The sequence below is a fragment of the Acetobacter pomorum genome (assembly GCF_002738225.1).
Taxonomy (GTDB): Bacteria; Pseudomonadota; Alphaproteobacteria; order Acetobacterales; family Acetobacteraceae; genus Acetobacter; species Acetobacter pomorum.
Genome location: NZ_PEBQ01000093.1, coordinates 169,293 through 225,121, shown reverse-complemented (window position 1 = coordinate 225,121; position 55,829 = coordinate 169,293). Strand labels below are relative to the sequence as shown.

Annotated in this window: 58 protein-coding genes and 1 tRNA gene (2 of these 59 cut by a window edge); 25 read left to right on the top strand and 34 right to left on the bottom strand. The window is 56.2% G+C overall.

Translation table 11 applies throughout. From position 1 onward, the window contains the following. The 3 genes in view from CSR02_RS07025 to CSR02_RS07015 are tightly spaced (at most 15 nt apart) and all read left to right on the top strand, a layout consistent with a single transcriptional unit that may run on beyond the window. Positions 1-855, top strand: partial view of an L-threonylcarbamoyladenylate synthase gene (locus CSR02_RS07025; RefSeq protein WP_042788470.1) — the 3' portion only. Its footprint begins 147 nt before the window's first position; 855 of the gene's 1,002 nt are visible here — the last part of the coding sequence; its start codon lies beyond the left edge, outside the window; it ends in the stop codon at positions 853-855. Then, positions 852-1,400: a hypothetical protein gene (locus tag CSR02_RS07020; protein WP_042788468.1), complete on the top strand. Its 549-nt coding sequence runs from the start codon at positions 852-854 to the stop codon at positions 1,398-1,400. Before CSR02_RS07025 ends, CSR02_RS07020 begins: the two co-directional genes overlap by 4 nt. Positions 1,401-1,415: 15 nt before the next feature. Further along, positions 1,416-2,885, top strand: coding sequence for an FAD-binding oxidoreductase (locus CSR02_RS07015; protein ID WP_099541041.1), 1,470 nt, complete (start codon positions 1,416-1,418; stop codon positions 2,883-2,885). Positions 2,886-2,974: 89 nt separating this feature from the next. On the opposite strand, the gene CSR02_RS07010 is transcribed toward CSR02_RS07015, so the two are convergent. From CSR02_RS07010 to CSR02_RS07000, 3 genes are all read right to left on the bottom strand, one after another. Then, positions 2,975-3,442 carry a hypothetical protein gene (locus CSR02_RS07010; RefSeq protein WP_099541040.1) on the bottom strand — a complete coding sequence of 156 codons (468 nt, stop codon included), beginning with the start codon at positions 3,440-3,442 and terminating at the stop codon, positions 2,975-2,977. A gap of 34 nt (positions 3,443-3,476) precedes the next feature. After that, positions 3,477-4,133, bottom strand: coding sequence for a hypothetical protein (locus tag CSR02_RS07005; protein ID WP_099541039.1), 657 nt, complete (start codon positions 4,131-4,133; stop codon positions 3,477-3,479). Positions 4,134-4,408: 275 nt separating this feature from the next. Beyond that, complete coding sequence (locus tag CSR02_RS07000; protein WP_099541038.1) at positions 4,409-4,975, bottom strand: cob(I)yrinic acid a,c-diamide adenosyltransferase; 567 nt, start codon at positions 4,973-4,975, stop codon at positions 4,409-4,411. Between the two features lie 79 nt (positions 4,976-5,054). On the opposite strand from CSR02_RS07000, the gene CSR02_RS06995 reads away from it, so the two are divergent. Together CSR02_RS06995 and CSR02_RS06990 are read left to right on the top strand one after the other, a co-directional pair. Beyond that, complete coding sequence (locus tag CSR02_RS06995) at positions 5,055-5,504, top strand: DUF423 domain-containing protein (RefSeq protein ID WP_099541037.1); 450 nt, start codon at positions 5,055-5,057, stop codon at positions 5,502-5,504. Then, positions 5,501-6,475, top strand: coding sequence for an SAM-dependent methyltransferase (locus tag CSR02_RS06990; RefSeq protein ID WP_099541036.1), 975 nt, complete (start codon positions 5,501-5,503; stop codon positions 6,473-6,475). Before CSR02_RS06995 ends, CSR02_RS06990 begins: the two co-directional genes overlap by 4 nt. Before the next feature lie 63 nt (positions 6,476-6,538). Here CSR02_RS06990 and CSR02_RS06985 read toward each other — a convergent pair whose 3' ends face one another. Next, the gene (locus CSR02_RS06985; RefSeq protein WP_042788458.1) at positions 6,539-6,826 is read right to left on the bottom strand and encodes a hypothetical protein; all 288 of its coding nucleotides are present in this window, start codon (positions 6,824-6,826) and stop codon (positions 6,539-6,541) included. 9 nt (positions 6,827-6,835) lie between these two features. Then, positions 6,836-7,408 (bottom strand): hypothetical protein, encoded by a 573-nt coding sequence (locus CSR02_RS06980; protein WP_183172594.1) that lies wholly within the window; start codon positions 7,406-7,408, stop codon positions 6,836-6,838. A 99-nt stretch (positions 7,409-7,507) separates the two neighbouring features. Here CSR02_RS06980 and CSR02_RS06975 point away from each other — a divergent pair, with 99 nt between their 5' ends. Then, on the top strand, positions 7,508-7,771 hold the full coding sequence (locus tag CSR02_RS06975) for a DUF1653 domain-containing protein (protein WP_183172575.1): 264 nt from the start codon (positions 7,508-7,510) through the stop codon (positions 7,769-7,771). A gap of 24 nt (positions 7,772-7,795) precedes the next feature. Here CSR02_RS06975 and acs read toward each other — a convergent pair whose 3' ends face one another. Continuing rightward, positions 7,796-9,718 (bottom strand): acetate--CoA ligase, encoded by a 1,923-nt coding sequence (acs, locus tag CSR02_RS06970; protein ID WP_099541034.1) that lies wholly within the window; start codon positions 9,716-9,718, stop codon positions 7,796-7,798. Between the two features lie 217 nt (positions 9,719-9,935). Then, positions 9,936-10,370 carry a DUF4148 domain-containing protein gene (locus tag CSR02_RS06965; protein ID WP_042788455.1) on the bottom strand — a complete coding sequence of 145 codons (435 nt, stop codon included), beginning with the start codon at positions 10,368-10,370 and terminating at the stop codon, positions 9,936-9,938. Between the two features lie 542 nt (positions 10,371-10,912). Here CSR02_RS06965 and CSR02_RS06955 point away from each other — a divergent pair. From CSR02_RS06955 to CSR02_RS06945, 3 genes are all read left to right on the top strand, one after another. Then, complete coding sequence (locus CSR02_RS06955) at positions 10,913-11,626, top strand: GntR family transcriptional regulator (RefSeq protein WP_042788453.1); 714 nt, start codon at positions 10,913-10,915, stop codon at positions 11,624-11,626. Between the two features lie 109 nt (positions 11,627-11,735). Further along, positions 11,736-15,461, top strand: coding sequence for a bifunctional proline dehydrogenase/L-glutamate gamma-semialdehyde dehydrogenase PutA (gene putA, locus CSR02_RS06950; RefSeq protein WP_099541032.1), 3,726 nt, complete (start codon positions 11,736-11,738; stop codon positions 15,459-15,461). 156 nt (positions 15,462-15,617) lie between these two features. Further along, positions 15,618-16,349 (top strand): YoaK family protein, encoded by a 732-nt coding sequence (locus CSR02_RS06945; protein ID WP_099541031.1) that lies wholly within the window; start codon positions 15,618-15,620, stop codon positions 16,347-16,349. Positions 16,350-16,378: 29 nt separating this feature from the next. Here CSR02_RS06945 and CSR02_RS06940 read toward each other — a convergent pair whose 3' ends face one another. The 7 genes from CSR02_RS06940 to CSR02_RS06910 all read right to left on the bottom strand — a co-directional run bounded on the left by CSR02_RS06940 (position 16,379) and on the right by CSR02_RS06910 (position 23,560). Further along, positions 16,379-17,749 carry an amino acid permease gene (locus CSR02_RS06940; protein ID WP_099541030.1) on the bottom strand — a complete coding sequence of 457 codons (1,371 nt, stop codon included), beginning with the start codon at positions 17,747-17,749 and terminating at the stop codon, positions 16,379-16,381. A 69-nt stretch (positions 17,750-17,818) separates the two neighbouring features. Continuing rightward, positions 17,819-19,414 carry a hypothetical protein gene (locus tag CSR02_RS06935; RefSeq protein ID WP_042788449.1) on the bottom strand — a complete coding sequence of 532 codons (1,596 nt, stop codon included), beginning with the start codon at positions 19,412-19,414 and terminating at the stop codon, positions 17,819-17,821. 618 nt (positions 19,415-20,032) lie between these two features. Then, the gene (locus CSR02_RS06930; protein WP_042788448.1) at positions 20,033-20,305 is read right to left on the bottom strand and encodes a hypothetical protein; all 273 of its coding nucleotides are present in this window, start codon (positions 20,303-20,305) and stop codon (positions 20,033-20,035) included. 252 nt (positions 20,306-20,557) lie between these two features. Then, entirely contained in the window at positions 20,558-20,896 is a 339-nt protein-coding gene (locus tag CSR02_RS06925) for a DUF6538 domain-containing protein (RefSeq protein ID WP_143225553.1), read from the bottom strand. 29 nt (positions 20,897-20,925) lie between these two features. Next, positions 20,926-20,999, bottom strand: a tRNA-Gly gene (locus CSR02_RS06920). A gap of 54 nt (positions 21,000-21,053) precedes the next feature. Next, positions 21,054-22,445, bottom strand: a complete 1,392-nt coding sequence (radA, locus tag CSR02_RS06915; RefSeq protein ID WP_042788603.1) for a DNA repair protein RadA — start codon at positions 22,443-22,445, stop codon at positions 21,054-21,056. Between the two features lie 83 nt (positions 22,446-22,528). Beyond that, complete coding sequence (locus CSR02_RS06910) at positions 22,529-23,560, bottom strand: hypothetical protein (protein WP_099541131.1); 1,032 nt, start codon at positions 23,558-23,560, stop codon at positions 22,529-22,531. 219 nt (positions 23,561-23,779) lie between these two features. Between CSR02_RS06910 and CSR02_RS06905 the strand changes: the two genes are divergently transcribed. From CSR02_RS06905 to CSR02_RS06895, 4 genes are all read left to right on the top strand, one after another. Next, on the top strand, positions 23,780-24,565 hold the full coding sequence (locus tag CSR02_RS06905; RefSeq protein WP_042788604.1) for an MlaE family ABC transporter permease: 786 nt from the start codon (positions 23,780-23,782) through the stop codon (positions 24,563-24,565). Next, positions 24,562-25,350, top strand: a complete 789-nt coding sequence (locus CSR02_RS06900) for an ABC transporter ATP-binding protein (protein WP_095045923.1) — start codon at positions 24,562-24,564, stop codon at positions 25,348-25,350. Before CSR02_RS06905 ends, CSR02_RS06900 begins: the two co-directional genes overlap by 4 nt. A gap of 88 nt (positions 25,351-25,438) precedes the next feature. Beyond that, the gene (locus tag CSR02_RS16585; RefSeq protein WP_167384110.1) at positions 25,439-25,588 is read left to right on the top strand and encodes a hypothetical protein; all 150 of its coding nucleotides are present in this window, start codon (positions 25,439-25,441) and stop codon (positions 25,586-25,588) included. A 227-nt stretch (positions 25,589-25,815) separates the two neighbouring features. Then, positions 25,816-28,233: a DUF3772 domain-containing protein gene (locus CSR02_RS06895; RefSeq protein ID WP_099541028.1), complete on the top strand. Its 2,418-nt coding sequence runs from the start codon at positions 25,816-25,818 to the stop codon at positions 28,231-28,233. A 56-nt stretch (positions 28,234-28,289) separates the two neighbouring features. Here the strand turns inward: CSR02_RS06895 and CSR02_RS06890 are convergent, their stop codons facing one another. From CSR02_RS06890 to gmk, 5 genes are all read right to left on the bottom strand, one after another. Next, complete coding sequence (locus tag CSR02_RS06890) at positions 28,290-29,117, bottom strand: NERD domain-containing protein (protein ID WP_099541027.1); 828 nt, start codon at positions 29,115-29,117, stop codon at positions 28,290-28,292. Between the two features lie 182 nt (positions 29,118-29,299). Then, a complete protein-coding gene (locus tag CSR02_RS06885) occupies positions 29,300-30,802 on the bottom strand; it encodes a replicative DNA helicase (RefSeq protein ID WP_042788713.1) in 1,503 nt (500 codons plus the stop codon). A 72-nt stretch (positions 30,803-30,874) separates the two neighbouring features. Then, positions 30,875-32,059: an AGE family epimerase/isomerase gene (locus CSR02_RS06880; RefSeq protein WP_099541026.1), complete on the bottom strand. Its 1,185-nt coding sequence runs from the start codon at positions 32,057-32,059 to the stop codon at positions 30,875-30,877. After that, entirely contained in the window at positions 32,056-33,489 is a 1,434-nt protein-coding gene (gene rfaE1 / locus CSR02_RS06875) for a D-glycero-beta-D-manno-heptose-7-phosphate kinase (protein ID WP_099541025.1), read from the bottom strand. Before rfaE1 ends, CSR02_RS06880 begins: the two co-directional genes overlap by 4 nt. 5 nt (positions 33,490-33,494) lie before the next feature. After that, complete coding sequence (gmk, locus tag CSR02_RS06870) at positions 33,495-34,148, bottom strand: guanylate kinase (protein ID WP_042788715.1); 654 nt, start codon at positions 34,146-34,148, stop codon at positions 33,495-33,497. A 99-nt stretch (positions 34,149-34,247) separates the two neighbouring features. Between gmk and CSR02_RS06865 the strand changes: the two genes are divergently transcribed. Both CSR02_RS06865 and CSR02_RS06860 read left to right on the top strand, forming a co-directional pair. After that, a complete protein-coding gene (locus CSR02_RS06865) occupies positions 34,248-35,066 on the top strand; it encodes an SDR family NAD(P)-dependent oxidoreductase (RefSeq protein WP_167384109.1) in 819 nt (272 codons plus the stop codon). A 52-nt stretch (positions 35,067-35,118) separates the two neighbouring features. After that, positions 35,119-36,471 (top strand): purine-cytosine permease family protein, encoded by a 1,353-nt coding sequence (locus tag CSR02_RS06860; protein WP_099541024.1) that lies wholly within the window; start codon positions 35,119-35,121, stop codon positions 36,469-36,471. On the opposite strand, the gene rlmB is transcribed toward CSR02_RS06860, so the two are convergent. After that, the gene (gene rlmB, locus CSR02_RS06855; RefSeq protein ID WP_042788716.1) at positions 36,405-37,247 is read right to left on the bottom strand and encodes a 23S rRNA (guanosine(2251)-2'-O)-methyltransferase RlmB; all 843 of its coding nucleotides are present in this window, start codon (positions 37,245-37,247) and stop codon (positions 36,405-36,407) included. The genes CSR02_RS06860 and rlmB overlap by 67 nt on opposite strands. Positions 37,248-37,451: 204 nt before the next feature. Here rlmB and CSR02_RS06850 point away from each other — a divergent pair, with 204 nt between their 5' ends. From CSR02_RS06850 to lptB, 5 genes are read left to right on the top strand one after another with little or no spacing between them, the layout of a single operon-like run. Continuing rightward, a complete protein-coding gene (locus CSR02_RS06850; RefSeq protein ID WP_099541023.1) occupies positions 37,452-38,105 on the top strand; it encodes a ribonuclease D in 654 nt (217 codons plus the stop codon). A gap of 48 nt (positions 38,106-38,153) precedes the next feature. Further along, complete coding sequence (locus CSR02_RS06845; protein ID WP_099541022.1) at positions 38,154-39,167, top strand: KpsF/GutQ family sugar-phosphate isomerase; 1,014 nt, start codon at positions 38,154-38,156, stop codon at positions 39,165-39,167. Further along, a complete protein-coding gene (lptC, locus tag CSR02_RS06840) occupies positions 39,164-39,901 on the top strand; it encodes an LPS export ABC transporter periplasmic protein LptC (protein ID WP_099541021.1) in 738 nt (245 codons plus the stop codon). Before CSR02_RS06845 ends, lptC begins: the two co-directional genes overlap by 4 nt. A gap of 1 nt (position 39,902) precedes the next feature. Beyond that, positions 39,903-40,979, top strand: a complete 1,077-nt coding sequence (locus CSR02_RS06835) for an LptA/OstA family protein (RefSeq protein WP_099541020.1) — start codon at positions 39,903-39,905, stop codon at positions 40,977-40,979. Positions 40,980-40,981: 2 nt separating this feature from the next. Further along, the gene (gene lptB, locus CSR02_RS06830; protein WP_042788616.1) at positions 40,982-41,809 is read left to right on the top strand and encodes an LPS export ABC transporter ATP-binding protein; all 828 of its coding nucleotides are present in this window, start codon (positions 40,982-40,984) and stop codon (positions 41,807-41,809) included. Here lptB and CSR02_RS06825 read toward each other — a convergent pair. Both CSR02_RS06825 and CSR02_RS06820 read right to left on the bottom strand, forming a co-directional pair. Then, positions 41,806-42,645 (bottom strand): MOSC domain-containing protein, encoded by an 840-nt coding sequence (locus CSR02_RS06825; protein WP_099541019.1) that lies wholly within the window; start codon positions 42,643-42,645, stop codon positions 41,806-41,808. The two genes, lptB and CSR02_RS06825, sit on opposite strands and share 4 nt — an antisense overlap. Positions 42,646-42,675: 30 nt before the next feature. Next, entirely contained in the window at positions 42,676-42,978 is a 303-nt protein-coding gene (locus CSR02_RS06820) for a hypothetical protein (protein WP_099541018.1), read from the bottom strand. Positions 42,979-43,331: 353 nt separating this feature from the next. Here CSR02_RS06820 and hpf point away from each other — a divergent pair, with 353 nt between their 5' ends. Continuing rightward, positions 43,332-43,952 carry a ribosome hibernation-promoting factor, HPF/YfiA family gene (hpf, locus tag CSR02_RS06815; protein WP_042788620.1) on the top strand — a complete coding sequence of 207 codons (621 nt, stop codon included), beginning with the start codon at positions 43,332-43,334 and terminating at the stop codon, positions 43,950-43,952. A gap of 93 nt (positions 43,953-44,045) precedes the next feature. Here the strand turns inward: hpf and CSR02_RS06810 are convergent, their stop codons facing one another. Then, positions 44,046-44,312 carry a hypothetical protein gene (locus tag CSR02_RS06810; RefSeq protein WP_042788622.1) on the bottom strand — a complete coding sequence of 89 codons (267 nt, stop codon included), beginning with the start codon at positions 44,310-44,312 and terminating at the stop codon, positions 44,046-44,048. Between the two features lie 18 nt (positions 44,313-44,330). Next, a complete protein-coding gene (locus CSR02_RS06805) occupies positions 44,331-44,840 on the bottom strand; it encodes an Hsp20 family protein (protein ID WP_042788623.1) in 510 nt (169 codons plus the stop codon). 238 nt (positions 44,841-45,078) lie between these two features. On the opposite strand from CSR02_RS06805, the gene def reads away from it, so the two are divergent. Genes def through truA form a run of 3 tightly spaced genes read left to right on the top strand, consistent with a single transcriptional unit; the run spans position 45,079 to position 47,382 of the window. After that, positions 45,079-45,639: a peptide deformylase gene (gene def / locus CSR02_RS06795; protein WP_099541017.1), complete on the top strand. Its 561-nt coding sequence runs from the start codon at positions 45,079-45,081 to the stop codon at positions 45,637-45,639. A 19-nt stretch (positions 45,640-45,658) separates the two neighbouring features. Continuing rightward, positions 45,659-46,597, top strand: a complete 939-nt coding sequence (gene fmt / locus CSR02_RS06790; protein ID WP_099541016.1) for a methionyl-tRNA formyltransferase — start codon at positions 45,659-45,661, stop codon at positions 46,595-46,597. Then, positions 46,594-47,382 (top strand): tRNA pseudouridine(38-40) synthase TruA, encoded by a 789-nt coding sequence (gene truA / locus CSR02_RS06785; protein WP_099541015.1) that lies wholly within the window; start codon positions 46,594-46,596, stop codon positions 47,380-47,382. Before fmt ends, truA begins: the two co-directional genes overlap by 4 nt. Before the next feature lie 24 nt (positions 47,383-47,406). On the opposite strand, the gene CSR02_RS06780 is transcribed toward truA, so the two are convergent. From CSR02_RS06780 to rpmH, 8 genes are all read right to left on the bottom strand, one after another. Next, positions 47,407-48,030 (bottom strand): hypothetical protein, encoded by a 624-nt coding sequence (locus CSR02_RS06780; protein WP_099541014.1) that lies wholly within the window; start codon positions 48,028-48,030, stop codon positions 47,407-47,409. After that, positions 48,027-49,202 (bottom strand): succinyl-diaminopimelate desuccinylase, encoded by a 1,176-nt coding sequence (dapE, locus tag CSR02_RS06775; RefSeq protein ID WP_099541013.1) that lies wholly within the window; start codon positions 49,200-49,202, stop codon positions 48,027-48,029. The genes CSR02_RS06780 and dapE overlap by 4 nt, the downstream gene beginning before the upstream one ends. Positions 49,203-49,238: 36 nt before the next feature. Next, positions 49,239-50,087 carry a 2,3,4,5-tetrahydropyridine-2,6-dicarboxylate N-succinyltransferase gene (gene dapD, locus CSR02_RS06770; RefSeq protein WP_003622584.1) on the bottom strand — a complete coding sequence of 283 codons (849 nt, stop codon included), beginning with the start codon at positions 50,085-50,087 and terminating at the stop codon, positions 49,239-49,241. Positions 50,088-50,221: 134 nt separating this feature from the next. After that, positions 50,222-51,139 (bottom strand): acetylglutamate kinase, encoded by a 918-nt coding sequence (gene argB / locus CSR02_RS06765; protein WP_099541129.1) that lies wholly within the window; start codon positions 51,137-51,139, stop codon positions 50,222-50,224. 31 nt (positions 51,140-51,170) lie between these two features. Continuing rightward, entirely contained in the window at positions 51,171-51,854 is a 684-nt protein-coding gene (yihA, locus tag CSR02_RS06760; RefSeq protein ID WP_099541012.1) for a ribosome biogenesis GTP-binding protein YihA/YsxC, read from the bottom strand. Next, positions 51,851-53,596 carry a membrane protein insertase YidC gene (gene yidC, locus CSR02_RS06755; protein ID WP_099541011.1) on the bottom strand — a complete coding sequence of 582 codons (1,746 nt, stop codon included), beginning with the start codon at positions 53,594-53,596 and terminating at the stop codon, positions 51,851-51,853. The genes yihA and yidC overlap by 4 nt, the downstream gene beginning before the upstream one ends. 124 nt (positions 53,597-53,720) lie before the next feature. After that, the gene (gene rnpA / locus CSR02_RS06750) at positions 53,721-54,101 is read right to left on the bottom strand and encodes a ribonuclease P protein component (RefSeq protein WP_042788637.1); all 381 of its coding nucleotides are present in this window, start codon (positions 54,099-54,101) and stop codon (positions 53,721-53,723) included. 23 nt (positions 54,102-54,124) lie between these two features. Then, on the bottom strand, positions 54,125-54,259 hold the full coding sequence (gene rpmH / locus CSR02_RS06745; protein WP_042788638.1) for a 50S ribosomal protein L34: 135 nt from the start codon (positions 54,257-54,259) through the stop codon (positions 54,125-54,127). A 163-nt stretch (positions 54,260-54,422) separates the two neighbouring features. Here rpmH and CSR02_RS06740 point away from each other — a divergent pair, with 163 nt between their 5' ends. Further along, entirely contained in the window at positions 54,423-54,806 is a 384-nt protein-coding gene (locus CSR02_RS06740) for a hypothetical protein (protein ID WP_099541010.1), read from the top strand. A gap of 8 nt (positions 54,807-54,814) precedes the next feature. Here the strand turns inward: CSR02_RS06740 and gloA are convergent, their stop codons facing one another. Both gloA and CSR02_RS06730 read right to left on the bottom strand, forming a co-directional pair. Next, the gene (gloA, locus tag CSR02_RS06735; protein ID WP_042788640.1) at positions 54,815-55,207 is read right to left on the bottom strand and encodes a lactoylglutathione lyase; all 393 of its coding nucleotides are present in this window, start codon (positions 55,205-55,207) and stop codon (positions 54,815-54,817) included. An 11-nt stretch (positions 55,208-55,218) separates the two neighbouring features. Next, positions 55,219-55,829 carry the 3' portion of an LpxI family protein gene (locus tag CSR02_RS06730; RefSeq protein WP_099541009.1) on the bottom strand. 259 nt of this gene lie beyond the right edge of the window, so the window shows 611 of its 870 coding nt (coding positions 260-870); its start codon lies off the right edge, out of view; the stop codon is at positions 55,219-55,221.

Genomic DNA, 55,829 nt, shown 5'->3' with positions numbered 1-55,829 from the left:
GAAGCCAAAAACCGCCCGCGCTTTAACCCGCTTATCAGCCATTTTGCAGATGCACAGGCTGCCTTCACACAGGTTGTTGCCAACCCGCTGGCACATAAACTGGCAGAAGCATTCTGGCCCGGCCCGCTTACGCTTATTCTGCCCCGCGCGCCCCACAGTACGGTGAGCGATCTGGCAGCCGATGGCCTGCCCACCTTGGCTGTGCGCGTGCCAAAAGGCAAAACCGTACAGGCTTTGCTCAAACTGGTGGCACGCCCCATTGCAGCACCTTCTGCCAATCGTTCGGGCCGTATCAGCCCCTCTGATGCCGCACATGTGCTGGAAGAACTGGATGGCCGTATTGATGCCGTGCTGGATAGCGGCCCCTGCCACGTTGGGGTAGAAAGCACTGTGCTGGATATTTCCAACCCTCAACGCCCAACCCTGTTACGCCCCGGCGGTATTACGCTGGAGGCTCTGCAAGCTGTTTGCGGCACTGTCTTTATGCCAGATACGCATGTTGATGCCGCCCCGGCCTCTCCGGGCCGTATGCTTTCACACTACGCGCCACACCTGCCTGTTCGGCTCAATGCCACGGATGTTGCGCCAGATGAAGCCCTTCTGGCTTTTGGCAATGCATCGCCAAAAGGTGCTGCTATATACTGGAACCTGAGTGAATCGGGCAATCTGGAAGAAGCTGCCGCACGCCTGTTTACCGGCCTGCGCACGCTGGACAAACTGGGCCAAACCCACCACCTGCGTGGCATTGCAGTACAGCCCATTCCTCATTATGGGCTTGGGCTTGCCATACAGGATCGGCTAAACCGTGCTGCAGCCCCACGCCCAGCACAGCCGCCAGAAGACTTGCCAGCATGAGCGATATTGACCCCAAAGAACTGAAAATCCTTTCAGATATTCTGGCGCTGGTGCTGGAAGATCAGCCGGGCCAGTCTGCCACAGCGTTGGAAGCCCTGCGTAACCGCGCCAAACGCAATGCCACAACAGGTGGCGCGCTTAAAAACCTGTTTCAGACCATAGCGGTGGACCCCGCCAAGGCAAAACCTGCACGGGCCAGTCGCTCACGCGCCAGCAGCAAAACACAGACAGATATGTCTGAAACCTATCGCGCCCAGTTGCAGGAACTAAGAAACAATATTGTTTCTCTGGATCGCAAACTGCGCAGCGCCAGCGCCCAGAATGAAACCCTTAAATCTGAACTGTATCTAACCCTGCAAGCCCGCGCCGAAATGCAGGCCCAGATGGCGCAGATACAAAGTTTTAGCCAGTATCAGCGGCGTATGACTATTGTTATTGCCACTCTTGCCGGGCTTTTGGCTGGTATTGCAGGCACCGAGCTTTTTCATGCCTTTTTTTCAGCCCACGTCAATACTGCGGCAGAAAACGCCCGTTACCTTTACTGATGTTTTCTTTATTTTGTGTGTTTATCCCTTTTGCAGGAGCCCGCGCCCATGCCTGAAAACGCCGCCCTTCCCCAACCCCTGCATGATGCCCTTTTACAGCTTTTAGGCCCTGCCGGCCTGCTGACAGCGGCTTCGGACACAGATCCGTTCTGCATAGATTGGCGTGCGCTTTATCATGGCAAATGTGCGGCTGTGCTGCGCCCGGCCAACACGGAGGAATGTGCAAAAGCTGTTATCCTGTGCAACCAGCATAACGTGCCCATGGTGCCGCAGGGGGGCAACACCAGCATGGTAGGCGGCGCCACACCGGATAACACTGGTAAGGCCGTGGTGATTTCCACCACCCGCATGACGCGCATTCATGACATTGACCATGCTGACCTGACCATGACGGTTGATGCTGGCGTTACCCTTAAAGCCGCGCAGGATGCCGCAGCCAAGGAAGACCTGCTGCTGCCACTTTCCATTTCATCTGAAGGCTCTGCCGATATTGGGGGTATTCTGGCCACCAATGCAGGTGGCAACAACACTGTGCGCTATGGCAATGCGCGTGAGCTAGCTTTGGGGCTGGAAGCGGTGTTGCCCGATGGCAATGTGCTGAACCTGATGCGCAAGCTGCGCAAGGATAACACCGGCTATGCCCTGCGCCAGCTTTTGGTAGGGTCTGAAGGTACGCTGGGCATTATCACACAAGCCATTATTCAGCTTCAGCCCGCCCCCCGCTCGCGCGAGACAGCTTTATGTGCCGTGGCCGATGCCAAAGGTGCGCTGGATCTGTTTGCAGCTTTTCGCAAGCAGGATCCTTCCGCCATTCAGGCTTTTGAGTTCATGTCCGGCACCAGCATGGCGCTGGTGAACAAGCTGATTGAAGGTGCCCCGCTCCCCCTTAGTGAACCCGCACCCGCCTACGCGCTGGTAGAACTTGGCAGCCCGCGTGGCGATGACAGCCTGCGTTCCCTTATGGAAGATGTGCTGGGGGCCGCACTTGAAAGTGGCCTGGTAACAGATGCCGTGCTGGCAGAAAGTGAAGCCCAGCGCCAGAGCCTGTGGATGATCCGTGAAGAACACGCAGAAGCACAAAAACGTGCGGGGGCCTCTGTCAAAAACGATGTTTCTGTGCCTCTGGCCGCTATTCCCACCTTTATTGATGAAGCCACCAAAGCATGCGAAGCCCTTATTCCGGGTATTCGGGTAGCACCATTTGGGCATATTGGTGATGGCAACATCCATTTCAATCTGGTGCAGCCCGTAGGGGCAGATCCCAAGGCATTTCTGGCCCAGGACCATGCCATGATGGACACTGTGGCCGCCATTGTGCGCAAACTTGGTGGATCCTTTTCTGCCGAGCATGGGGTTGGCCAGCTGAAAACCTACATGATGCCTTCATGGCGTGGAGGCGCAGAACTGGAAACCATGCGCCGCATCAAAAACGCGCTGGACCCGAAAAACCTGATGAACCCCGGCAAGATTTTTCCGCCAGCCTGAAAATAATTCCAAAATCTGCACACTAAAAAGGGCGGCCAATATAATGGCCGCCCTTTTTATTACTTGAAGATATATTGCAGACTGCACAATTACTTCCGGATTTTTAAAAAATCCATTGTGGGATAGCGCAAAGCCAAAAGTTGCAGAACAAACGCTGGCAGCACCACTAGCCCCGGGTCAAACCCAACAAGCACCATTGCGGCAAAAGTAAAAATAGGGGCCAGATTACGCTCCATACGGGCTCCATCTGGCGTGCCACATGCCATAAGGGAACATGCGCCCCCCACAACCAGCAGGGCCGCAGCAGAAACAGCTCGAAATGGATGAGCCATCATATCTGGCACCAACCCGCCCTGCATGGTTTCCAGCGAAGACATATCGGACGACCAACCCGCCAGCCCAAACAAAAAGCTGAACGGCAGAATAAGCACGCCAAAAATATCTTTCAGCAAGGCCAGAAAGCCCATAACAACTGGCGGCAGCAACACACACGCCACCCCCACGGCAATATCCGCCACCAGCAGCACCAATGCTGGCGTGACAGGAGGATTCCTCACCCAGAGGATCTTTTTACAAACAGAAGCAGAATATTCAGTCCTTCCACCACTTTACCGGCTGCGGCTCTTCTACAGCCGTTTCTTCCTTTGCCAGTTCATACTGGCGGCGCGGGCGACCACGCGGTTTGGCTTCTACCTGACGTTTCAGGTTGGTAATTTCTTCATCACGCTCTGCCACCTGCCGGTGCGCGGCCCGAAGCTGACGGCCTGTTTCAGCCAGTTCCGCTTCCTGCGCTGCCACTTTGGCTTTCAGCTCACGCACCATCATGTCGGCATGGCCTTTTTGGGTTTGTATGGTGCGCTGGGTGGCCTGTACCTCGGCCAACTGACGCTCCACTTCTTCCACCCGCAGCTTTTCTTCCGCCACCAGACGGCGCAGGCGTGAAACTTCGCTGTTTTCTTCTTCAGAAAAATGAACAGCGCGGGATGTTGTGGGTGTGCGTGGAGCGGCAACCGTGCGGGGCGTGATACGGGCCAAAGAATGTTTTTCTACCGGCACCTCACCATCACGCACAAACCTTCGGCGTTTGTTGCCTGCGGCATCAGCCGCCGGACGTGGGGAAGATGCGGGCGACCGCCCTTTGTGAGATGCACCAAGCCGTTCCAGCGCATTGCGCATGGAGGCTTCTTCCAGCCCTTCTTCCCGTTCTCTATCGGCATCCAAGGGTGGCATGAAAGATGTTGTGTTCATAAATCTGGAAGTCACTTTAAGAAAAATGGTCTGTTGATACAGTTCTTAAACATTCCATCAGCCGTTATATTCTGGCATTCGCCCGCGTAATACCCAACACGGTTCTGGCCAACCCTTCATAACGCTTTACAGCAGGCATGAGGGCACACATTACAAACGGACAGATAGAATTATTACACACGTTTTATAATGTGTTTTTGTTCATACTCATAAGTATTATCACGTCTACCCTGCCATGTTCAAGCAGGATAAGCCGCTTTTCGTCAGGTTTTCTCTTATTTTTCGGGAATCCAGAGCAAGTCTGTCTGGCCATCTGCATTAAAGTGACGGGCCAGAACAAAAAAGTAATCAGATAACCTGTTCATAATCTGTAGCAGAACAGGATTAATTGTTTCTTTCTCAGCCAGCGCCACCATACGCCGTTCTGCCGCACGCGCTTGTGTACGGGCCAAATGCGCCCATGCTGCGGGAACAGACCCACCGGGCAACACAAAACTGGTTAAGGGCTTTTGCGCCGCACGCAGCTGCTCCACCCATTCTTCCAGTTTTAAAACAGCACTTTCGGGCATACGCTTGGCGCGGGCTGCTTTGGGGCCTTCTTCTGGCTGGCACAAGTCTGCCCCCATATCAAAAAGCATGTTCTGCACAGCTGCAAGCTGGCTGACCACGGCGCTATCTTGTGGGGCGTGGGCGCGCACAAGGCCGGTTATGGCGTTTACTTCATCCAGCGTGCCCAGTGCTTCTATCCGTGCACTGCTTTTTGCAACGCGCGCTCCATTACCCAAAGATGTCTGCCCGCCATCTCCGCCGCGCGTCACAATTCGGTCCAGCCTGATGCTCATGTTTTAGGGTTTCCTGCTCTCATTTTTGCATGTGTTCTGCCACAACGCGGCGCACACTTTGTAAAGGCCAACGCAGGAAATGGCCGGGCATGTTGCCTTTCCTGTTTTCCATTACGGCGGCTACGCCTATACAGCAGAACTTATGTCCTTTTCACTTTTTCTTCCGCGCCTGTGGCGCATCTGCGGGGGCCTTCTGGCCGCTACCGGCACCATTATGGGTGCACTTACCGCCCATCTGCCAGATTCGGCCTTTGCCGCCGGTGGTCGCGTTATGGCCCATAGCGGCATGGAAATGCAGATGTGGCAAGGCATTGCCCTTGTTGCACTGGGTCTTACAGCCAAACCCCAAGCAGGCCGTATCTTGCTGGCCGGTGGCTGCGGGCTGGTGCTGGGCACGCTGCTGTTTTGCGCGGGCGTGTATTACACAGCCTTTACGGGCCACCACGCAGCCCATGTTGCCCCAACAGGTGGCAGTTTGCTCATTCTTTCATGGTTATTGCTTTCCGTTGGCTGGATGTACCGGGCATGAGCACCATTCGCACCGCATGGTTGGCCGCAGATGGGCTGACATCCGTTTTAGAAGCTGATCTGGCATGGCGTGGTGTCACCATTGACCGTTGGCATGGTCGGCTGGCCCTTTCCAGCAGCAAGCCTGTGTATTCCCCTTGGGCGCTGGATATCTGGCTGAACCCACAGGTGGTGGAGATAACCTCCATCCGCAATGCCGCAGATACGTTGCGCGCCATTCAGCGGAACTGGAGCCTGTATACTATCGACCACTTTCGGCGTACCGCGCTGATCACAGACAAGCTGCCTCCGGTTAAAGCGGCTCCACTGGTGTTTCCCACCCTTCCGCCCACCAGCCCCTTGGGCGCGTGGACATTGCTAGACACCAACACGCTGCTTTTTTCTGCACGCAAAACCAGCCCATTTGTAAATGGCGCGCCACAGTTTGTAGAAAACCGCACCGGCCCACCTTCCCGCGCCTATCTGAAATTGTGGGAAGCCTGCACACGCCTTGGCCGCTGGCCCACACCTGAAGAACGTTGTTATGATCTGGGCGCCACACCCGGCGGCTGGACGTGGGCCATTGCCAACCTTGGTGCACAGGTTACGGCGTTTGACCGTGCACCGCTTGACCCCAAAGTCGCGGCCATGCCGGGTGTCTTCTTCCAACAGGCCAGCGCCTTTGGTTTGGAACCCGAAAAACTTCCTGCTGTAGACTGGATGTTTTCAGACATCATTGCCTACCCGCAGCGCCTTTTACGGCTGACACAAAACTGGATAGCCTCTGGCAACACAGACAACATTGTGCTGACGGTGAAGTTTCAGGGTGAAACAGACCATGAAATTGTGGCCGCGTTTGAGGCCATTCCGGGTGGCAGCCTGGCACATCTGGCCCATAACAAGCACGAACTGACATTTTTCTGGAACAAAACAGCCGCGGCCGAAAACAGGCCCACATTGGCTGGCACACATCTTGCGGAAGAAAACGCGTAAACATACCCAAATGAGCAGGCATACGCCTAAAGCCAGATAACATCTGCCTAAATGCGCGGGATGTTATCTGGGCCGCCTGCGCCACCATTTTTCCAGCACCTGCACCAACAGCACAGCCAGAATAAAGCAGCCCAGCATCAGCCCGATGGATACGGCATTCTGGGTACGTGCCTGCCCATCTCCTGCCAGAAGTTGCAACAGGTGCGTGCCCGCCTGTCCTCCCATAACGGCATCAAGTTCTGGCAACAGTGCCAAACCTTCACGCACAAAAACAATCAGCACCACGGTGATGGCCACCGTGGCCAGTGTTTTCAGAACCGTATGGGCCAAACCTGTTTGGGATTCTGGCACTTTTGAAAATTACCGGGAAGTGGACTTACCGTGTTTACGCATCTGCGCCTGATGCTGCTCAATGGAATCTTTCAGCCCCGGTACATCCTGCGCCACAATAGTGTCTACATAGGTGTTGTTCTTCCAGACCCAACGGTCTGTGCCATCCACCACAATATCCTTCATGCCCCCGTGGGCGGTGGACATCAGCTCAATCGGGCCGCTGACGGAATCCAGAATCTTGTCCCAATCATTCCCGCGCTTGAGATACACATCTGTTGAGCAACCGGCAGAACCGCACAGGCTGGCAGACTGCACCTGCACAAACAGCGCCATGCTGCCGCCATTGGTGCCCAGCGGGGCAGAGCCAATCAGCACCAATGGTTTTTCCTTATGCCGTGCGGCTGCGGCCATATCATCGGAATTCAGGCGGCGGGCTTCCTTATCCAGTGATGTTCCGGGCTGGCTTGTCAGCACAACCGGTGCGCCACCAGCGGGGCTACGGGCTGCTGCGGTATGGTGCGTGCGCTTGGATGTATGCGCATGCGTTTTGGTGTGGCCCGTGGTTGTGGCGTGGCCGGGATTAACGCAAAACAGAAACATAAAGCCAGTTAACGCCTGACACAGCACAACACGATGGTTCAAAAGTGCGCTCCTTTTGCAACACAGGATCATAACCCACCCTAGCAGGATATCCTGATCATGATAGAACATAACCAGAATAAAGCAGATACCCAAGTGCCAGAAATGCCCTGCCCCGGTCTTTATAAACATTACAAGGGCGGACTTTATACCGTGATCTGCACAGGCCGCCACAGTGAAACCGAAGAATGGCTTGTAACATACCGCAGTGAGGCACGCGGAGATTACTGGGTGCGCCCCCTTGCCATGTGGCAGGAAAGTGTAAACGGCGCACCGCGCTTTGCGTTGCTTAAAGCCGCCAACGCGGCAGAAACCGGGGCATAAACGCCCCGGCCTTTTATAGGCTATTCAGCCATTCTGCTGGGCCACCAGCTTGATCAGTTCGGCCACAATATCCGGGTCTGCCAGAGTGGACAGATCCCCCATATTTTCCAGATCGTTCGCGGCAATTTTGCGCAGCAAACGCCGCACAATTTTGCCCGAGCGTGTTTTAGGCAGATCCGGCACCACGTAAATTTTTTCTGGCACAGCATAACGGCCCACGCCTGCCGCCACAGCCTTGTTTACGGCTGAAGCATCAAACGTGCCCTCCGCCTTGGGCACCACAAACACCACAAGGGCCTGCCCTTTCAGATCATGCGGCACGCCAACAGCGGCACTTTCCACCACGGCATGGTCTTCGGCCACAGCATCTTCAATTTCTGCCGTACCAATGCGGTGGCCAGATACGTTCACCACATCATCCACGCGGCCGGTAATCCAGTAATAACCGGTGGCATCCCGTCGTGCGCCATCACCCGAGAAATAATGGCCCGGGCAGGTGGTGAAATAGGTCTGGCGGAAGCGTTCATGGTCCTGCCACAATGTCATGGCCTGTCCGGGCCAGGAATGCGCAAGACACAGCAGGCCCTCGCCCTCATTTTCAATATCCTGCCCTTTGGCATCCTTCAGCGTTACCGCCACCCCGGGCAGAGGCAGCCCGGCAGCACCCGGCTTACCCGCAACATTCTGGGCGCAGGATGTAATCATCACGCCGCCGGTTTCTGTCTGCCACCATGTATCCACCACCGGACAGGCATTACGCCCCACTTCTGCATAGAACCACTTCCATGCTTCCGGGCTGATGGGCTCACCAACCGAACCCAGCACGCGCAGGCTGGACAGAGAGCGGCTTTGCACCACGGAATCATCCTCACGCATGGCAGCGCGAATAACTGTGGGAGAGGTATAGAAAACCGAAACCTGATTCTGGTCTATCACATCCCACCAGCGGCCGGGCTGCGGCCATGATGGCAGGCCTTCATACACAACAATGGTGCCGCCATTGGCCAGCGGGCCGTACACAACGTAAGTGTGCCCCGTAATCCAGCTTGTATCTGCCGTGCACCAGAACACATCACTAGGTTTGGCATCAAACACCAGCTCATGCGTAAAAGACGCCCATACCAGATAGCCGCCCGTGCTGTGCACCAGCCCCTTGGGGCGGCCCGTGCTGCCAGAGGTATAAAGCAGAAACAGCGGGTCACACGCGTTCATGATTTCTGGTGGGCAATCTGGCAGTTCCAGCGCTACCTCTGCTGTGTAGGACAGGTCCCGCCCTTTTTGCATGAGCACATCTGCCCCCGTTACCGGCACCACCAGCACATTGCGCACTGTGCTTTCTGCCCCGCACAAGTTTATGGCCGTATCCATTGTGGTCTTGCTGGGAATTTTCTTGGGCCCGCGGCGAGCCACATCAGCGGTAATCACCACCACGGCACCGCTATCCTTCAGGCGTTCGGCCAGACCTTCGGCAGAAAAGCCGCCAAACAGCACCACATGCACGGCCCCGATACGGGCACAGGCCAGCATGGAAATCACCCCTTCTGCCACCATGGGCAGGTGGATGGCCACGCGGTCTCCCTTTTTCACGCCCAAACGGCGCAACACATTGCCCAAACGGCACACACGGGCATGCAGCTCTCGGTATGAGATTACCTCACGGTGCCCGTCTTCCTGCCCCTGCCAGATCAGAGCCGCATTATCGGGCTGATATAGAACATGCCGGTCCAGACAGTTTTCGGCTGCATTCAGCCGCCCGTCTTCATACCACGAAACACGTACATCACCCGTAAAGTCAGAGCGGGATGCGTGCATGGGTTGCGTATGCCATACAAGCCGTTGCGCCTGAGCCAGCCAGAACTCCTCCGGATCACGTTGCGCCCGTTGCACAAGATCCTGATACCGATCAGAAACGGGATTATCCGTTGCGGGAAAAAACGCTTCTACCACTCTGTCTGGCCCTTTCGGCTTCTGTTGTTCTTGTTACGAAACAGAACTGGTTTGACCATATTGCACGCCTGCGTGAAAGCCCTGATCCAGCATGCACCGCAAATAAACCGCACGCATACAGAAAAAGGGCCAGCCACCTTGTGTGACTGACCCTTCCATCATGCCGCGTTCAGCGTGATCCGGCCTTATCAACAAAACCGGAATAACAGCCTTGTGCTTACAGAGAAGCCTTGGCCCGTTCCAGAACAGCCTTACAGGTTTTCTGGCGCACTGGCAGAATAGCCATGGCAATGGTGTAGGTGTGGTTGTTGGCGTGCAGCAGGCCAGCAGAACCATTGGCGTAAGACATATTGCCTTCCTGCCCTTCTGGCACGGCGTTGGTCTTTTTGTTGTATTCCTGCAGCGTGCGCCAGCCGTCGTCATAATCAACGTATTCGTTCTGCACACAGTAGTTCAGCAGGCCGGCGTTTTCTGCCGGATCAATGGAGCCAACAAAGCCAGACGGATCTACATCTGTCAGGCGGGATGTATCTCCGGCGCGTGTTACGGGCGCATCTGTATTTTCCTGCGCATGGGCAGACACAGCAGCCCCTGCCAGCAGAGATGTGGTGAGGGCAAGCGCCGACAGGGCACGTACGGCAATCAGTTTCATTCAGAATCTCCCTAGCGGAATATGCCTCAAACTGCCCTGTATCTGCCCGAAAGATCAAGCAGCCCCATTGCGCACCCCACACATGGCAGACCACAGATATATCAGGGTTTTTCCCCACAGCGTGCCAGATGCCCCGGCGCGGGCTGGCCTTGGCCACTGCATAAGCGCATGCACACACCTTGCATGACACTCATCCGCACCCTTGCGGCCAAGATACAAATGTTGATGAATCTGCCTGACTTTTCTCAATTCACCCACAACACAAAAAACCAGCTTTTTGTGATCTTTCCCGCTTGCCCCTGCCCGAAGGAGAGGGGTACCTGAACGCCCTTGCCTTATGTTATAACAAAGTGCCCAGCATGTGCCAAACTCCGCTTTATCGGTTCCCTCCATAAGATCACGATCTGGTGAGTTCAGGCGTAAAGGGGCATGTTCCGTACAAATATCTCCCCACCCCTCACCGAAAATTGGACAGTCTGGCAGCCAGCAGGGTACAAGATTAACTTGTATCGGCAAAGAAACGACAAGCGGGAACACAGGGCATGCTGCCAGCCAGCCTTTTTGCAAGCACGGAAATAACAGGCCACGGCACCGCTTCTGAAACCATATGCGATGCCCTGCGCCGCGCCATTCTGGAAGACCAGCTTCAGCCCGGCCAACCCCTGCCGCAATCTGAACTGGCCAGTGGCTTTGGTGTGAGCATTATTCCTGTGCGCGAAGCCCTGAAACATCTGGAAGCTGAAGGGCTTGTCACCTTCCTGCCCAACAAGGGGGCAATGGTGATTGGCATGGATGAAGCGGACATTCTGGAATATTCCCAGATTCGCGCCATTTTAGAGGAACGCGCCGCCGCAGAGGGTGTGCGCAACATGACACGCGTTGATTTTGCCCGCGTGGAAGATGCGTATGAAGCCTTTGTAGAAGGCGTGCATGGTCCATCTGGCCGGGTGCGTTCTGGCGCGCTCAACCGGGCTTTTCATAACGCCATCTATGCCTCGGCCCGCAGCCCGCGCCTGCTTGAAATGATAGAAGACCTGCACGTAAGGCTGGACCGCTATATACGCGGGCATCTGGTGATAGAAGGCCGCAAGGATATTACCGATCTGGAACACAAGGCGATTCTGGACGCATGCCGCAACCGCGATGCCGATTTATGCGCCAAGCTGACCCGCGCGCATATTCTGGAAGCGGCCACTATTTCCATAGATGTGTTTCGCAGCCGCAAAGCGGCAAAAAGCTCTGCAACAGGCACCTGAATCCTTTTTGCCATAAATCCTGAAAACACTTGCCCCGCAGGTCGGGTTTAAAGAGCGGAACACCTCTGCATTTTCGCATCATATATTATGTTGCAAATCATATATTATCATGTCAGGAGGGAATAATCATTATGAAGCCAAAACTACCTGCACACACGGCAGGCCCGGTTCTGGCTTACCAATCCGGAATGAAAAGCCCATGTCATCCGCAGACACGTTCGCTCCTGATTTTGCATCCCGCACCCCACTTCGGCAGGCCATTATTGAAGCCATGCGCCGCCCCGAAGCCCAGTGCGTGGAAACCCTGACACCAGACGCCACATTAACAGAGGCAGAAAACGGCTCTGTTGCCACCATGGCCTCCAAACTGGCCGAAGCCCTGCGCGCGCGCCGCAGCCCGGGGCTGGTGGAAACACTGGTGCAGGAATTCTCGCTTTCCTCCACCGAGGGCGTGGCCCTGATGTGTCTGGCCGAAGCGCTGCTGCGTATTCCAGACGTTGCCACGCGCGATGCGCTGATTCAGGACAAGATTGGTGAAAGCAACTGGCTTTCTCATGTGGCACGCGGCAAGCCCTTGTTTGCCAACGCCGCCGCATGGGGGCTGGCACTTACCGGCAAGCTGGTAACAGAGCATGATGAAGGCACGCTTGCCAGTTCTCTGCTCAACTTTGCGGAACGCACATCCAAACCCATTATCCGCAAGGCCGTAGATGCCGCCATGCGCCTGATGGGCGAGCAGTTTGTGCTGGGCCAGACCATTGATCAGGCCCGCAAGAACAGCGCCAAGCTGGAAGCTGTGGGTTTTTCCTATTCCTACGATATGCTGGGCGAGGCCGCGTTTACCGCGCATGATGCTGAACGCTATCGGCAGGATTACATCAACGCCATCAATACCATTGGCCGCAGCGCAACCGGCAACACTGTGTATGACCGGCCCGGCATTTCCATCAAACTTTCTGCCCTGCACCCACGCTATGCCCGCGCACAGTATGACCGTGTGATGGGTGAGTTGCTGCCGGTTGTGCAGGAACTTACCCTGCTGGCCCGCAAATACGATATCGGCCTGAACATTGATGCGGAAGAAACAGAACGTCTGGATGTCTCTTTAGATATTCTGGAAGCCCTGTGCGCCACACCGGGGCTGGAAGGCTGGAACGGTATTGGCTTTGTGGTGCAGGCTTACGGCAAGCGCTGCCCCTATGTGCTGGATTACATTATTGACCTGGCCCGCCGCACCAACCGCCGCATTATGGTGCGTTTGGTAAAAGGTGCTTACTGGGATAGCGAAATCAAAAAAGCACAGGTTGAGGGCATGGCGGATTTTCCCGTTTACACTCGCAAGTGCCACACAGATATCAGCTACATTGCCTGTGCGCGCAAACTGCTGAACGCGCGTGATGTGATCTTTCCGCAGTTTGCCACCCACAATGCCCGCACGCTTTCCACCATTTACACGCTGGCGGGTGAAAAGTTCGAGCTTGGCTCTTACGAATTCCAGTGCCTGCACGGCATGGGCGAACCGCTGTACAAACAGGTTGTGGGGGCAGACAAGTTCAACCGCCCATGCCGCATTTATGCACCTGTTGGCACGCATGAAACCCTGCTGGCCTACCTTGTGCGCCGCCTTTTGGAAAACGGAGCCAATTCCTCCTTCGTCAATCAGATTGGGGATAGCGCCATTCCGCTTTCATCCCTGATTGAAAACCCCATTGATGTGGCCCGCCGCTACACACCTTACGGCGCACCGCATACAGAAATCCGCAACCCGCGTGATCTGTTTGCGCCAGAACGTGTCAATTCTGCCGGGGTGGATCTGGCGGATGACAAGGTTCTGTCCGCACTGGCAACCGGCATTAAAGATGCCCCCCAAACGTGGGAAGCCAGCCCCATGGTTGTGGGTGTGAAAAAGAAGGGTGCTTTCCGCCCCGTTACCAACCCGGCAGACCGGCGCGATGTGGTGGGCAAGGTCTCCTACGCCACGCCAGATGTTGTGACAAAAGCTGTGGATGCCGCACAGAAAGGCCAGCAGGACTGGGCCAACCGCAGCCCGGCAGAACGCGCAGACATTCTGCAAAAAGCCTCTGATATTCTGGAAGAACGCACGGATGATCTTCTGGCACTTCTGGGGCGTGAAGCGGGGAAATCCCTCCCCAACGCGGTGGCGGAAGTGCGTGAGGCTGTAGACTTCCTGCGCTATTACGGTGCCACCATCCGGCGGGATTTTGATAATACCACCCACAAGCCACTGGGGATTGTCACCTGCATTAGCCCGTGGAACTTCCCGCTGGCCATCTTTATCGGCCAGATTGCCGCAGCCCTTGCAGCCGGTAACGTTGTGCTGGCCAAACCGGCGGAGGAAACACCACTTGTTGCCGCCGTGGCTGTGGGTATTGTGCAAGAAGCCGGCGTGCCCCCTGCTGCCCTGCAACTGCTGACAGGTGAAGGTGACGTAGGCGCCGCCGCCGTGGCGGATGAGCGCGTAATGGGCGTGATGTTTACCGGTTCCACCACCGTGGCGCAGATTATCAACCGTCAGCTTCTGGAACGGCGCACAGCCACCGGCCAGCCCGTGCCATTTGTGGCCGAAACCGGCGGCCAGAACGCCATGATTGTGGATTCCTCCGCACTGGCAGAACAGGTTGTGGCCGATGTTCTAGCCTCCGCCTTTGATAGTGCAGGCCAGCGCTGCTCTGCCCTGCGCGTTCTGTGTGTGCAGGAAGATTGTGCAGACCACATTCTGGCCATGCTGCGTGGTGCCATGCGTGAACTGCGCATTGGCAACCCCGCACATCTTTCCTGCGATGTGGGCCCGGTGATTACCGAGGAAGCGGCCGCAAACATTACCGCGCATGTTAACGCCTTTAAGGCCCGCAAAGCCCCGGTTATGGCGCTGCCTGTGCCAGAAGCCTGTGCCAACGGCAGCTACGTGCCGCCCACGCTGATTGAAGTGCTGAACATTCGGGAAATTGGGCCAGAAGTGTTTGGCCCCGTGCTGCACGTTCTGCGCTTTGAGCGTGACAAGCTGGAAGAACTGCTGCTGGAAATTAATGATACCGGCTACGGGCTGACATTTGGCCTGCACACCCGGTTGGATTCCACAATAAAAAGCGTGCTCTCACAGGTTGAGGCTGGCAATCTTTACGTCAACCGCAACACCATTGGCGCGGTTGTGGGCGTGCAGCCTTTTGGTGGGCGCGGCCTTTCTGGCACCGGCCCCAAGGCAGGTGGTCCGCTTATTCTGCGCCGCCTGCTGTCTGAAGCCCCAGCTGTGGCGCAAATTGTACGTGGCCGCACCACGCCTGAAATGGCGCAGTGGACAGACTGGCTGCGTGAAAAGGGTGAAAGCAAAGCCGCGCAAATTGCTGGCAATCTGGCACGCCTGCCGCTGGTTGGCGGAGAAATCACTCTGCCCGGCCCTGTGGGTGAGCAAAACATCTATCGCCTGAGCGCACGCGGCAACGTGCTGTGCGTGCCCATTACGCTGGCGGGGCTGTATGACCAGATCTCTCTGGCGCTGGCTGGGGGCAACACTGCATTGGTGCTGGCAGAAGAAGAACTGACAGGGTGGCTGGACAGACTACCGGATATTCTGCGCCAAGCCATTCGCCCGGTTGCCAGCGCAACGGCCCTGCCCTGCTCTATCCTGCTGGGTGAAGATGATAACGCCATATTCCGCAGTGCGCGCAGAACACTGGCAGAAGCCAATGGCCCCATTGTTTCCACCTTTGTAACAGGCGCAACACTACCTTCTGTTGAAGTGGTGCTGGAAGAGCAGTCTCGCAGCATCAACACCACCGCAGCGGGTGGCAATGCCAGCCTGATGACGCTGAACTAATCAGCTTACTCTGAATACACCAAGCCCTCGGCGTTTTGTACGCCGGGGGTTTTGTTTGTACGGCTGTGCCTCCTGCGTGGGGCATGGCTCATCTTACCAGAGATCATCTTTGCGTGAGCAAAGATGATGATATAACGCGCATCCTTCTATTAAAAAATGCGCATAAAACCTCTCTTTTCATTCTTTTTCTTTAGAGGAGACATTATGACAGCCCGTACGGGACATGATGCCAAGCTGGTTATTGCCATTCTGCTGGTTACAATGGCAATGGGCATGCTGGATGCCATATCCCTACTGCATCTCAAGATTTTTGCAGGATATATGACAGCCACCATTATTCTTATGGCTGTTAACATTGCCACGTCTCAGGCCATTGTTCTTTCTGGCCTGGAAGCCATTGCCTGCTACTTTACGGGGGCCATTATTGGGGGCCGCCTGGTACGGCGGGAACGCCAGACACGCCTTGTGGTGGGGGATATCCTGCTAGGCGTTGGCTGCCTTGTGGGGCTGGCCGCGTTTGTGTGGTGTGCACAGCTTAACGGTGGCATTTACATTACGCTAGGCATGCTCTCACTGGCCATGGGGCTGCAAACCTCTGCCACGCGCCATGCCAAACTGCCCGATATGGTGCTGCCTGCCGCCACTATGGTGCTGCACGGGCTGGCCCATAACAGCACGGTGGCTGGCGGCACAAACTCTGGCACGTGGCGCAGATTAGCCGCTATTGCCAGCCTGTTTGTGGGTGCCGTAATTGGCACACTGGTTTCTGATAAAAATGTTGGAATTGGTATTGCCGCAGCAGGGCTTACCATTTTTACGGCGGGTGGCCTGCTGCATTGGCGCCGCCACCCCCTTGCCCTGCATCTGGACAAAATGAGTATTCCCTAAACAACGGGAATACTCGGTAAACACAAAACTCAAGCGGCCTTTTTATTTTTGGTCACAAAATAAATGGCCACCAGATAACACACTGCCGAACTGCCCATGGTGGCCAAAGCGGTCATCCGTTCAGATGGGTTCAGCAGCATAGCCACAAACACCAGCACCACGCCTGCAAGTGTGAGATAATTGCATAGCGGAAACAGTGGCAAAGTGTAGTTCTCTGCTTCGGTTCCATTCTGGCGCGCGGCACGGCGCGTAACAATGTAAGACGTTACAATCAGGCTATAGATCAGCAGAATAACGCCACCGCTACAGCTCAGCAGAAAAGCAAAAATGGTATCTGGCGCCAGAATGGAAGAAAACGCCACCAATGTGCCCGCAAGGCTGCTGACAATAATGGCCTTACGCGGCACTACCGCAGCAGAACGCCGCGCCAGAAATGCCGGGGCGTCTCCCTGAGTGGCCAGTTCTGTTAGAATACGCGATGTAATATACATGGCGGAGTTCAGGCAGGAGAGAATGGCGCTGAGCACCACAATACGCATCAACAGGCCCGCACCGGGCACGCCCATAACATCCATGGCGGCCACAAAAGGTGATTTGCCCGGCACAATATCTGTCCACGGCACCACAATCAGGATCATTCCCACAGCGGCTACGTAAAACAGAGTAATGCGGCGGCCAAGGCTGCGGGTTACGCGCGCAACGTTCTTGCCTGGTTCGGGAGATTCAGCCGCGGCAACTGTTGCAATTTCCGACCCCATCATGGTGAACAGGATGGTTGGAATAATGGAAAACAGCGCAACAATACCATGCGGAAAAAGACCGCCATGCCCCACCAGATTTTGCTTTACGGAAACACCGGGACCAAACACATGCGCCACATACAAAAGAGAGATGGCAACAAACGCAATAATGCTGAAAACTTTAATGGCAGAAAGCCAGAATTCACATTCCCCAAAAACGCGTGGGGCTGCAAAGTTGATCAGCTTGAGAACAAGAATAAGCACAATAGAAAGCAGCCAAACCGGCAGGTGCACCCAATCCTGCAACAGAATGGCCCCGGCTATGGCCTCGCTTCCCAACACCACTACCCAGAAAAACCAGTAAAGCCACCCTGCGGTAAAGCCCACCTTATCCCCATGCGCTGCGCGAATATATTCCACAAAGGACCCGCGCCCAGGGTCCGCCACAACCATTTCCCCCAACATGCGCATCACCAGGATAACCAGAAATCCTACCAGCAGAAACGCCAGCAGAACCGCAGGCCCCGTTGCCGCAATGGCAGCGCCACTGCCAACAAACAGACCAGCCCCAATGGTGCCACCCAGAGCAATCATGGCAATGTGGCGATTACGCAGCCCGTCTGCGGGTTTTGCCGCAGGATGGGGTGTGGGTTCGGGCATCAGGAAATCCTTTGTTCTTGTTGTCCTGCAAGTTTCTACCCCAAAACGTTTTGTTTTGGGAAATTGTCGTTAGAAATGCTTGTAAAAATAAGCCTCTAGCACGCCGGCATGCCGCCCGATATCATGCATGCGGTACCCTGTGGGCACCCCTGCGCGGGAGAGCGCACGCCCAGCCGGGCCACTAAAGGCTGTGCCAGCTGCAACTGCGGCGGATGTGGTTTCATCCAGCATATATTCAGCCGTAAAATCCACTTCGTTGGAAACATGCCGGCCTACGTTCTTCAACCCCATGCCGGATGGATACAGCAGAGAAAGATCGTAAAAATGTACGCCTAACTTAAGCTCATCCTTTTTGCGGAACAGATGCACAGGGGGCGTGGCCGTAAGGTCAAACTGGTGCACTTCCAGATCAGAAAGCGGGGCCAGATACATACCCACAATTTCACCCGGCCAATAGCCGCCATAGGTATAGCGCTTGCCATCGTAAAGAAAGAACGTATCGTAATTGCGCTTGACCGAGCCTTCGGCATTCTTGCCGCCGCCAAAGCGCGTGTACCGATAAAACAGATGCGGCTTCCACGGCAGCATGGAGAACGTATAGCCCGGCTCGAAATACATGCCGTAGGCTTCTACAGATTTGTAACCATTGCCTGCGTGGCTGTTCTGTTCGGATACAAAATTGCCATAGAACGTAAAGTTCTTGGAAATACCCAGTGCCTTAACGGGAAACAACGTGCCACCCCAGCTGAGTGCGGCCACATTCATACCGTTACGGTCTGCACGGGTGGAGTAATCATAGTGCGCAGAACCATCTGCATCACGCACATGGAAATAGGTTAAGGTGACGTAGGCTGCACGGTCTGCATAGGTTGATCCACCATGTCCACCGGGCCTGTTTTTGAACCAAGACACATCAAACCCGACAAATTTGGTTTCGGGCCGGTCATATCCACGGTCAAGATCGTTGTCGGAATTGCTTTCCAACATAAAGATGTCTCCGCGCACGGAATCACCTTCCAGCTTGATTACGCCGGGGCCAGAAAACGCATAACGTGGGGCATACCACCATGCGCCCCTATCCCCCGCGCTGTAGGTGCCTTTCCCGATTAAAAAGCCATCATCCACGGCAAAGGCCTGCCGGCCACCTTGCACCGTAAGAAGCTGCTTGCCGCCTGCCATTTCCAGCGGCACTTCTACGCCCAGATTGGCTTCTTCCAGATAAATGGAGCGCGGCGTACCAGATGTTTGAGAAACTTCTTCTGCATCACCATCACCCAGCGTGGTGGCGCCAATGGCGGAGGCCTTGCCAATAACGGTAAAGCCCCACCCTGTCTGCCAAGATCCCATCAGCATGGGCTTGCCATAAAATTCGCCGTATGTGCTGTTTTTATGGCGTACCAGAGCACCGGAAGATTTGGTGCCGTAAGAGCCTGCGCCAAAATTGGTATTGGGCAGAAAAAAAGCAGACCCCCCAATATCCAGCGCCCCTTGAAGGGTGATCCCTTTAATGGAAACAAGAGTTTGCTCGGCCTGCGCCTCTTCTGGCGCAATGAACGCCGCCAAACCGAGTGCTACCAGAGACCAGCCTGCTTTAACGAAGCCACGAGACCCACGACGTAATGATCTGGCACGCGAACGCACATGCCCGATAGAGGAACAACCCATTATTTAGACCGCGCCTGCATGTAATTGAAACCCAGACGCACACGCACAAAAAGCGCCATAAAGCCGTTTCTGTACAAAAACGATACCCTGCATCAGATATGCCACGTGTAGAGGATCTCCTTGTTGCAATCTGTTACGGGACAGACATGTACTGCATATACACATCTCTTTTTATAATCATCACACAACAATATATGATATTCAAGAGATTATAATAAAAAATTCCAAATCTTTTTTACTTCTATATTTTGTATAATCAAGATGTATTGTTAAATAATAAAAAGAATATTTTGTATTTCTTTCATGTATTCCAAAACAAAGAATGCTTACCATATCGGATGTGAAACAATAATTTCATGAAAAATTATCTTGGTGCCGGCGCAATGTACATGCCTTTAAAGGCGTATCCGCTTTTTGATGCACACTGATTTTATACGATTGTTGTATAATTCTCTTTATTAAGAATAAATATGCGGAATATATTAAAATTACACAATTTATTTTATATAAACTCAAAATAAATATCAGGTTTTAAGTAGTTACTATTTTCTAAAAACCACACCCTGTCCCAATATTTTGTAAACACATCACCAAAACATTGAAACAAGGCATACTCCATTACTGCGGCGTGCTGGGATATTTGACAGGCACATGCTCGGATATACCGGCATCCCACACACCACCTTTGGGTGTGTCCGACGTATCTGGATCTTCCACCTTTACCTCTTTGGATACGCCGCCATCCCATACACCGCCTTTGGTTGTATCGGGCTGATCCGGGTTTTTGACTTCAACATGTCTGGACACGCCACCATCCCATGTGGCGGCAGAAGCACTCTGCACAAACCCGAGGCCAAGAACAGCGACACACATATAAAGTGTGTTTTTCATGATTTCTCTCCTCGTTTAACAAAACTGTAACAGAATGTATTTCATATTTATTTATTTTCAACACGAGTACTGTGCATTCTCCGTATATCTGCCCTTTAAAAAGCAATAACCCTGCGCAGGCGCACATGCTTGAAGCTGCAATAGCGCAACAAAAAAGGAACCCAATTTGGGTTCCTTACGCAGGGTTTATCTGATGTGAGGAAATGCGATTGACGGATGGCATGTGTTTTCATCCTTGATCATCTGGGCACGCTATTGGCTGCTTATGTAATCACGGGTGGAAGGTGCATCTATCAGCTTGGCGTTGACTTCCTTCCTGATGGCCTCAAGGGCGGCATCACGGCCCTTCACGGCTTCCCGATAGTCACGAGTGCCCAAGGTGCGGACAATCTCATCTTTCATGCCACTCTTGGCACCAAAGACCTTTCCGACATCTGCACGTCTATCTTCAGGCACGTTGAAGCGGACAGAATAACTGTTCCCACGCTTCAGCATATTCCGCATATCTTCAGCACCCTTCTTTGTATCGAAAGGTGTAACGCTGACCCTGTAACGCACGCTTACAGACCGAGTAACGTTGCTATGCGACAAGTGCTTGATTTCATTAGGTTTTTGGAAGTTGGAGCGGATGAAGGGAATCGAACCCTCGTATGCAGCTTGGGAAGCTGCCGTTCTACCATTGAACTACATCCGCGTCTTTGTGGAGCGCACTATACCGATACATCGTGCAAATGGCAATGTATCAGTTTTACTCCGCTTCCATTTCCGCGCTAACCAGATCAGAAATATGGCCAATTTCGCGCAGATGCAGCCCCTCCGGCGGACGAGAGCGCGTATTGCCGCGTGCAATGCGCCGGGGCAGTACGGCGCGGTCAAACCCCAGCTTGGCGGCTTCCTTCAAACGGGCATCGGCCTGCGCCACCTGCCGCACCTCGCCAGAAAGACCAACCTCTCCAAAATAAACCTCGCCGGGGCTGGTGGGCACGCCACTGGCGGCAGAAACCAGCGCCGCAGCCACAGCCAGATCCGCCGCAGGCTCCGCCACTTTCAGCCCTCCGGCTACGTTCAGATACACATCCATGCCAGAAAGTTTCAGCCCACAGCGTGTTTCCAGCACGGCCAGCAACATGGAAAGGCGGCCTGTATCCCACCCCACCACGGCCCGGCGGGGGGCGCCATCTCCACCTTTGGGGGCCAGCAGGGCCTGCACTTCCAGCAAAACAGGGCGCGTACCCTCCAGCCCGGCAAACACGGCAGACCCGGCAATATTACCCCGCCGTTCCGCCAGAAACAGCGCAGATGGGTTGCTCACTTCCTCCAACCCGCGGTCTGTCATGGCAAACACGCCAATTTCATCCGTTGCACCGTAGCGGTTTTTTGCCGCGCGCAAAATGCGGAACTGGTGGCCCCTATCGCCTTCAAAATACATTACGGCATCCACCATGTGCTCCAGCACACGCGGGCCTGCCAGCGCGCCCTCTTTGGTGACATGCCCTACCAGAATAAGGCTAAAGCCCCGGCGCTTGGCCGCGCGTATCAGCTCAAACGCACAAGCCCGCACCTGAGAGACCGTACCGGGTGCGCTGTCTATGGTTTCCAGCCACATGGTCTGGATGGAATCAATCACTACCGCTCGCACATCGGGTTCGGCTTCCAACGTGGCCACAATATCTGCCACGTTGATGGATGCCGCCAAGTCCAGCTTGGCTCCGGCCACACCCAGCCGCTGGGCGCGCAGGCGGATCTGGTCCACCGCTTCTTCGCCCGAAATATACAAAACCCGCTCGCCCTTGCCTGCCAGCTTGCTGGCGGCCTGAAGCAGCAAAGTGGATTTACCTATGCCGGGGTCGCCCCCCACCAGCACAACAGAAGCAGGCACAAGACCGCCACCCAAAACCCGATCAAGCTCTGCAATACCTGTTTGGGTGCGCGGTGGGAGTTTAATCTCCCCTTCCAGCGCCTGCAACGCCACGCGCCGCCCCTTGCCGCCGCGCACAGCAGCAGAGGATGCGGCCAGAGGCTCCACCGCCATTTCTTCCAGCGTGTTCCATTCACCACAGGCATCGCACTGCCCTGCCCATTTGGCATGCACTGCGCCACAATTGGTGCAAACATAAGTGCGGGAAGTTTTTTTGGCCATCAGGCAAGCTCTTGTGCTGTCCGGTTCATTCCCCTGATGTGGAATAAAACAGGAACAAACTCAAGGGGCCGCCCGAACTGTTTTTATGCGTAGCCCAGTTGCGCGTTAAGATCAGCCATACCAGATTTATGAAAATATGCCTCAAACACATCACACCACGGGTCTGGCTGCTGGCGGGCCTCGCCCGAAAAGGTTGGGGTGCGTGCGCCATATGTCTGCACAAACGCGGCAGACAGGCGTTGTGTAAATTCCGGGTTAATCGCCTGCAATTTTTCAATGTTATGGGGCTGCAAATCTCCCTGCTTCAGGCTTTCATAACGTAGCACAATGCTTTGGGGGGATGTATCTGCCAGTATCATGCGGGCCATCTGGCGCACATGCTCCAACCCGCGTTCATGCTCCACAGCCAGAAAAGCCGCCACACGGGCATCACCTTCCTGCGCACGCCAGAACTGGCCCAGAAAATCTTCCGGCTCTGGTGGAATCATATAGAGCAGAAAGCGGAACATGCTTTTTATGATATCACGCAGGTTGCGCACAACAGAAAGCACCACAACGCCCTGGCCGCGCACATGGTCGATAATGTGCTGAAAATCACAATGCGCCACAACATGGCCACCCTGTAGCGTGGCTGTCACCAAATCCAGCGGGCAATACAGCCGCAGGGTTTCTGGCATAATGTGCACACGTTCATCTGGCAGGCCGCGGTAATCGTCCACCACATCCTCTCCCCCCAAATGCAATCGGTGGGAAGGGCAGCCCGCCGCTTTCAATGCGGCTTCCACGTAATATGTGCCCGCCTTGGGGATGGTATTGACCATAACGGGTGGCAACCCCGGCGTTTGGCATGCAGCTGTTGTAATAAGGGGGGTGAGATATAAGGGGTATTTGCGGCCTTCTACCGTGCCAGCCCACCCATTTCCCACATGATGATACCGGCTACTAACCTGCCCATGAATGTTCAGCAGGCACAGCTCCTCTCCCTCCATGCGCCACGCATGTTCGTTTTCATGCCGATACCCATAAAGCTGGCCATTGGGAAGAAAGACAACCTTGCCGTAATTATTGTTGCAAGGTGATCCAAATACAAAAACAGACCGGGAAACATCATTCATAATTGAACCCCCCATATAAAACCATTTCGCAAAAATGGCTGAGGGCTGTTTGCCACCTCTGTTCATAGATTTAAACCAAAATTTAACCAAAAATTCTTATTGGAAAGGCCAATACGCCCCACTCCACCACGCAACGATGCTTTGACGAACCCGCCCGCACAGGTTACGGCTCTGAAACTGCCTTTTTCACACTTCAGCAGGAACGGACAGTCCACACTCATGGACATGGTGCTTGATCTTGTGGCCCGCCTTGGCCGCGCCACACTCTCCCTTATTCGCGCGGCGGGGGCTTTGGCCCTGTTTGCGGCTTCTGGGCTTTCACATATTGTGCGGCCACCGTTTTACGGGCGGGTGTTTTTATCCACCTTTTTGGAAACGGGCTTTTTCTCCCTGCCTGTTGTGGCCCTTACAGCACTGTTTTCTGGCGGGGTCATTGCGCTACAATCCTATACCGGGTTTGCCCAATATCATGCCCAAAGCGCCATTGCCGGCATTGTGGTGCTGGCCGTTACGCGAGAGCTGGGGCCGGTGCTGGCTGGGCTTATGGTGGCAGGCCGTGTGGGGGCTGCCATGGCCGCCCAAATTGGCACCATGCGCGTAACAGACCAGATAGATGCGCTAACAACCCTTTCCACCAACCCCATGAAGTATCTGGTAGCCCCACGCCTGCTGGCGGGGCTGATTGCCCTGCCCCTGCTGGTGTTGGTGGCAGACATATTGGGCGTTGCAGGCGGCTTTACTGTGGCGGTGGTCAAGCTGGGTTTTTCCGCCCCGGCCTATATCACAGCCACGCTGAACTCCCTTAAAACCATTGATGTTACGGTAGGGCTGGTTAAGGCCGCGTTGTTTGGGTTCCTTATTGCGCTGATGGGCTGCTACTACGGCTATAACAGCAAGGGCGGGGCAGAAGGTGTGGGCTCTGCCACAACTGCGGCGGTGGTGGCGGCCTCCATCATGCTGCTGGCCTTTGATTACCTGCTGACAGACCTGTTCTTTTCACAATGAGCCAGACCATGACAGGCACCACGCCTAAAATCCGTATTCGGGACCTGCACAAATCCTTCGGCACCAAAAAAGTGCTGGATGGGGTTTCCATGGATGTTGCACAAGGCACATCCTTTGTTGTTATCGGCGGGTCTGGCTCGGGCAAATCCGTGCTGCTGCGCTGTATTCTGGGGCTGATTACCCCGGATTCCGGCATTATTGAAATTGATGGTGAAAACGTTCTGGAAGCCCCGGAAAAACGGCGTGAAAAACTGCGCAGTGAAATTGGCATGCTGTTCCAGAACGCTGCCCTGTTTGACAGTTTGACCGTATGGGAAAACGTGACATTCGGCCTGCTGGCGCTGCATAAAATCACCCGCAAGAACGCCCGCGGCCATGCAGGCACCATTCTGGCACAGGTGGGGCTGGACCCATCGGTAGGGGATTTATACCCATCCGAACTTTCAGGCGGCATGCAAAAGCGCGTGGGGCTGGCCCGGGCCATTGCCGCACAACCGAATATTCTGTTTTTTGATGAACCCACCACCGGGCTGGACCCCATTATGGGCGCGGTGATTGATGGCCTGATTGTAGATTGTGTAAAAAAGCTGGGCTCCACCGCCATTGCCATTACGCATGATATGGCATCTGCCCAACGCATTGGGGATGAAGCCGCCATGCTCTACAAAGGCAAGCTGATCTGGCAGGGGCCTGCATCTTCACTCATGAACAGCGGTAACCCGTATGTGGATCAGTTCACCCACGGGCGGCGTGAAGGCCCCATCAGCATGGAATTGCGGCGTTAATCACACTTGGCTGCAATCTCCCCTTGCCCGCGCTGCCGTGCAATGAGATAGAAAAAGCAGACAAAACGGGTAAGGGATATTCGGTAAGATGAAACGCGCGGTTCTGCTGCTGGCCTGCACCTTGGGACTTTCCGCCTGTGGCATGTTTGGCTCCAGCGAACCGAAGCACCTGACCACAGCCGCTCAGTGGGAAAAATACGGGTATCATGATCACCTCAAAACAGGTGATGACGACTAATCCCTCCCCTTTTCCGCTCATCTGAATTTTCATCCCTGCCGGCAATAGCGGCAGGGCCAGCATAAAGCTATTTGCGCGGTATATGCGCTGCCCGCAAACAACAGAAACCTATATGCACCGGCCTACCGCTGGCGTGCTGCCCCATAAAAAGCGCAACCCCCTTGCATGCCCCTACGTTACGGGCACACGATACTTTTTTGCAGACACCTGAAACACAAGGTTTTCTGATGCGTTTAAAGCGGTTCTGTTCTCTATTTCTATCGTGTTTTGTTATCATACAGGGCCTTCTGCTTTCGGCCACCTGTTCCCCCCTATGGGCAGCGGATACAGATACTGCACAGGTTGCAGCCCCGGCCCCCACAGCCCTTATTACCAACATTACAGATATTGTAAGTGACAGCACGCTGGACAGTATTGGCGCAGAAATAAACGCCATTTACCAAAGCAGTCGGCAGGAACGCAGTAATGGCCAAAGCACTACGGAGCTGGCAGCCCTTTTGCGCCGCGCCAATGCCGTGGCCACGCAAACAGACAGCCTGCAAGCCCGCCTTAAACCTTACCAAAGTGTTTATCAGAACTTTCTGGATATTCTGGGCCAGCCACCGGGCAAGGATGCACCCGCCGAAGCACCAGACATTACCGCACAACGCCAGAACTTGCTGAAAAAGCAGCAAGACATAACTGCGCGTATGACACGGCTCAAGCTGTATCAGGTAGAGGCCCAGCAACTTGTTAATGAACTGCGCCAGCATGGCACCGCCATACAGCAGGCCACTTTATGGCAGCGTTTTCCCTCACCACTGGGGGTCAACTTCTGGTCTCAGCTCACAGGGAATTTCAGCGAAGATACAACACGGCTCAGCGCACTGGCGGGTGAAGGCCTTGGCGTGTTGGAAGTAGCGTTTTCCAGCAAGCGCATTTTTATTTCATTGGGTGGGCTAACACTTTCCTGCCTGCTGCTGGCGGGGTGGTTTTTTGCACGCGGAATTATACGCCGGCTGGTGGTGCGTATTCTGCCTGCGGGGCGTATCCGGCCCATTATTGCAACACTTCTGTGCGGTGTTGTCAGCCTGTTGGCCTGGGGCTTTTCCTTCCAGATTATGTGGAGCGTGCTGACTTTTGATAACCCCGCCCTTGGAGATGACCTTACATCCCTTGGCAACATGATGGGCGCGCAATTTCCGCTTTGCGGGTTTGTGATTGAACTGGGGTTCTGCCTGCTTTCCCGCCATTCGGAATGGCGCATCTTTCCGTTGTCTGATGGCATTGCGCGTAATCTGCGGCTTTTTCCGCTCTGGTTGGCGGCTGCTCTTATTGTGCGTGGCTTTTTGCGTTTTGTTGATACGCAAAGTGGCATTTCCCTGCTTGCCGTGCAGTTGATGGATGGGTTGTACGTGCTGGCCGTAAGCCCATTGCTATTTGCCATCCCGCGGGAATTACGCATTTCCGCCCAAACAGATAACACCCCCAGCCAACCCTCCCGCGCGCAGTTTTTAAGAAGCCTGGCCATGGGCATTTCCATTATCTGCTGGCTGGCCGTTTTTTCGGGCTACATTCCGCTGGCCTACACCATTATTTCATGGCTGAGCATGATGGCCGTTAGCATGACGGGTGTTTTGCTGCTTTCCCTTCTGGTCACAAGTATGGCTGGCACGCTGTTTCCGGCCAGTGCACCTTTAGGGCGGCATATGGTGGCCATGGGCTTGCCCCCACGCCTGGTGAACCAGATGTGTGTGGTGGTGCCGGGCATTGTAAATGTTCTGCTGCTGGCCGTGGCATATGCCGTTGCCACCAGTGGCGGTGGGTTTGACCCAGAGCAAATCTGGCACCAGCTTTACTGGCTGTTTCATGGTCAGGCCAGCACCGATGGTAGCCATATTTCTCTGGATGCCATTTTGCTGTGCGCCATGTTGCCGATTGTGGGTTACTACACCATCAGCATTTTAAAATCGTGGTTCAAACAACGGTTTTTCCCCACCACGCGGCTGGATATCGGGGCGCAGGCCTCCATTTTGAGTATTCTCAGTTATGCCGCATGGATTTTGGTGGGGCTTGGCATGCTGGCCGTACTGGGTGTGACCGTTAAAAGCATGACATGGGTTGTGAGCGCACTTTCGGTCGGTATTGGGTTTGGTTTGCAATCCATTGTGCAAAACTTTGTTTCCGGCATTATCCTTATGGCAGAGCGCCCAGTTTCTATTGGAGATGTTGTAACCATTGCGGGCGTAACCGGCACAGTAGAGCGCATTAGTGTGCGCTCAACAGACATCCGGCTGGATGATAAATCCACCATGATTGTTCCCAACTCACAGTTCATTACATCGGCTGTTAAAAATGCCACACGGGCGCAAAAACCCGGCGTGTTCACCATAGAGCTCAACCTGCCTTTTGCATCTGATCTGGATAAGGCCATGGATGTGATGTCTCGCACCCTTGCAGGCTGCACGGATGTGGATGAAACCGTGGCGCCAAGTGTCAGCATGTGTTCCGTGGCCGATGGCTCTGCCCTGCTGGTTGGCTCTGCCAAGGCCAAAAATGGCACAGATGTAAAGGTTGTGCGCAGCGCAGCACTTTTTGAAATCTGGAAAGCTTTTCAGGAAAACAAGATCCCTATCACGGTAAGGCAAAATCTGATCACAAGCTAAGGCGCATTTTTGCCTCTGCGGGCTGCCTCTCTACCATTCAGGCAGCCCCGTTTTTGTTAGGAAAAACGCTGGCGTAGCTGATCCAGATGTTCCTGCGCGCGCCCGTTATTGGCAATATGGGCCTTTTGCAGAATATACCATGCATTTTCCAGTTCATGCGTGCTGATATAAGTAAAATCTTCTGGCCGGTTGTGCAAAAAATACTCCAGCTTTTTTAACCTGACCACCTGATGATGCACAAACGGGCTGGTATGGGCACGCCCGGCAAACACCACCACAGACTGCACATTTTCAATACCGGTAAGATATTTTACAGCACACACATGCCGGTAGTTCTGGCGCACAGGGTCCATAAACGGTCTGTAAACAATGCCGGAAGAAGTGGGAAAGCTTTGCTTCCATATGCCTGGGGTGGATGTACCAGAAATAAAACCATCGTAATTCTTGGTTTCAATAACCACAATGCCCCATGGGGTTTTTACAAGATGATCTATTTGTGTCAGCCCTCTTTCATCTTCCAGAATAACATTGTGCAAGGTGGGCCAACCCATATGCTGTAAAATGCGGCTTACTTTTTCTTCTCCTTCCCGCCCTTTTTCATGGGCATCAAAATATGGTTTTTCAAACTGAACACCAGCGGGTGTTTCATCTACAAGAACCTGCGGTGGAATATCATCTGCACGTGCAGGTTTATGAGAAGGTGGAGGCGGTATTTTTGTTTCCGGTTTTTCAATAAAACCAAAAACCAGAAATCCAGCCAGAACAAGCAGGCCAATAACCAGAACAATTTTTACAATCAGAAACAAAAACGCAAAAACTGTTGAAATATTGAGCAAAATAAGCACGCATACTGCCAGCGCAATAATGGCACCTAATATATCCATTAAAAATCTGCCCGATCTTATTTATTGTATTCTTCTGACACGCAGCTTATAGGCGGCTTTTACATGTGTATGACTGGCACATACAGCGCCACACGGCAAGCTGATGCCTTTTTAAACACACGCCTATTTCAGAAAGTTTTTATAAAAAAGGCTCCAGTATATGGAGCCTTTTTTCAACACATTCAGTGTTCCTGATGAATGGTATCCAAATCTGCAAAGCGTGTGTATTCGCCTTCGAAAAACAGATTGATGGTGCCCGTGGGGCCATGACGCTGCTTTTCCAGAATAAGCTCGGCCTTATTATGCACTAGGCTCATCTTGCGCTGCCATTCATCCATTGCCACGGAGTATTTCTCTGTGGATTCAAACGCTGTTTCCTTGGGCATACGCTGTTGCAGGTAATATTCATCACGGTACACAAACATCACCGCATCGGCGTCCTGCTCAATAGATCCGGATTCACGCAGATCCGAGAGCATGGGGCGTTTGTCTTCACGGCTTTCTACCTGACGTGAGAGCTGGGAAAGCGCAAGCACTGGCACTTCCAACTCCTTGGCAATGGCTTTCAACCCCTGCGTGATCATGGAAATTTCCAAAACACGGCTTTCGGGTCGGGTGCCAACAGAGGGCCGCATAAGCTGGAGGTAATCCACCACCACAAGGCATAAACCCTGCGTACGCTTTAGCCTGCGGCAGCGTGTGCGCATGGCGGAAAGGGAAATGGCTGGCGTATCATCAATCACCAATGGCAGGCGGGCCAGTTCGTGGCTGACACGCACAAAGCGGTCAAACTCCTTTTGCCCAATATCACCACGGCGAATACGCTCACCCGAAACCTCCGCCTGCTCGGACAGAATACGGGTTGCCAACTGTTCGGCCGACATTTCGAGCGAAAAAATGGCCACCGCCCCTTTGGGCTTTGTGCCTGTTTCTTCTGCCTCATCCATAATGGCACGGGCGGCGGAAAAGGCCATTTTTGTAGCCAGCGCCGTTTTACCCATAGCCGGACGCCCTGCCAGAATCAGCAAGTCAGACGGATGCAGCCCACCTGTTTTTTTATCCAGATCACGCAGGCCGGATGTCAGGCCGGTTACGTGCCCTTCGTTCTGGAAAGCCTGGGCCGCAACCTCAATGGCCCCACTCAACGCCTTGTTGAAGGAAACAAAATCCCCTTCATTGCCTTTTTCCGTGGCCAGTTTGAACAGGGCTTCTTCCCCTGCCTCAATCTGGTCCTGCCCGGAAAGGCCAATAGTGGTGCCAAACGCGTTGTTCACCACGTTTTCACCAATATCAATCAGCTGGCGGCGAATCCATGCATCATGGATGGTGCGGCCGTAATCTCCGGCGTTAATAATCCCCACCATGGAGGACAGCAGCTTGGCCATATAGGCCATGCCGCCCACGCTGGCCAAAATGCCGGAGTGTTCCAGCTCGGCCCGCATGGTTACGGGGTCTGCCAGTTGGCCGTTTTCTATGCGCCGGGCAATGGCATCATAAATCTGACCATTAACACGGTTGGCAAAGTGCTCACCGGCCAGAAAGTCAGAAACACGGTCATAGGCGCGGTTGTTGGTCAGCAACGCGCCAAGCAGCGCCTGTTCGGCCTCCACATTGGCCGGGGGCTGCCGAAGGGTAAGGGCCAGAAGGCTTTCGTCCTTCTGGTTGGGGGTATCTGTTGTTGTCATGCTCACAGCACCGCTTGTATCAGATTCGCGCTGCCACGTCCTGCCTGCACGCACATTTCCGCACGGCGTTTTTTATACGGGTGGCACACAGGCCCGCGCGGCCTGATCCAGCGCATCATACGCGGTTACGATATGATAAAGCGAGCTGCTTGGTATTTGCTTAACAGCGGGCACTGCCTGTGCATCCAGCTGATCCACCCATGTGCCTATGGGGCAGCCTGTAAAATACCGGTCAAGCAGATTACTGGCCATGCGCGTGGCCCAGCCGGCTTTATCCTGCGGATCATGGCACAACGCCCCCCGCAATGCCTCACCCTGCACCCAAAGGCGAAAGGTGGGTTTAAGCACCTGCCCGTTCCGCGCCACGGCATCACGCACCAAAGCGGTTGAGCCATCCACACCGTAATGATGTGCAAAACGGTAAAGGCGTGCAGACTGGGCTGCGGTATCTACCCCGCTTTGGCGGGCATAAGCCTGCAACAGCCATACCCATTCAAAATGATGCCCCGGCTCACACCACTGGCCTTCTGGCCCGGTGGCGGGTTGCCAGTCTGGCCCAAAATATTCGCCCAGCGTGCCGGTACGTTCATCCATAAAATGTTGGTTGAACAACGCATATAACGCGTGGGCCTGCGCCAGATCTGCAACATCGCCCGTTGTTTCATGCAAGGCCAGCACAGCTTCCAGCAAATGCATGTGGGGGTTTTGCTGCCGCCACGCATCATCAGCAGGCCGCGTGTTCATAAACCCGCCATTGGGCAGGGCCATTGTCTGCCCCAGCCACGCAAGCGTTTGCCGCGCCAGTTCTACCGCTTGGCCTGTGCGGTCCACACGGCCATACCATGCCAGAGCAAACAGCACGAAAGCGATATCGTACAAATCTGCACTATCATCCAGCACAACGCCATCACGCGCCAGCAGCTTAACCCAGCCACCGTCTGGCCTATGGGCGTTAAGCAGAAACCTGAAAATACTTTCCGCCCTTTGCGCCGCAGGCTGCCAGCCTTTTAAGGCGGCCCATGAAAACACAAAAAGCTGCCGCGCCTGCACCCTTACGCGCTTGAACGGTGGCAGGGCTGGCGTGCCCTGTAGAGTCAGGCATTCCTGCGCCCCCAAGGCCGCCGGATTTGAGGTTGTGCCATCGCACCCCGTGCTGGCCCAGAAAGGCAAGGCCTCCTCAAACAGCCAGCACGCAAAGCGATTGCGCACAGCCATAAGCGGCAGGTTTTCTGCGCCCGGCAGATCATGCACCGTCATGTATTGCGAATCCGCCCGATTGTGGATGTGGTAGAATGCCCCTGCTGCAAATCGGCCAGCACCAGCCTGCCGCCTGCCGCCTGCACAATATCTGCACCCACAACCTGTTCTGGCCGGTAATCTGCCCCTTTTACCAACACATCTGGCATCAGAGCACGGATAAGCTCCAACGGCGTATCTTCATCAAATGCCACCACTGCATCCACATAGCGGATGGCCGCCATAACAGCGGCGCGGGATTCCAGTGAGTTCACAGGCCGTGTGTCACCTTTCAGGCGGCGCACGCTGGCATCTGTGTTCAGCGCCACCACCAGCCTGTCACACGCGCTGCGCGCTTCTGCCAGCAGGCTGATATGGCCGGGGTGGATAATATCAAAACACCCGTTGGTAAAACCCACACGCAGGCCACGCGCCTGCCAGCGCGCCACCTGCGCACAAGCCGCAGACAAAGGCAGCAGATGGGGCACTTCATCCGGGCCGGACTGTTCCTCCAGCTCGTGCAGCACTTCCTGAATATCCGCCGTGGCCGTGCCCAACTTGCCCACCACCACGCCAGCCGCCGCATTGGCCACACGCATGCCCTGTTCAAAGCTCATGCCCGCACCAACAGCCAGCGCCATGGTGGCAATAACGGTATCCCCCGCGCCAGAAACATCAAACACTTCCCGCGCACGTGCGGGCACAGCCAGCACTTCACCCTCCCGCCGCACCAGCATCATGCCTTTTTCCGACCGGGTGGCCAGAATGGCCTGTGCATCGGCTTGTGCCATCACCTTGCTGGCAGCGGCCTCTACATGGGCTGCGGTATCCACCGGCATGCCAGAAGCTGCTGCCAGCTCCTTGGCATTGGGGGTAATACAGGTAGCCCCTTTGTAATGTGTGTAATCGGTGGATTTGGGGTCCACAAACACAGGCACGCCCGCTTGCTGCGCCGCACGAAACAAATGTGCCAGCACAGCCGGAGTGCACACACCCTTGCCGTAATCAGACACCACCACGGCCTGACACGCCCCGATATGTGCATCAATCTGGCGGCACAGGGCATCCTGCTCTGTGGCGGCAAGGGGGGCGTGGCTTTCTTCATCTACGCGCACCACCTGCTGATGCGCGGCAATAAAGCGTGTTTTGCAAATGGTGGGCCGGGCGCCACTTTGCACCGTAGCATCCACCAGCCGATTTTTTTCCGCCAACGTGGCGCGTAGGCTGGATCCGGCTTCATCCTGCCCAATAAGGCCCACCAGCACGGCACGCCCTCCAAGCGAGATAACGTTGCTGGCCACATTGCCGGCCCCTCCGGGCATTTCACGCCGGGAATCGAGCAGCAACACAGGCACGGGTGCTTCGGGGGAAATCCGATCCATGCTGCCGTATAAAAACCGGTCCAGCATCACATCGCCCAGACACAGCACGGTAATGACGGAAAAATCCATGCTGTTCAGGCTCCAAAACTGGCAACAAAATCCAACAGCCCCGTGCGGCGGCGGGTTTGCAGGCGTGCTGCCACCAGCACAGAACGTGCCTCTGTAATGGCGCGGTCCAGATCTGTATTGATAATAACGTGATCAAATTCCCGCCAATGCGAGATTTCATCCCGCGCGGCGGCCATGCGGCGGGCAATTTCATCGGGGTGATCTGATGCACGGCCACGCAGGCGGCGCTCCAGTTCCTCCAGTGATGGTGGCAGCACAAACAGGCTCACCACATCATCAGGCAACGCGCGGCGGATTTGCTGGTGGCCCTGCCAGTCTATGTCAAACACCATATCCCGCCCTGCGGCCAATGCGGCCTCTACCGGGGCGCGGGGGGTACCGTAACCACGGCCAAACACGGTGGCCCATTCCAGCAGTTCTCCCGCCGCGGCCATGCGCTCAAAATCTTCCATCGTGCGGAAGTGATAATGCACGCCTTCCTTTTCCCCCGGCCGGGGCTGGCGGGTGGTAACGGAAACCGAATGCATTAGCGCGGGCTCGGAAGCACGCAGGGCATTGGCAATGGTGGACTTGCCCGCCCCAGATGGCGCAGAAATAACCAGGCACACGCCGCGCCGCTGTTCTGCCCCGTTGTGGTTACTCTGTGCGTTCTGCGCCATGCTGCCTTCCCTGCCTGCTGTGTCTGTCAGTCTTGCGCCTTCATGCCAGAAGCCGCCATGCTATGCCACAACCACCATAAGCAAAGACCGATCTGGAATATGAAGTACAATACCGTTCTGATTACTGGCGCATCCTCCGGCCTTGGGCAAACGCTGGCCCAAACGCTGGCTCGGCCAGGGCGCACCCTTTATCTGGGCGGGCGTAACGTACAACGGCTGGAAGAAACGGCCAAAACCTGCATAAGCCGAGGTGCAGCCGTGCATCTGCACCTTGGCGATGTGGCAGACCGTGCGGGCATGGATGCATGGATACGCAGCACCAACGGGCTAAAGCTTGTTCTGGCCTGCGCGGGCATAACAGGGGGCACCCGCAAGCCACAGGCCCCCGATGGCATGCCGTATGAACCTGCGGCACAGATTTATCGTATTTTTGAAACAGACATGATGGGTGTGCTTAACACCGTGCTACCTGCGCTGGATGTAATGCAGCATCAGCCGCGCGGGACAGATGGCATGCGGGGGCGTATTTGCGCCATTTCATCCGTTGCGGGCGTGGTGTCCTACCCCGGCACGCCCTCTTATTCCGCAGCCAAGGCGGCGGTAGACAGGTTTATGGTGGCCACGGGCGGCAACGCCAAAAAAGCCGGTATTTTATTAAGCTCCGTTGTGTGCGGGTTTTTAAATACCCCCATGGTAGCCAAAAACGCCTTCCCCATGCCGGGGCTAACAGATGTGAACACCGCGTGCCGCCGCATTTTGCGCGGGCTGGGCCGTAATGAGCGGCGCATTATTTTTCCGCTGTGGCTGGTGGCTGGCTCCCGCTTTATGGACCTGCTGCCCATCCGGCTGGCGGAGGCCTACTACAACAATCAGCCCACAGGGGCCGCAGGTTCCATGCCCGAACCTGATCTTTCATGATACGCTCGTTTTTACCCCCGCCTTGCCCCCACGCCGCAGGAACATGCCATCCATGACACAAACACCCCCTTCAGCCCCACAAACCGGTGGCCTGATGGAGGATCTTTCCGCCGCATCTGTCAGAGAACCCGTTCCGGCTGCGTTGAAAACCATGCCGACAGACCGGGTGTTCTGGAGCCATTTTTCCCCCAACCTTGGCCCCGGCGGCTGGGTAACAGGGGCGTTGCTTACAAGTATGGGGCTGGATTTTCAAACAGGTGTGGCCGCCATTATTATTGGCAATGTGATAGGCGCGCTGCCTGTAGCCCTAGCCGCCGCCATTGGCCCCAAAACCGGGCTGACACAAATGGAGGCCTCTCGCCGCGCATTGGGGCAAAAAGGCCTGCGCCCTCCAGCGTTTCTGAACTGGATTTATTGCGTGGGATGGGATGCCGTAAATAACGTGCCCGCCGCCACGGCCCTTATGGCGCTGCTGCTTCTGGCCGGGCTTTCCATGCCCTTCTGGCTGGCTTTGGGCATACTGGCCAGTATTCAGATGGTAGCCTCCATTTACGGGCACCACGTGGTGCAGGCCTTGCAGAAATATCTGGGCACTGTGTTGCTGGTGGTGTTCACGCTTATTGGCATTGTGTTTGCGCTCAAGGGGCAGGCTCCGCTGGCGGTGCATCATGCTGTCAGCTTTTCCACCTTTTTGCTGGCAACGGGTGTGCTGGTCAGCTTCAATCTGTCTTGGGCCTCGTATTCCTCAGATTACACGCGGTATCTGCCTGCCAATACCAGCCCCAAAAAGGTGGTGTTGCTGGCTTTGGCCGGGCTTTTGGGTTCGGCCATTCCGTTCCAGATTCTGGGGTTAATTTCTGCCGGGTCTGTGGCAGAGGCCTCACCCACGGCGGTTATTGCCTCGCTCCAGCAGGCTATGGGGCCGCTTGGTGCCGTAGCTCTGGGGGCCATTGCGCTTTCATCCATTACCGGCAATTCATTTAACGATAACACCGCCAGTTACAGCATTATTTCTGCAGGGCTACATGTACCCCGTATTGCCGCGGCCATTCTTACAGCCAGCCTTGGCTATGTGCTGGCTGTGGCAGGTGCTGGCCGCTACACCACGCTTTATACAGACTACCTGCTGGTAACCATGTACTGGATTGCCCCGTGGATCGGCATTGTGCTGGCGGACTGGTATTTTGGAGACCGCACAGTGCACCCCATTCCGCCGGGTTGGACACGCGGCGCCACCATTTTTGCCATAACATCCGTGCTGACCATTGCGCTGTTTTCAACCAGCAGCCTGTATACCGGCCCCGTAGCCCGTTGGCTGGGCGGGGCCGATATTGGGTATTACGTGGGCTTTTTTGCTGCGGCTTTCTGGTACGCGCTGGGCATGCCCCGGCGCACCAGTTCGTAAAGCCCCACAGCGGCGGCTACGGATACGTTCAGGCTTTCCATTTCTCCGGGCATGTAAAGCCCGGCAATTTCATCACAGCTTTCACGCGTTAAGCGGCGCAGGCCCTTGCCTTCTGCCCCCAGCACAAGGGCTACGCGGCGGCCATCAAAACTGGCACCATCCAACGTGGTGCCGCCTGCATCCAGCCCCACTGTCCAGCACCCGCTTTTCTGCAACTGCTCAATAGCGCGGGAGAGGTTAACTTCACGCACCATGGGCACGGTTTCCAACGCGCCAGAGGCTGCCTTGGCCAGCACAGCAGTTTCCTCCGGCGCGTTGCGGTCCTGCACCACAAGGCAGGCCGCCCCAAACGCTGCGGCAGAGCGCAGAATGGCCCCGATGTTCCGTGGGTCAGTCACCTGATCCAGCACCAGCACCGGGCCGGGACGTTCCAGTGCCTCATCCAGCGGCATAGGGGGTAGAACACGCGCCAGAAGGGCTACACCCTGATGCACCGCATCTGGCCCCAGCAGATCATCCAGCCGCTGACGCTGCACCAGTTCTGGCGCCACGCGCACGCCTCGGCCTGAGCGTGTGGCCTCTTCCAATGCGGGATGATTTTCTTCCGTTACCAACAGGCGTTCATAAACCCGGCGCGGATTGTTAAGCGCTGCGGCCACTGCGTGCGTGCCAAACAGCCAGCATGTGCCTGCCGGAGCCGAAGGCGCGCCTTCTCGCCCACCAGCAGAAGAAACACGAGGGCGCCGCGCAGGACGGCCATGACGAGGTTGACGCATAAACACACAGTTCCGGGTTATTAAGGGTGTAACAGATAAGGCCCTTCTAGCGCATTCCGCCTGCCTGCGCCTATCCCGCATATAAATGTGCGCCGCCGCCATAACAGCGCCATACACAACGTGCAGGAATGGACATTCCATCACGCCGGCTGTATCGGTCTGGAACACAACAGCATACAGCAACAGAACACGCAGGAGCGGGTTATGACCTCTGCCCCATCCGAAGGTGCCATTACACTGCACCGGAACGATCTTCCAGACAACGTGACCTTTAGTGGGTCCGTGGCCGTGGATACGGAAACAATGGGCCTGAACCCGCACCGGGACAGACTGTGCCTTGTGCAGCTTTCTGCCGGTGATGGCACGGCACATCTGGTGCAGATCATCCCCCCCTCCCTTGGGGGCAAGGGGTATGATTGCCCCAACCTCAAGCGTGTTATGGCAGATCCGTCCATCACCAAGATCATGCATTTTGCACGGTTTGACGTGGCCATTCTGCAGCATGCGCTGGGCATTACCGTAAGCCCGGTGGTGTGCACCAAAATTGCCGCCCGCCTTGTGCGCACCTTTACAGACCGCCACGGCCTTGCCGCCCTGTGCCGTGACATGCTGGGCGTGGAGCTGAGCAAACAGCAGCAGACATCGGATTGGGGTGCGCTGGAACTCAAGCCCGAACAATTGGCCTATGCGGCATCGGACGTACTGTATCTTCATGCGTTATGGGATAAAATGTCTGCCCTGCTGGAGCGTGAAGGCCGGCGTGAACTGGCGCAGGCCTGTTATGACTTCCTGCCCGCCCGCGCCCGGCTGGACCTGCTGGGGTATGAAGACCCGGATATTTTCTCTCACCGCGCGTAAGTCACGCGTTTTCGCATTTCTTTTTCTGGTCAACCGGATCGGCTCGGCATGAACATGTCCACCCCTATCAGCTCGCAGGCTTCCTCCTCCCCCGGCGTAGAGGCGGCAGACGTTGTGCGCACAGAACGTGCGGGGCTGGATGCACTGGCAGAGGCACTGGAAAACCCCGTAGGGTTGGGCGGCGCCTTTGCCGAGGCCATAGACATTATTCTGGCGCTGCCAGGGCGTGTGGTTGTAACCGGCATTGGTAAATCCGGCCATATTGCGCGCAAGGTACAGGCCACACTGGCCAGCACCGGCACGCCCGCCATATTTGTGCACCCGGCAGAGGCATCCCACGGTGATCTGGGGATGGTGCAGAAAGGGGATGCCGTTCTGGCTTTTTCCAACTCCGGAGAAACCACGGAATTGGGAGACATTGCCGCCCATGCCCGCCGCACGGGCCTGCCGCTGCTGGCTGTAACCAGCCGTGCCCATTCCACTCTGGCTTCTGCCGCAACCGTGGCACTTACCCTGCCATCTTTGCCGGAATCCTGCCCGATGGGGCTGGCCCCCACCACCAGTACCCTCACCCAACTTGCATTTGGTGATGCTCTGGCTGTGGCTCTGCTGCGCCAGCGCGGCTTTACCGCCACAGATTTTGGCACCTACCACCCCGGCGGCCGCTTAGGCGCGCGCCTGCGCACCGTGCGGGAGCTGATGCGCACAGATAACGCCATGCCATTGGCCACACCCAACACCCCCATGCGTGACGTTATTGTGGAAATGACGCACAAGGCGCTAGGATGCGTGGCCATTCTGGGTGAGAATGGCACCTTGGCGGGGCTGATCACGGATGGTGACCTGCGCCGTGCGCTTGATCACGACCTGACGACCACGTTGGCGAAAGATGTCATGAACGATTCACCGCTCACTATAGGGCCGGGTATTTTTGCTTCTGAAGCCCTGCGGCTGATGAACGAGCGCAAAAGGCCCATTACATCCCTTTTTGTGCTGGATGATGAACGCAAACCCATAGGCGTTGTGCATGTGCATGACCTGATCCGAGCCGGGGTTGGATGACCAGCCCGGAAGACAAACGCCCACAAAGGGCCGACTTTGCCCGGTCGGAAGAAACCATCCGCCGCCAGCGCGAACGGCTTGCCCCATCTGCCCAGTTGCGCAAACTGCCAGATGCCGCCAAGCTGGCGCGCCGCCGCACCATGCTGCGCTGGGCCAAATGGGTGCTGCCCGCAACAGCCTTGGTGCTGCTGGCCACCATTGCCGTATGGCCGGAGGTAGATAGGCTGCTAAGCGCTAACCAGACCACCATTAAGGAACTGGCCAAGGTTAAAATTGAAAGCGGCAACCTGATAGGTGCCACGTATCGCGGGGTGGATGAGCACAACCGCCCGTTTATGATTACGGCGGACAGCGCGCATCAGGTCAACGACAACCGGATGGATCTGATACACCCCAAGGCCGATTTGCTGACACAGGGCGGAAGCTGGCTTTTGGTTGAATCGCAAAAAGGCGTTTACATGCAGCATGCCCAGATCCTTGATCTGACCGGAGAAGTGACCCTGTACCGCGATGATGGCCTGATGATGCACAGCCCCGTAGCCGATATTGATGTCAAACGCGGCATTATTGCCTCTGATTCATGGGTGCGGGCCGAAGGGCCTTTTGGATCGCTTGATGCCAAGGGCTATCTGCTGGCCCAGCATGAGGGCATTGCCCAGTTCCGCGGCCCCGGCCAGTTGATCCTGAATGATGACCGCCACAGTGATTCATCCCCCAAAGGCAAGGCTTCCTGATATGCGCCGCCTTTTTACCTGCTCTTCCCCTACTCTGCGTGTTGCGTCTGCCGTTATGGCGGCATTGCCATGTGCCATGCTGGCCCTTTCCGGCACAGCACTGGCACAGGCCATTGATATGTCCCACGGGGGGCAGATTACCGTTACCGCCGCTGGTGGGTTTGACTGGGACCAGAACCAGAAAAAAGTCACGGCCTATGATCAGGCAAAAGCTATCCGTGGGGATGTTACGGTTACGGCAGATAAGCTGATTGCCTATTACCGCAAAAAAGCCCCAACCCCCGGCGCGGCAGATGGTGCAAAACCGGCAAGCGTGCAGACCCCGGCCGCCAACGGCACTGCTCCGGCAACACCCCCAGCCAGCACGGATCAGCCACCTCCAGCACCAGCCACCACTGGTGGCGCTGATGCAGGCGGGCAAAAAGCCGCTGGTGGGGATGATCAGGATTCCGGCGCCAACGAAATTTTCCGGCTTGAAGCCATAGGCCACGTGCACATCTTCACCCAGACCGATCAGGCTTGGGGTGATAAAGCCGTGTATGACATGGATCAGGCCGTACTTGTCATGACCGGCAAGGCCATGAAGCTGACCACCCCGCAGGATGTGCTGACAGCGCGAGATTCGATGGAATATTACTCGCAACAGCGTATTTCCATCGGGCGCGGCAATGCCACCGTCACCACCAATGATCAGCGCCAGATCCGGGCCGATGTGCTGGTGGGCTACAGCGCCCCGCCAGATCAGAGTGCACAGCCACAGCAGCAGGCCAGCAACACCAGCAGTTCAGATCCGCTCAGCAGTGGTTCGGGCAAGCTGGAAAAGGTAAACGCCTTTGGCCATGTGTGGGTGCACACGCAAACAGAAATCGTAACGGGGGAACGTGGGGTGTATGTGCCTGATACCGGCATTGCCCGTATTGTTGGCAACGTGCATATCACCCGCGGGCCAAACCAGATTCAGGGCGCTGCCGCCATTATCAATATGCACACAGGCATAGCCACCATGACAGAACGCCCCGGCAGCCGGGTAAGCGGGCTGGTTGTGCCCAATAACGGCGATACGTCGGACAGGAAATAAGCATGAATCAGGAAGTCACCTGGACGTCGGAAGAAACGGTGCGTGAAGAAGTTGTGGGTGTGGAACTTGGCCCCGAACCGACCGATATTCATGCCCCGCATCGCCCCGGCCACGGCCTGTATGCCCGCGGCATTGGCAAAAGCTACAAAAAGCGCGAGGTGGTGAAAAACGTTTCCATCGAAGTGCATCGGGGGGAAGCCGTGGGCCTGCTGGGGCCAAACGGTGCGGGCAAGACCACCAGCTTTTACATGATTGTGGGCCTTGTGCAGCCTGATACCGGCTCTATCACGCTGGATGGTGCGGATATTACGCAGTTGCCTATGTACCGGCGCGCAAGGCTGGGCATTGGCTATCTGCCGCAGGAAGCCAGTATTTTCCGTGGCCTGAATGTGGAGCAGAACATTCTGGCCGCGCTGGAAGTGGTGGAACCAGACCCGGACCAGCGGCAGGTCATGCTGGATGGGCTGTTGAGCGAATTTGGTATCAGCCATCTGCGCCGCTCGCCTTCCCTCGCCCTTTCAGGGGGGGAACGCCGCCGTCTGGAAATTGCCCGTGCACTGGCCAGCCAGCCCCATTACATTCTGCTAGACGAACCACTGGCCGGGATTGACCCCATTGCCGTGGGGGAAATTCGTGATCTGGTGTCTCACCTCAAGGATCGCGGCATTGGCGTGCTGATTACCGACCATAACGTGCGTGAAACGCTGGAAGTGATTGACCGCGCCTACATCATGCACAGCGGGCAGGTGCTGATGCAGGGTGTGCCAGAAGAAATTGTGGCCCATGAAGATGTGCGCCGCGTGTATCTGGGTGAGAGCTTCTCGCTCTAACCCTCGGCCAGCAGGTTGGATGGCCCGGTATCCAATACACGCACAGGGGCCCCCACCTCTATTAAGCCAGACTGCTCCACCACTGCGTTTTGCGCAAACATCACCCCTTTGGGCGTGCGGTGGAAGGCCGCCAACGTGGCCAGTGGCTCCTTGGGGTTGGGAATTTCTGCTGTGGTCTGATCAATTGTTGTCACCACACAGCGCGAACATGGGGCCAGAATACGCAAAATGGCCGTGCCAACGCCAATACGCATCCAGCCATCCTCGGCCCATGCTGGTGCATCCTGCACCACAATATTGGCCCGAAACCGCGCCATAGGCACAGCCTGCCCCTTAGGCAAACGTGTGTTCAAATCAGCCAAAGATGCCATATTGGCCACCAGTAGCGGGTAGCCATCTGCAAAGGAAACCGGCACCTCCGCCCCATCCAGATGGCGCAGACGCGCCTGCCGGGGCGTATCCATCCAGACAAGCCTGCATGGTTGCCCCAAAGCCTTCTCCAGCCACAGCGCCGCATCCTCTCCTGCATCCCGCGCCTGCACCGTATCTTTCCATACCGTTACAGAGCGCACAGGCGCATGCGTATCGGGAAAATGCACGTAACAGGCAGATGCATCGGCTTTGCGTAACACCAGCCCCTCCTGCGTAGGCACAGCGCTAATTAGCGCCATATTCCGGCACGTTCTTTGGGTTATAAACCGGCCCTGCAAATCTGCCACCATCCAGCGCCGATCTGCCTCCAGCCCCCAAGGCCATAATCTGGCCTGCGTGAGAGAAAGCCCGCGTAACCCTTTAACGGGGTAAATATGCATGCTGGCAATGCTTGGGCCCACCATGCCGCAAACTCCCTACATACAGGTCATGCCCTAACGGCGCTGGCCCGCATGGCGCAGCACCAGTTTTGGGGGCGAAAACACAACCGGATCTGGCTGCACAAGCGCAGGTGCAACAGATGGTGGCGCAGGCGGAAGCACCATGGGCACCTTGATAAACCGGATGGCAACCCGTGCCGCCGGATGAGGCCGCGGAGCTATTTTTTCGTGCGCCAAATGCCACACAAATGCGCCATACAAAATGCCCAGCCCGGCCATACACCCCAGTTTAACGCGCACCATCTGCCCACGTGGCATTTTAGGCATTTCAACAGGGGGGGCAGAACGCAACAGCATGAAAAATATACTCTCCTGTCAGACAAACATCGTTTTGGCAGACAGGCTGCCCCATACCAGCATGGTTTTATGTCCTGTTATTGATAGGCATGCCTGTTTGCCTACTGCAAGCCTGCTCTCTGCTTTTTACACAGCCATGCAACCCGGAAGTTCTGTCCTGCATTATATTTGAAACGAAAGGCATGGACACACGCCACCACCCATGCCCAAATATGAAGGAAGCGTTACACATAATTGGCGTAACGTAACAAGGCGATCCGGTTGAACCTGAAGCAAAAAACCGGTTCTCATTTGGTGCCGGCATTTGTTCAGGTCTGGAGTTTCTGCCACTTAGCAGCAAGGAACGACGTTCTATGCATATTCAGGTTTCAGGTAAACAGATTGATCTTTCCGATGCCCTCAAGCACCGGGTCAATTCCCACCTTGGCAACCTAGCGGAACGATACTTTGACAAAGCCCTGCAAGCACAGGTGACCTTCAGCAAGGCGCGTTCGTTTTTTACCTGCGATATCAATGTACGCACCGGCAGCGGCCTTGTATTGCGCGGTGAAGGAGAAGCCGCAGATGCCAATGGTGCCTTTGATGATGCCGCAGAGCATATTGCCAAACGCCTGCGCCGCTATAACCGCCGCGTAACATCCCACGCACGTGGCGCACAACGGCAGGCCGCCACACAAAGTGGCCGCACCTATGTGCTGCAACCCCTTAATGAAAGCCCTCTTCCTTCTGAATCCAGTGTGGAAAAACCCGTGCTGGCCACCCAGCCGGAAGGCACGGATACAGAAACCTTTGCCGCCATTATTGCCGAACAGCCCACGGATATTCCCGTCCTCAGTGTTGGGGAGGCCGTTATGCGGCTTGATCTGGCGGGCATTTCCTTTTTGCTATTCCGCAATGCGGCCAACAAGCAGGTAAGCCTGGTTTACCGGCGGGATGATGGCAATATCGGCTGGATTGATACAAACCCAAGCTAAGCCGCACGCGTTACGCAATAAAAAAAGGATCGGTCATCCACCGATCCTTTTTTCTATCTGGTAAAACCGCAATGGCCCGCAGGTTGGCTACCCTTACTGCAAACTGGCGGGAATCATGTCATTTTGCACAATCGCGCCCCATGCGGTTTCAATATCTTCCACTACGGCCAGCAAAGATCCATCAGCCGCATAAATGGCGCAGCCCACTTCATCATCTTCCATCAGGGCCGGGCGCGTATAGGCAACTTCGCGCAGCCCAAGGGAGCGGAACTGGCTTTCTGAAAGCTGGCGAACATCTGCGGGGCGTTCAGCCGCATGTGGCATAACGGGGGCGCTACCGTTGTAGATGGAACTTTTCATGGCGTCCTCCTTGTTGGGTCAGCTTTCATCCACGTCCATCACTGGGCGCAGCATGCGCGATGAGCGGGCCTTGAGCACACTGCCACCCCCGGCAGCAGATGCGCGGCCATTTTTTTGCCCACCCTGCACAATTTCAATGCGTTTCACACGCACCTCCGGCTGGGGGCGAAATAGGTCTATATGCAACAGACCGTTATCCAGCCATGCCCCGCCAATTTCTATCCCTTCCGCCAGCACAAACGCTTTCTGAAACTGGCGGGAGGCAATGCCCCGGTGCAGAAAAACACGTTCCTCTCCGTCTTCCATCTGCCGGCCACGAATAACAAGCTGATTATCTTCCTGCGTAATCTGCAAGTCATCCATTTTAAAGCCTGCTACAGCTAATGTGATCCGCAGGCCGTTGGGGGCAATCTGCTCAATATTATAGGGCGGATATCCATCGCCCGATCCCTTGCTGGCGCGTTCGAGCATCTGCTCAAGATGATCAAACCCTAAAAACATGGGTGAGCCAAACAGTCTTCCAGACATCCAAGCCTCCTCCTTCCTTGAGCGAGACAGAAAAATCAGACCCGTTACGGCATCTGATCTTATCACGATATGGGATAGGCCCGCTGGCACGCAACCCCGCCCCCATGCCTGTATCCGGCCAGATGGGGGTATTGGACAACACACTGTGGCGCACAGGCAACAGGTTTTAGGGCCAGAGGCAGATTTTCCCTGTGTTTTTCTCTGGCATCAGGCGCGGCGGAACGCTACATCCCGCAGTATGACACACGCAGCCAATACAGACATCTCTTTTTCTGCTGCATCGGATGGCGCAGCACCCCTTCAGATCCTTACGCCGCCGCACCCCGTGCTGCGCCAGAAGGCGCGGCTGGTAAAGCCGGAGGACGTGGCGGACATTCGCAAGATTCTGCCCAGCATGTTCTCGGCCATGTATCAGGCTCCCGGCATTGGCCTTGCCGCCCCACAAGTGGGGCTGAGCCAGCGCTTTCTTCTGGTGGATCTGGGAGAAAAAGACGCGCGGGACCCGATTGTGATGATTAACCCCGAAGTGATTGCAGAAACGGAAGACATGGCCGCGCGGGAAGAAGGCTGTCTCTCCCTGCCCAACCAGTATGCAGAAGTGGTGCGCCCGGAAAAAATTCGCGTACGCTGGAACACCATCAATGGCGATGTGATGGAACGCGAGGCCGAAGGTCTGCTGGCCACCTGCATTCAGCATGAAATAGACCATCTGGAAGGTGTGCTGTTTGTGGACCACCTTTCCGCCCTGCGCCGCAACATGATCCTGCGCCGCCTGGCCAAGGAACTAAAGCGTAAATAAGCCAGAGGGGCCGCCAATCATGCGTCTTGTCTTTATGGGCACGCCGGACTTTTCCGTTCCGGCGCTGCGTGCGCTCCATGCTGCGGGGCATGAAATTGTGGCTGTGTATTGCCAACCGCCCCGCCCCGCAGGACGCGGCAAAAAGCTTCAGGCTTCCCCCGTGCAGCAGGCAGCGGAAGAACTGGGGCTGCTTGTGCGTCATCCACTTTCGCTCCGCAAGAATGAGCCCGAATGGGCGGATTTTGCAGCACTACAGGCCGATGCCGCCATTGTGGCCGCCTATGGGCTTATTCTGCCCCAAGCCATGCTGGATGCCCCACGCCTTGGCTGCCTGAACATTCATGCCAGCCTGCTGCCACGCTGGCGCGGTGCCTCCCCCATTCAGAGCGCCATTCTGGCCGGAGATACGCAAAGCGGCGTGACCATCATGCAGATGGAAGCCGGGCTGGATACAGGCCCCATGCTGCTGCGTGAAGCCGTGCCCATTACCGCCACCACAACCGCCACCAGCCTGCACGATGCCCTCAGCGCCTTGGGTGCAGATATGGCGCTACGTGTGCTGGCCGATATGCCCACACCCACTCCGCAACCGGAAGAAGGCGTTACCTACGCCCCGCGTCTGACGCGTGAAGATGGACGCATAGACTGGACCAAAACCGCCACGGAAATAGACCGCCAGATTCGCGCGCTCACCCCGTGGCCCGGCACCTTTACCACCCTGCCCGATGGCACGGTGCTGAAAATTGGCGCAGCCACCCCGCTGCCCGATAGCAAACACACCGCCCAACCCGGCACTGTGCTGGATGATGCCCTCACCATTGCCTGTGGCAGCGGTGCTGTGCGGCTCACCCGCCTGCAAAAACCAGGACGCGGCATGATGGATGCCGATGCCTTTTTGCGTGGCCAGCCATTGGCCGCTGGTACGGTTTTAGGGGCCAAGCAGCAAAACCCCGCATGATGGAAGAAGAACTCGCCCCCGTTCAGCGTTGGGCCGTGAAACTGGAATACGATGGCACCGGCCTTGTGGGCTGGCAGCGCCAGAAATCCGGCCTTTCCGTTCAGTCTCTATTGGAAGAGGCTGCTGCACGGCTGGCCAACAACCGCCCCGTAAGCAGCATTACCGCCGGACGCACGGATTCCGGCGTGCATGCGCTGGCACAGGTGGCGCATCTGGATTTTCCCGCTGATGTGCGTTTCTCCCGCCATTCTGTGCGGGAGGGGCTGAGCTATCACCTCAAACCCCACAACGTGGTGGTACTGGATGCCGCGCAGGTTGATACGGACTGGAGCGCACGTTTTTCTGCCATATGGCGCTCATACCAGTATCGTATTCTCAACCGCCGCTCGCGCCCTACCTTGCTGGCTGGGCAAGTGTGGCACGTTAAAAGCACGCTGGATGTAGAAAAAATGCAGGAGGCCGCCAATATTCTGGTGGGCTCGCATGATTTCACGTCTTTCCGCGCCGTGGCCTGCCAAGCCCACAGCCCCATGCGCACGCTGGATCAGCTGGAAGTTTCCCGCCACGGGGATGAGGTGATTGTTTTTGCCAAGGCCCGTTCCTTTTTGCACCATCAGGTGCGGAACATGGTGGGTACACTTAAACTGGTGGGAATTGGGGCATGGCAGCCAGAACGCGTTGCAGATGCGCTAGAAGCCCGTAACCGCTGCGCCGCAGGCCCTACCGCCCCGCCAGAGGGGCTTTACCTGAACGGCGTGGGGTATGACCCAGACCCGTTTGACTAAAACGGGTCTGGCACAAAACTTTCTTCAGGAATTGTTCATCACAATCATGGGCTGAAGCAGATCTGTCAGCACCTTGTAATGGGGTGGCAACAGCGCGGCCAGACCATACAGCGCCAGCGTGGCCAGCAGCACAGAGGCATACAACACAAAGGCACGCCCACCGCTGATGTTTAAGCCCACACGGGCCACAAACCATTGCAGCCAGAGTTCATAGACAGCCGCTGTCATCACCAACGCGGCCATAAAGCCCGGCTGTTGCGCAATGGCGGGAAACAGCAGGGCCGCCAACAGTGTTGCTGCCAGAGAAATCAGCACCACCACCCAGTTGCACCATGTGGCGGCTGTAATATAGCGCAGCCACAGCACGCCACGCCCCCAACGCTGGGCGTAAAAATGAGAGACAACGGCAGGCAGCAAGGTGACGCACAAGGAAAGCAGAACCTTGATAAGCGCCATCGTCTTGTCATTCTGGAGGAAGACCTGCAACAGCCCCACCACCAAAAATGCCAGCTGCGGCGCAAGGGCCGCGCCAAAGGCATCCAGCGTGCCATCAAAACACGCCATGCCATCCTTGCGCCCACTGGCCAGCAGCAGCATGCCCTGCAATGTGCGCCGGATGACACCGGGTTTGCTGGTATCGGGAATCATGCCTGCGCTCCTTCCAGAAAAGTCTGATAGATCCGTGTCAGCATTTCCAGATCCGCAACATCCGTGTGTTCATCAACTTTATGAATACTTGCACCCACCAGCCCGAATTCAGAAACCGCACAATAGCGGCTGATAAAACGGGCATCCGATGTGCCGCCCCCGGTATCCAGCTTGGGCGTGCGGCCCGTAACCTGCTTAATGGCCTCAACAAGGGCGGTGGTTTCCTGCGTGGGGGACGTAAGGAAAGATTCGCCACTAATCTTGATTTCCACGCGTGAACGCGGAGCATGCTGGCGGCAAATGGTTTCCACCCAGCCTTTTAACGCCGTGCCTGTGTGCAAATCATTAAACCGAATATTCAGCCGTGCTTCGGCCCGTGCGGGAATAACGTTTGTAGCTCCATTGCCTACATCCACACTGGTAACCTGAAGGCTGGAGGGTTCAAAATACTCGGTGCCGTTATCCAGCGGTGTGGCGCGCAAAGCTTCCAGCACCGCCAGCAGGCGATGCACCGGGTTATCTGCCCGGTGGGGGTAAGCCACATGGCCCTGCGTACCTTCCACCACAATATGCGCGTTTAAGCTGCCACGGCGGCCAACCTTCACCATTTCTCCCAACACCTTGGGGTTAGTGGGTTCACCTACCAGACAGTAATCCGGAATCTGATTGTGCTGCGCCATCCATTCCAGCACCTTTACCGTGCCATAGGTGGCAGGGCCTTCTTCATCCCCGGTGATCAGAAAACTGATGGAGCCTTTACCCGGCCCAGCCGCCACATGCCGCGCTACGGCAGATACAAAAGCCGCAATACCGCCCTTCATGTCACACGCGCCACGGCCATACAGCACGCCATCTACAATATCCGCCGCATAAGGGGGGTGAGACCAATCGGCCTCGTTCCCCGGCGGCACCACATCGGTATGGCCCGCGTAGCAGATATGGGGGCTGCCCGTGCCCAAGCGGGCAAAGAAATTGGGCGTGCGCTCCGCACCCTCACCAAACGGAAGATGCGTGACCTCAAACCCCAAGTGCTCCAGCATGGCTGCAAGCAGATGCTGTGATGCACCGGGATCTGGCGAGACAGAAGGCAGACGGATAAGCGCCTGCGCCACTCCAACCGGATCTGTCAGTGCCAGATTGGCCGGAATATTCACCTGCGCTGCGTCCGCCATGCTTTTCTGCCTCTTTTTTGCTTTTAGTCTGCCTGATCAGTCACGCAGCAGATCGTTAATGGAGGTTTTGGAACGTGTGCGTTCGTCCACCCGCTTCACAATCACGGCGCAAGCCAGAGCCGGGTTGGGGCGACCATCCGGCCCAACCGGCTTGGAAGACGGCATGGTGCCCGGCACAACAACGGAATAGGCCGGAACACGGCCCATGTAGATTTCCCCCGTTGCACGGTCCACAATCTTGGTGGAAGCGCCAAGGAACACACCCATGGACAGCACGGAGCCACGTTCCACAATCACGCCTTCTGCCACTTCGGAACGTGCGCCGATGAAGCAGTTGTCTTCAATAATCACCGGGGCAGCCTGCAACGGCTCCAGAACACCACCAATGCCTGCGCCACCGCTGATATGGCAGTTCTTGCCAATCTGGGCACAGCTGCCAACAGTGGCCCATGTATCCACCATGGTGCCGCTATCTACGCGGGCGCCCACGTTTACAAAGCTGGGCATCAGCACAGCACCAGGAGCAATAAAGGCAGAGCGGCGCACAACAGCGCCCGGCACCACGCGGAAGCCAGCCTTATCAAAACGGGCCTGATCCCAGCCAGCAAACTTCAGCGGCACTTTATCATAAGCCGGAGCACCAGCTGCGCCACCGGGAATGGCCACGCTATCGTTCAGACGGAAGGAAAGCAGAACAGCTTTTTTCAGCCATTCATTCACCTGCCAGCCATCTTCCTTGGGTTCGGCCACACGCAGCGCGCCAGAATCCAGAGCTTCCAGAGCCGTTTCAATGGCTTTGCGGTCTTCCCCCGTTGTAGCGGAGGAAATCTGGTCCCGCTTTTCCCACAGGGCTTCAATATGCGCGCGCAAGGTTTCGTTGGTCATAACACACCGTCAGACAGGATGGACAAACACCGGGCCTGCACCACAGCCCCGGCAGAAAAATACAGAGCGACCATGCGGACACACACGCGGCGTGTCAACGCATGGCACCCCGGAAAATGGCAGGCAACCGGGCGTTATTCCGCCCGGATCATGGTGCCGGAGCCAGATGCCGTAAACAGTTCCAGCAAGCAGGCATGGGGCATACGGCCATCAATAATAACGGCTGCACGCGCACCGGCCTGCACGGCCTGAATGCAGGTTTCCACCTTGGGGATCATACCGCCGGTAATCACACCATCCTCAATAGCCTGCATGGCCTGCGCGGCTGTGAGTTCAGGTATCAGCTTGCCATCGGCATCCAGCACGCCGGGCACGTCTGTCAGCATCAGCAGGCGTGTGGCATGCACCGCACCAGCCACGGCACCGGCAGCCGTATCGGCATTGATGTTGTAGGTGGCACCATCTTCCCCAAAGCCTACCGGCGCAATAACCGGAATAAGACCAGAGCCAGAAAGCGCATAAATCACGCGCGGGTCCACCTTTACGGGTTCGCCCACAAAGCCCAGATCCAGCACGCGTTCAATCTGGCTTTCCGTATCCCGCACCGTGCGTTGCAGCTTGCGGGCGGTAATCATTTTACCGTCCTTGCCGGAAATACCAACGGCCAACGCGCCTTCACGGCTGATAAGCTCCGCCACTTCCTTGTTCACGGAACCAGCCAGAACCATCTCGATAACATCCACCATATTGGCATCTGTTACACGCAGGCCATCCACAAAGGTGGAGGGAATTTCCAGCCGCTTGAGCATCTGGTTAATCTGCGGGCCGCCGCCATGCACCACAACCGGGTTGATACCCACCAGCTTGAGCAGCGCAATATCCCGCCCAAAAGTTTTGGCCAGATCTGCATTACCCATGGCGTGGCCACCATACTTGACCACAATGGTATCCCCCGCATAGCGGCGCAGATACGGCAGGGCTCCGGCCAGAATGGCGGCTTCCTGCGCCGCATCATGATGGGAATGGGAAGAAGGAACCCGTGGTTCTGTCATGCTCTGCACTTCCTGCTTGTCATCACTCAGATCAGGGCGCCCTGGGCAGGGCAAATTCTGCCAGCTCCGCCCGCAAGCCCTCAATACCTTCACCTGTCTGGCTGCTTGTTAAGGACAGGTAGGGAAAAGCCGCAGGGTGGCGGCGAATTTCCGCTTCAACTTCTGCCTGCTTGCGTGCCAGCGGGCCGGGTTTAACGCTATCGCATTTGGTCAGCACCACCTGAAAGCTGACAGCTGCCTTATCCAGCAGGTCCATCACTTCCAGATCATGCGCCTTCATTTCCACCCGCGCATCAAGCAGCAGCACAACACGCTGCAAACTTGGCCGACCGCGCAGATAATCAAACATCATATCCTGCCAGTCTTCCTTTACGGATTTGGCAGCCTTTGCGTAGCCATAACCCGGCATATCCACCAGCATCAGCCGGTCTGCCAGATTGAAGAAGTTAAGCTGCTTGGTGCGCCCCGGCTCGGAAGAGGCCCGCGCCAGCGTTTTGCGGCCCGTAAGCGCGTTCACCAAGCTGGACTTGCCCACATTGGAACGCCCGGCAAACGCAATTTCCGGCAGGGTTTGCGGCGGCAGTTGCCCCAGCTTTTGCGCGCCAAACACAAATTCGCATGAACCCGCAAAAAGCCGCCGCCCCTCTTCCAGGGCGGCGGCAATACGGGCTTCATCCTTTAGTTCTCGGAAAGAGGATGCGGCATCATCTGTCATTTGGGCTTAACCAGTTGGGGTTTGGCATCTGCCGCTTTCAGGCGGGAGATGATGATAACCTGCTGCACAGCCGTAAGGATGTTGCTCCAGCAGTAGTAGATCACCAGCCCGACCGGCTGCCGCGCCATGAAGAACGTGAATAGCAGCGGAATGAACATCATCACCTTCTGCTGTGATGGGTCCATGTTGGCAGAGCTGGAGCTTACCTTCTGCATCAGGAACAGCGTGGCCCCATACATGATCGGCCAAGCCCCCAGCGCCAGAAACGGCGTGATGTGCGTGGGATCAAACGGAATAAGACCAAACAGGTTGAACAGGTTGGTGGGGTCTGGCGCAGAAAGATCCTTCACCCAGCCCACAAACGGTGCGTGCCGCATTTCGATGGTGACATACAGATCCTTATACAGGCACCAGAACACAGGCGCCTGTATAAGCAGCGGCAGAAAGCCCCCGAAAAGATTAACGTTTTCCTGCCGATACAGCGCCATGATCTGCTGCTGCATGGCCATCGGGTCATCCTTCAGGCGGGAGCGGATCAGGTCCACCTGCGGCTTCAGGCGCGCTGTTTTCCATGTCATACGCATCTGCTTGATGGTGAGCGGCAGGAAGGCCACCTTCACAATCACGGTGAACGTAAGCAGAGCCAGACCAAAGCTACCCAGATGTTCGTTCAGCCAATCCAGCACAAAGAACACGGGACGGGTAAGGAAGGAAAGCCAGCCAAAGTCCACTGCTTTCCAGAACATGGGCACGTGCAGGTCTTTTTCATACTGCTCAAGCAGGCGTACTTCCTTGGCGCCCGCAAATACGTGGGCCTCGGTAGAGGCTGTCTGCCCCGCAGCCACCTGCACAGGTGCCGTAGCCGTAAAGCCAACCTGATACGCGCCCTGAGCCGCCTGAAAACCATAGGTGCCAATCACGTTGGCATTCTGGTCTGGCAGCACGGCCATCAGCCAGTATTTGTCTGTAATACCAGCCCAACCGCCGGTGCCCTGATGGCTCCATGCAATGTTGTCTGGCGGTACGCCACCGGTGCGCACCGTTTTGTAGGAGCCTTCGTTCAGGCGGCCATCAATCACCGAGATCGGGCCTTCATGCACCAGCATGCCGCCGGTTTCTTCCGGCGTGTAGCCACGGTTCACACGGTAGAAGGGATACAGCGCCACAGCCTGCCCGGTGCTGTTATGCACCTGCTGGCTGATGGTGAACATGTAGTTCTGATCCACCGACAGGCGGATATCAAAGGTCAGCCCCTGCCCGTTATCCCATGAAAGGGTAAGCGGGTGTTCGGCATCCATCTGGGTGCCAGAGGCTTTCCACAACGTGTTGGCATCTGGCAGACGCACGGACACATCGGAAGGGGCACGCCAGCCGAAATCTACATAATCTGCATGGGTGGACGCAGAATTAAGAACACGCACATCCGGACTGTCTGGCTTTACGGTTTCCCGATAATGCTTGAGCACCAGATCATCCAGCCGTGCGCCACGCAGGTTTAGCGTGCCCTGCACGGCAGGGGCGTTAATGGCCACACGGGTTTCGGGGCCATCCTGCACGGGGGGCGTGGCTTGGGCCTGCGCGTTTTCAGCCGGGGCAGCAGCATCAGAAGATGCAGGCGGCGCTACGGCATGCACGCCCGGCTGCGGCGGTGGCACAGGCTGGTGCTGCGGGAAAAAGTAATCATACCCGATAAGTACCAGAGCTGACATCAATGTTGCCAGTATCAGACGTTTTGAATCCATAAGCTCCGGCCTTGCGGCCCCCTGCACATATCAAATTGGAAAACTTAACACCCGTAAAAAACCCGGAGTCTTAAACGGCATACAGGTTCCAGCGCAGGACGCACACGCATGCAAGGCAGGATATTCAGGAATCCCGCTGGCACAACGCCAATGCTTTACGGAAATCAGCCACCAACGCCGCAAATGGGCGCTTTATGGTGGCGCTACGGCCTATAAGAACAAGGTCCAGACCGTTTAGCGGCGTATCGGCTTCTACAATACGCACAACTTCGCGCAACCTGCGGCGCACGCGGTTACGCACCACGGCATTGCCAACCTTTTTGGTAACCGTAAAGCCCACACGCGCGACATCCGTATCCGGACGCCGGAAAAGCTGCAAAACAAGCCCCGACACAGGCGCTTTACGCCCGCGAGAAGCCAGAAAGAGGAATTGCTTCCTCTTTTTAAGCCGCTGAGATCTGGCAGACTCTGCCTCTGGCTGCTCCTGCGCTGCTGGCCCGTCCATCAAGCCGGACTGCCGGGCAGTTCTTACGCGGAAAGGCGCTTACGGCCCTTGGAACGACGGTTAGCAATGATCTTGCGGCCACCAACGGTTGCCATACGCGCGCGGAACCCGTGACGACGCTTGCGAACCAGCCGGGACGGTTGATAAGTGCGCTTCATGGCGGCACTCCCTTACTATTTGAATACAGTTATCCGGTGGCCTGTAAAAGACCACGCCTCTTGAAGCTGCGGCTTATAGAGTTCAGATAAGGAACCGTCAATCTATACGATAGAGTCGTTACCGCAACCTTGGGGCAGAATCTGCCACAAGTGGGAGAAAAACATGAACGCCATGCCCTTTCCTGTCCGTGCCGCAGCCGTTATTTTCTGCCTGCCTGTAGCAGGCGCTCTGCTGGCCGGGCTGCTGGGGCTGTCCTTCCCCGCAGCGTTGGGGCCTGTTGTATGTGCGGCAGGCTTAGGCGCATGGCTGGGCATAAAACTTCAGCCACACGCGGCCCCTCCTGCCCCGGTTGCAGCACCTCAGCCCCCAGCTCCAGCAGTAGATTCCAAACTGCGGCATGATATTCGCGGCATTGTTTCCCCCGCCATGCTGGCAGCGGAACAGCTTGATGCATATTCCGACCCAGCCGTGCAGAAAGCCGCCAAAACCATCAATGATTCACTAGACCGCCTTACAGCGCGGCTGAAGCAGCGCCCGCAAGGCTGAACAGCGCTTTATTCAGCGCGTTCAATCAGCTCAACCTTGTAGCCATCGGGGTCTTCTACAAAGGCAATCACGGTGGTGCCAAATTTTACCGGCCCGGCTTCCCGCGTTACCTTGCCACCACCGGCCCGCACACGTTCAACCATTTCCGCCACATTGGGCACGCCCACGGCAAAATGGCCAAAACCTGTGCCCAGCTCGTAGCCATCATCCTTGCCCCAGTTATAGGTCAGCTCAATTTCTGCCTGTCCGGCGGCGTTATCTGCATAGCCTATAAACACCAGCGTATAACGCCCTTCCGGCACATCCTTCCGGCGGAGTTCGTGCATGCCCAGCAGTTTGTAAAACGCTAGGCTTTTTTCCAGATTACGCACCCGCACCATGGTATGCAGAAAACTTGCCATCTGTTTGCTCCTTATTTTAAAGGCTCAGGCAGCCCTATGCCCTGTGTGGCATAATCATCCGGGTTAAAGGCCAAAAGAAATACGCCCAACCTGTTTGCAGCCTCTATGCACCCTTGCGTATCTGTCAGCAGCGTATGGGCGGCCTCAAACGCAATGCCACGTAAGCCTGCCGCATGGGCGTTCTGCACTGTTACAGGCCCTATTGTGGGCATATCTGCGCGCTTTTCCTGCCCTGGTTTCAGCATTTTAACCAGAACACCGCCTTCTCCCGGCTGCCTGCATTCTCCGGCGCGGGCCAGCATACGGTCTGTGCCTTCCATGGCTTCCACTGCCAGCACCACGCCATTCTGTACCACACATCCCTGCCCGATATCCAACCGCCCCAGTGCCTGCACCACGGTTATGCCGCGCTGAATATCGGCCTGCGCCTGTGCATCTGGCTGCACACGCCCCAACACACCGGGCTGCGCCACAGCTTGTGTGAGAAACTCATGCGCCCCACGAATACGAAAGCCCTCTTCCCCCAGAATACGCACAAGGGCCGCCAGCAGGCCATCATCCCCCGCAAACAGGGCGCGGCCCAAACGGGCCAGAATACGCGCACCCTCGGCATCCGGACATA

What these genes read in the sequence shown, in the direction of transcription:
- CSR02_RS07020 (WP_042788468.1), top strand. Translation starts at nt 852, where the DNA reads ATGAGCGATATTGACCCCAAAGAACTGAAAATCCTTTCAGATATTCTG.
- CSR02_RS07005 (WP_099541039.1), bottom strand. Translation starts at nt 4,133, where the DNA reads ATGAACACAACATCTTTCATGCCACCCTTGGATGCCGATAGAGAACGG.
- CSR02_RS07000 (WP_099541038.1), bottom strand. Translation starts at nt 4,975, where the DNA reads ATGAGCATCAGGCTGGACCGAATTGTGACGCGCGGCGGAGATGGCGGG.
- CSR02_RS06995 (WP_099541037.1), top strand. Translation starts at nt 5,055, where the DNA reads ATGGCCGGGCATGTTGCCTTTCCTGTTTTCCATTACGGCGGCTACGCC.
- CSR02_RS06990 (WP_099541036.1), top strand. Translation starts at nt 5,501, where the DNA reads ATGAGCACCATTCGCACCGCATGGTTGGCCGCAGATGGGCTGACATCC.
- CSR02_RS06980 (WP_183172594.1), bottom strand. Translation starts at nt 7,408, where the DNA reads ATGTTTCTGTTTTGCGTTAATCCCGGCCACGCCACAACCACGGGCCAC.
- CSR02_RS06975 (WP_183172575.1), top strand. Translation starts at nt 7,508, where the DNA reads ATGATAGAACATAACCAGAATAAAGCAGATACCCAAGTGCCAGAAATG.
- CSR02_RS06965 (WP_042788455.1), bottom strand. Translation starts at nt 10,370, where the DNA reads ATGAAACTGATTGCCGTACGTGCCCTGTCGGCGCTTGCCCTCACCACA.
- CSR02_RS06955 (WP_042788453.1), top strand. Translation starts at nt 10,913, where the DNA reads ATGCTGCCAGCCAGCCTTTTTGCAAGCACGGAAATAACAGGCCACGGC.
- putA (WP_099541032.1), top strand. Translation starts at nt 11,736, where the DNA reads ATGTCAGGAGGGAATAATCATTATGAAGCCAAAACTACCTGCACACAC.
- CSR02_RS06945 (WP_099541031.1), top strand. Translation starts at nt 15,618, where the DNA reads ATGCGCATAAAACCTCTCTTTTCATTCTTTTTCTTTAGAGGAGACATT.
- CSR02_RS06940 (WP_099541030.1), bottom strand. Translation starts at nt 17,749, where the DNA reads ATGCCCGAACCCACACCCCATCCTGCGGCAAAACCCGCAGACGGGCTG.
- CSR02_RS06935 (WP_042788449.1), bottom strand. Translation starts at nt 19,414, where the DNA reads ATGGGTTGTTCCTCTATCGGGCATGTGCGTTCGCGTGCCAGATCATTA.
- CSR02_RS06930 (WP_042788448.1), bottom strand. Translation starts at nt 20,305, where the DNA reads ATGAAAAACACACTTTATATGTGTGTCGCTGTTCTTGGCCTCGGGTTT.
- radA (WP_042788603.1), bottom strand. Translation starts at nt 22,445, where the DNA reads ATGGCCAAAAAAACTTCCCGCACTTATGTTTGCACCAATTGTGGCGCA.
- CSR02_RS06910 (WP_099541131.1), bottom strand. Translation starts at nt 23,560, where the DNA reads ATGAATGATGTTTCCCGGTCTGTTTTTGTATTTGGATCACCTTGCAAC.
- CSR02_RS06905 (WP_042788604.1), top strand. Translation starts at nt 23,780, where the DNA reads ATGGACATGGTGCTTGATCTTGTGGCCCGCCTTGGCCGCGCCACACTC.
- CSR02_RS06900 (WP_095045923.1), top strand. Translation starts at nt 24,562, where the DNA reads ATGAGCCAGACCATGACAGGCACCACGCCTAAAATCCGTATTCGGGAC.
- CSR02_RS16585 (WP_167384110.1), top strand. Translation starts at nt 25,439, where the DNA reads ATGAAACGCGCGGTTCTGCTGCTGGCCTGCACCTTGGGACTTTCCGCC.
- CSR02_RS06895 (WP_099541028.1), top strand. Translation starts at nt 25,816, where the DNA reads ATGCGTTTAAAGCGGTTCTGTTCTCTATTTCTATCGTGTTTTGTTATC.
- CSR02_RS06890 (WP_099541027.1), bottom strand. Translation starts at nt 29,117, where the DNA reads ATGGATATATTAGGTGCCATTATTGCGCTGGCAGTATGCGTGCTTATT.
- CSR02_RS06885 (WP_042788713.1), bottom strand. Translation starts at nt 30,802, where the DNA reads ATGACAACAACAGATACCCCCAACCAGAAGGACGAAAGCCTTCTGGCC.
- CSR02_RS06880 (WP_099541026.1), bottom strand. Translation starts at nt 32,059, where the DNA reads ATGACGGTGCATGATCTGCCGGGCGCAGAAAACCTGCCGCTTATGGCT.
- rfaE1 (WP_099541025.1), bottom strand. Translation starts at nt 33,489, where the DNA reads ATGGATTTTTCCGTCATTACCGTGCTGTGTCTGGGCGATGTGATGCTG.
- gmk (WP_042788715.1), bottom strand. Translation starts at nt 34,148, where the DNA reads ATGGCGCAGAACGCACAGAGTAACCACAACGGGGCAGAACAGCGGCGC.
- CSR02_RS06865 (WP_167384109.1), top strand. Translation starts at nt 34,248, where the DNA reads ATGAAGTACAATACCGTTCTGATTACTGGCGCATCCTCCGGCCTTGGG.
- CSR02_RS06860 (WP_099541024.1), top strand. Translation starts at nt 35,119, where the DNA reads ATGACACAAACACCCCCTTCAGCCCCACAAACCGGTGGCCTGATGGAG.
- rlmB (WP_042788716.1), bottom strand. Translation starts at nt 37,247, where the DNA reads ATGCGTCAACCTCGTCATGGCCGTCCTGCGCGGCGCCCTCGTGTTTCT.
- CSR02_RS06850 (WP_099541023.1), top strand. Translation starts at nt 37,452, where the DNA reads ATGACCTCTGCCCCATCCGAAGGTGCCATTACACTGCACCGGAACGAT.
- CSR02_RS06845 (WP_099541022.1), top strand. Translation starts at nt 38,154, where the DNA reads ATGAACATGTCCACCCCTATCAGCTCGCAGGCTTCCTCCTCCCCCGGC.
- lptC (WP_099541021.1), top strand. Translation starts at nt 39,164, where the DNA reads ATGACCAGCCCGGAAGACAAACGCCCACAAAGGGCCGACTTTGCCCGG.
- CSR02_RS06835 (WP_099541020.1), top strand. Translation starts at nt 39,903, where the DNA reads ATGCGCCGCCTTTTTACCTGCTCTTCCCCTACTCTGCGTGTTGCGTCT.
- lptB (WP_042788616.1), top strand. Translation starts at nt 40,982, where the DNA reads ATGAATCAGGAAGTCACCTGGACGTCGGAAGAAACGGTGCGTGAAGAA.
- CSR02_RS06825 (WP_099541019.1), bottom strand. Translation starts at nt 42,645, where the DNA reads ATGGTGGGCCCAAGCATTGCCAGCATGCATATTTACCCCGTTAAAGGG.
- CSR02_RS06820 (WP_099541018.1), bottom strand. Translation starts at nt 42,978, where the DNA reads ATGCTGTTGCGTTCTGCCCCCCCTGTTGAAATGCCTAAAATGCCACGT.
- hpf (WP_042788620.1), top strand. Translation starts at nt 43,332, where the DNA reads ATGCATATTCAGGTTTCAGGTAAACAGATTGATCTTTCCGATGCCCTC.
- CSR02_RS06810 (WP_042788622.1), bottom strand. Translation starts at nt 44,312, where the DNA reads ATGAAAAGTTCCATCTACAACGGTAGCGCCCCCGTTATGCCACATGCG.
- CSR02_RS06805 (WP_042788623.1), bottom strand. Translation starts at nt 44,840, where the DNA reads ATGTCTGGAAGACTGTTTGGCTCACCCATGTTTTTAGGGTTTGATCAT.
- def (WP_099541017.1), top strand. Translation starts at nt 45,079, where the DNA reads ATGACACACGCAGCCAATACAGACATCTCTTTTTCTGCTGCATCGGAT.
- fmt (WP_099541016.1), top strand. Translation starts at nt 45,659, where the DNA reads ATGCGTCTTGTCTTTATGGGCACGCCGGACTTTTCCGTTCCGGCGCTG.
- truA (WP_099541015.1), top strand. Translation starts at nt 46,594, where the DNA reads ATGATGGAAGAAGAACTCGCCCCCGTTCAGCGTTGGGCCGTGAAACTG.
- CSR02_RS06780 (WP_099541014.1), bottom strand. Translation starts at nt 48,030, where the DNA reads ATGATTCCCGATACCAGCAAACCCGGTGTCATCCGGCGCACATTGCAG.
- dapE (WP_099541013.1), bottom strand. Translation starts at nt 49,202, where the DNA reads ATGGCGGACGCAGCGCAGGTGAATATTCCGGCCAATCTGGCACTGACA.
- dapD (WP_003622584.1), bottom strand. Translation starts at nt 50,087, where the DNA reads ATGACCAACGAAACCTTGCGCGCGCATATTGAAGCCCTGTGGGAAAAG.
- argB (WP_099541129.1), bottom strand. Translation starts at nt 51,139, where the DNA reads ATGACAGAACCACGGGTTCCTTCTTCCCATTCCCATCATGATGCGGCG.
- yihA (WP_099541012.1), bottom strand. Translation starts at nt 51,854, where the DNA reads ATGACAGATGATGCCGCATCCTCTTTCCGAGAACTAAAGGATGAAGCC.
- yidC (WP_099541011.1), bottom strand. Translation starts at nt 53,596, where the DNA reads ATGGATTCAAAACGTCTGATACTGGCAACATTGATGTCAGCTCTGGTA.
- rnpA (WP_042788637.1), bottom strand. Translation starts at nt 54,101, where the DNA reads ATGGACGGGCCAGCAGCGCAGGAGCAGCCAGAGGCAGAGTCTGCCAGA.
- rpmH (WP_042788638.1), bottom strand. Translation starts at nt 54,259, where the DNA reads ATGAAGCGCACTTATCAACCGTCCCGGCTGGTTCGCAAGCGTCGTCAC.
- CSR02_RS06740 (WP_099541010.1), top strand. Translation starts at nt 54,423, where the DNA reads ATGAACGCCATGCCCTTTCCTGTCCGTGCCGCAGCCGTTATTTTCTGC.
- gloA (WP_042788640.1), bottom strand. Translation starts at nt 55,207, where the DNA reads ATGGCAAGTTTTCTGCATACCATGGTGCGGGTGCGTAATCTGGAAAAA.